This window comes from Dyella sp. 2RAB6 (genome assembly GCF_052115385.1).
Lineage (GTDB): Bacteria > Pseudomonadota > Gammaproteobacteria > Xanthomonadales > Rhodanobacteraceae > Dyella_D.
In genome coordinates, this window is sequence record NZ_JBFRGP010000005.1 from 111,852 (window position 1) to 167,578 (window position 55,727).

The 55,727-nt window shown below is 67.9% G+C and carries 54 protein-coding genes (1 of these 54 only partly in view); 12 read left to right on the top strand and 42 right to left on the bottom strand.

Annotated features, from left to right (window positions below):
- The 14 genes from AB4083_RS10435 to AB4083_RS10500 all read right to left on the bottom strand — a co-directional run.
- Window positions 1-1,343: the start of a host specificity protein J gene (locus AB4083_RS10435; RefSeq protein WP_441607732.1), read on the bottom strand. It extends 1,828 nt beyond the left edge of the window; the window shows 1,343 of its 3,171 coding nt (coding positions 1-1,343); its start codon is at window positions 1,341-1,343; the stop codon falls past the left edge of the window.
- Between the two features lie 2 nt (window positions 1,344-1,345).
- Window positions 1,346-2,017, bottom strand: a complete 672-nt coding sequence (locus AB4083_RS10440) for a tail assembly protein (protein WP_441607733.1) — start codon at window positions 2,015-2,017, stop codon at window positions 1,346-1,348.
- 68 nt (window positions 2,018-2,085) lie between these two features.
- Window positions 2,086-2,823: a C40 family peptidase gene (locus AB4083_RS10445; protein WP_441607734.1), complete on the bottom strand. Its 738-nt coding sequence runs from the start codon at window positions 2,821-2,823 to the stop codon at window positions 2,086-2,088.
- Window positions 2,820-3,530, bottom strand: a complete 711-nt coding sequence (locus tag AB4083_RS10450; protein ID WP_441607735.1) for a phage minor tail protein L — start codon at window positions 3,528-3,530, stop codon at window positions 2,820-2,822. Before AB4083_RS10450 ends, AB4083_RS10445 begins: the two co-directional genes overlap by 4 nt.
- The gene (locus AB4083_RS10455; protein ID WP_441607736.1) at window positions 3,527-3,862 is read right to left on the bottom strand and encodes a phage tail protein; all 336 of its coding nucleotides are present in this window, start codon (window positions 3,860-3,862) and stop codon (window positions 3,527-3,529) included. Before AB4083_RS10455 ends, AB4083_RS10450 begins: the two co-directional genes overlap by 4 nt.
- Complete coding sequence (locus tag AB4083_RS10460) at window positions 3,855-5,084, bottom strand: hypothetical protein (RefSeq protein ID WP_441607737.1); 1,230 nt, start codon at window positions 5,082-5,084, stop codon at window positions 3,855-3,857. Before AB4083_RS10460 ends, AB4083_RS10455 begins: the two co-directional genes overlap by 8 nt.
- The gene (locus AB4083_RS10465) at window positions 5,077-5,289 is read right to left on the bottom strand and encodes a phage tail assembly chaperone (RefSeq protein ID WP_441607738.1); all 213 of its coding nucleotides are present in this window, start codon (window positions 5,287-5,289) and stop codon (window positions 5,077-5,079) included. Before AB4083_RS10465 ends, AB4083_RS10460 begins: the two co-directional genes overlap by 8 nt.
- A 68-nt stretch (window positions 5,290-5,357) precedes the next feature.
- The gene (locus tag AB4083_RS10470) at window positions 5,358-5,750 is read right to left on the bottom strand and encodes a hypothetical protein (RefSeq protein ID WP_441607739.1); all 393 of its coding nucleotides are present in this window, start codon (window positions 5,748-5,750) and stop codon (window positions 5,358-5,360) included.
- Window positions 5,747-6,655, bottom strand: a complete 909-nt coding sequence (locus AB4083_RS10475) for a phage tail tube protein (RefSeq protein WP_441607740.1) — start codon at window positions 6,653-6,655, stop codon at window positions 5,747-5,749. Before AB4083_RS10475 ends, AB4083_RS10470 begins: the two co-directional genes overlap by 4 nt.
- Before the next feature lie 92 nt (window positions 6,656-6,747).
- Window positions 6,748-7,158 (bottom strand): phage tail terminator-like protein, encoded by a 411-nt coding sequence (locus AB4083_RS10480; protein ID WP_441607741.1) that lies wholly within the window; start codon window positions 7,156-7,158, stop codon window positions 6,748-6,750.
- Between the two features lie 130 nt (window positions 7,159-7,288).
- Window positions 7,289-7,765, bottom strand: coding sequence for a lysozyme (locus AB4083_RS10485; RefSeq protein ID WP_441607742.1), 477 nt, complete (start codon window positions 7,763-7,765; stop codon window positions 7,289-7,291).
- Window positions 7,762-8,043, bottom strand: a complete 282-nt coding sequence (locus AB4083_RS10490) for a phage holin family protein (RefSeq protein WP_441607743.1) — start codon at window positions 8,041-8,043, stop codon at window positions 7,762-7,764. Before AB4083_RS10490 ends, AB4083_RS10485 begins: the two co-directional genes overlap by 4 nt.
- The gene (locus AB4083_RS10495) at window positions 8,036-8,386 is read right to left on the bottom strand and encodes a putative holin (RefSeq protein ID WP_441607744.1); all 351 of its coding nucleotides are present in this window, start codon (window positions 8,384-8,386) and stop codon (window positions 8,036-8,038) included. Before AB4083_RS10495 ends, AB4083_RS10490 begins: the two co-directional genes overlap by 8 nt.
- A 274-nt stretch (window positions 8,387-8,660) precedes the next feature.
- Complete coding sequence (locus AB4083_RS10500; protein WP_441607745.1) at window positions 8,661-9,347, bottom strand: hypothetical protein; 687 nt, start codon at window positions 9,345-9,347, stop codon at window positions 8,661-8,663.
- Between the two features lie 137 nt (window positions 9,348-9,484).
- Between AB4083_RS10500 and AB4083_RS10505 the strand changes: the two genes are divergently transcribed.
- Complete coding sequence (locus AB4083_RS10505; RefSeq protein ID WP_441607746.1) at window positions 9,485-10,177, top strand: LexA family protein; 693 nt, start codon at window positions 9,485-9,487, stop codon at window positions 10,175-10,177.
- Window positions 10,178-10,181: 4 nt separating this feature from the next.
- Here the strand turns inward: AB4083_RS10505 and AB4083_RS10510 are convergent, their stop codons facing one another.
- The 4 genes from AB4083_RS10510 to AB4083_RS10525 form a co-directional block, all read right to left on the bottom strand.
- Window positions 10,182-11,078 carry a hypothetical protein gene (locus tag AB4083_RS10510; RefSeq protein WP_441607747.1) on the bottom strand — a complete coding sequence of 299 codons (897 nt, stop codon included), beginning with the start codon at window positions 11,076-11,078 and terminating at the stop codon, window positions 10,182-10,184.
- 86 nt (window positions 11,079-11,164) lie between these two features.
- A complete protein-coding gene (locus AB4083_RS10515; RefSeq protein WP_441607748.1) occupies window positions 11,165-13,147 on the bottom strand; it encodes a UvrD-helicase domain-containing protein in 1,983 nt (660 codons plus the stop codon).
- 235 nt (window positions 13,148-13,382) lie between these two features.
- Entirely contained in the window at window positions 13,383-14,111 is a 729-nt protein-coding gene (locus AB4083_RS10520) for a phosphatase PAP2 family protein (RefSeq protein WP_441607749.1), read from the bottom strand.
- A gap of 14 nt (window positions 14,112-14,125) precedes the next feature.
- Entirely contained in the window at window positions 14,126-16,435 is a 2,310-nt protein-coding gene (locus AB4083_RS10525) for a TonB-dependent receptor (protein WP_441607750.1), read from the bottom strand.
- Between the two features lie 396 nt (window positions 16,436-16,831).
- Between AB4083_RS10525 and gltB the strand changes: the two genes are divergently transcribed.
- The 5 genes from gltB to AB4083_RS10550 all read left to right on the top strand — a co-directional run bounded on the left by gltB (window position 16,832) and on the right by AB4083_RS10550 (window position 27,784).
- Complete coding sequence (gene gltB / locus AB4083_RS10530; protein ID WP_441607751.1) at window positions 16,832-21,280, top strand: glutamate synthase large subunit; 4,449 nt, start codon at window positions 16,832-16,834, stop codon at window positions 21,278-21,280.
- A gap of 128 nt (window positions 21,281-21,408) precedes the next feature.
- Window positions 21,409-22,821 (top strand): FAD-dependent oxidoreductase, encoded by a 1,413-nt coding sequence (locus AB4083_RS10535; RefSeq protein ID WP_441607752.1) that lies wholly within the window; start codon window positions 21,409-21,411, stop codon window positions 22,819-22,821.
- A gap of 383 nt (window positions 22,822-23,204) precedes the next feature.
- Complete coding sequence (locus AB4083_RS10540) at window positions 23,205-25,988, top strand: TonB-dependent receptor (RefSeq protein WP_441607753.1); 2,784 nt, start codon at window positions 23,205-23,207, stop codon at window positions 25,986-25,988.
- 136 nt (window positions 25,989-26,124) lie between these two features.
- Window positions 26,125-27,006, top strand: coding sequence for a methylglyoxal synthase (locus AB4083_RS10545; RefSeq protein ID WP_441607754.1), 882 nt, complete (start codon window positions 26,125-26,127; stop codon window positions 27,004-27,006).
- A 4-nt stretch (window positions 27,007-27,010) separates the two neighbouring features.
- Window positions 27,011-27,784 (top strand): NRDE family protein, encoded by a 774-nt coding sequence (locus tag AB4083_RS10550; RefSeq protein WP_441607755.1) that lies wholly within the window; start codon window positions 27,011-27,013, stop codon window positions 27,782-27,784.
- A gap of 24 nt (window positions 27,785-27,808) precedes the next feature.
- On the opposite strand, the gene AB4083_RS10555 is transcribed toward AB4083_RS10550, so the two are convergent.
- From AB4083_RS10555 to AB4083_RS10610, 12 genes are all read right to left on the bottom strand, one after another.
- A complete protein-coding gene (locus tag AB4083_RS10555; RefSeq protein WP_441607883.1) occupies window positions 27,809-28,210 on the bottom strand; it encodes a YchJ family protein in 402 nt (133 codons plus the stop codon).
- 85 nt (window positions 28,211-28,295) lie between these two features.
- Window positions 28,296-28,898: a DUF938 domain-containing protein gene (locus tag AB4083_RS10560; protein WP_441607756.1), complete on the bottom strand. Its 603-nt coding sequence runs from the start codon at window positions 28,896-28,898 to the stop codon at window positions 28,296-28,298.
- Between the two features lie 4 nt (window positions 28,899-28,902).
- Window positions 28,903-29,100 (bottom strand): hypothetical protein, encoded by a 198-nt coding sequence (locus tag AB4083_RS10565; RefSeq protein WP_441607757.1) that lies wholly within the window; start codon window positions 29,098-29,100, stop codon window positions 28,903-28,905.
- 174 nt (window positions 29,101-29,274) lie between these two features.
- Window positions 29,275-29,853 carry an NnrU family protein gene (locus AB4083_RS10570; RefSeq protein ID WP_441607758.1) on the bottom strand — a complete coding sequence of 193 codons (579 nt, stop codon included), beginning with the start codon at window positions 29,851-29,853 and terminating at the stop codon, window positions 29,275-29,277.
- A 39-nt stretch (window positions 29,854-29,892) separates the two neighbouring features.
- Complete coding sequence (locus AB4083_RS10575) at window positions 29,893-30,438, bottom strand: HutD/Ves family protein (protein WP_441607759.1); 546 nt, start codon at window positions 30,436-30,438, stop codon at window positions 29,893-29,895.
- The gene (dinG, locus tag AB4083_RS10580; RefSeq protein ID WP_441607760.1) at window positions 30,435-32,537 is read right to left on the bottom strand and encodes an ATP-dependent DNA helicase DinG; all 2,103 of its coding nucleotides are present in this window, start codon (window positions 32,535-32,537) and stop codon (window positions 30,435-30,437) included. The genes AB4083_RS10575 and dinG overlap by 4 nt, the downstream gene beginning before the upstream one ends.
- A gap of 263 nt (window positions 32,538-32,800) precedes the next feature.
- Window positions 32,801-33,448 carry a DsbA family oxidoreductase gene (locus tag AB4083_RS10585; RefSeq protein ID WP_441607761.1) on the bottom strand — a complete coding sequence of 216 codons (648 nt, stop codon included), beginning with the start codon at window positions 33,446-33,448 and terminating at the stop codon, window positions 32,801-32,803.
- 108 nt (window positions 33,449-33,556) lie between these two features.
- Window positions 33,557-34,063 carry a DUF1993 domain-containing protein gene (locus tag AB4083_RS10590; RefSeq protein WP_441607762.1) on the bottom strand — a complete coding sequence of 169 codons (507 nt, stop codon included), beginning with the start codon at window positions 34,061-34,063 and terminating at the stop codon, window positions 33,557-33,559.
- Window positions 34,060-35,424 carry a TCR/Tet family MFS transporter gene (locus AB4083_RS10595; RefSeq protein WP_441607763.1) on the bottom strand — a complete coding sequence of 455 codons (1,365 nt, stop codon included), beginning with the start codon at window positions 35,422-35,424 and terminating at the stop codon, window positions 34,060-34,062. The genes AB4083_RS10590 and AB4083_RS10595 overlap by 4 nt, the downstream gene beginning before the upstream one ends.
- Window positions 35,425-35,527: 103 nt before the next feature.
- Window positions 35,528-35,863 carry an EF-hand domain-containing protein gene (locus AB4083_RS10600; RefSeq protein WP_441607764.1) on the bottom strand — a complete coding sequence of 112 codons (336 nt, stop codon included), beginning with the start codon at window positions 35,861-35,863 and terminating at the stop codon, window positions 35,528-35,530.
- Entirely contained in the window at window positions 35,863-36,462 is a 600-nt protein-coding gene (gene folE, locus AB4083_RS10605; protein WP_441607765.1) for a GTP cyclohydrolase I FolE, read from the bottom strand. Before folE ends, AB4083_RS10600 begins: the two co-directional genes overlap by 1 nt.
- 59 nt (window positions 36,463-36,521) lie before the next feature.
- Window positions 36,522-37,280 (bottom strand): hypothetical protein, encoded by a 759-nt coding sequence (locus tag AB4083_RS10610; protein WP_441607766.1) that lies wholly within the window; start codon window positions 37,278-37,280, stop codon window positions 36,522-36,524.
- A 127-nt stretch (window positions 37,281-37,407) separates the two neighbouring features.
- Between AB4083_RS10610 and AB4083_RS10615 the strand changes: the two genes are divergently transcribed.
- Window positions 37,408-38,223: a shikimate 5-dehydrogenase gene (locus AB4083_RS10615; RefSeq protein ID WP_441607767.1), complete on the top strand. Its 816-nt coding sequence runs from the start codon at window positions 37,408-37,410 to the stop codon at window positions 38,221-38,223.
- A 115-nt stretch (window positions 38,224-38,338) separates the two neighbouring features.
- Here AB4083_RS10615 and rmuC read toward each other — a convergent pair whose 3' ends face one another.
- The 6 genes from rmuC to AB4083_RS10645 all read right to left on the bottom strand — a co-directional run bounded on the left by rmuC (window position 38,339) and on the right by AB4083_RS10645 (window position 44,339).
- The gene (rmuC, locus tag AB4083_RS10620; RefSeq protein ID WP_441607768.1) at window positions 38,339-39,781 is read right to left on the bottom strand and encodes a DNA recombination protein RmuC; all 1,443 of its coding nucleotides are present in this window, start codon (window positions 39,779-39,781) and stop codon (window positions 38,339-38,341) included.
- Between the two features lie 60 nt (window positions 39,782-39,841).
- Complete coding sequence (locus AB4083_RS10625; protein WP_441607769.1) at window positions 39,842-40,753, bottom strand: hypothetical protein; 912 nt, start codon at window positions 40,751-40,753, stop codon at window positions 39,842-39,844.
- A 48-nt stretch (window positions 40,754-40,801) separates the two neighbouring features.
- The gene (locus AB4083_RS10630; RefSeq protein ID WP_441607770.1) at window positions 40,802-41,980 is read right to left on the bottom strand and encodes a class I SAM-dependent rRNA methyltransferase; all 1,179 of its coding nucleotides are present in this window, start codon (window positions 41,978-41,980) and stop codon (window positions 40,802-40,804) included.
- Between the two features lie 46 nt (window positions 41,981-42,026).
- Window positions 42,027-42,464 (bottom strand): hypothetical protein, encoded by a 438-nt coding sequence (locus AB4083_RS10635; protein ID WP_441607771.1) that lies wholly within the window; start codon window positions 42,462-42,464, stop codon window positions 42,027-42,029.
- A 142-nt stretch (window positions 42,465-42,606) separates the two neighbouring features.
- Window positions 42,607-43,785, bottom strand: a complete 1,179-nt coding sequence (locus tag AB4083_RS10640) for a glutathionylspermidine synthase family protein (protein ID WP_441607772.1) — start codon at window positions 43,783-43,785, stop codon at window positions 42,607-42,609.
- Complete coding sequence (locus AB4083_RS10645; protein WP_441607773.1) at window positions 43,785-44,339, bottom strand: DUF1190 domain-containing protein; 555 nt, start codon at window positions 44,337-44,339, stop codon at window positions 43,785-43,787. Before AB4083_RS10645 ends, AB4083_RS10640 begins: the two co-directional genes overlap by 1 nt.
- 238 nt (window positions 44,340-44,577) lie before the next feature.
- On the opposite strand from AB4083_RS10645, the gene AB4083_RS10650 reads away from it, so the two are divergent.
- Window positions 44,578-47,535: a LysM peptidoglycan-binding domain-containing protein gene (locus tag AB4083_RS10650; protein ID WP_441607774.1), complete on the top strand. Its 2,958-nt coding sequence runs from the start codon at window positions 44,578-44,580 to the stop codon at window positions 47,533-47,535.
- A gap of 23 nt (window positions 47,536-47,558) precedes the next feature.
- On the opposite strand, the gene AB4083_RS10655 is transcribed toward AB4083_RS10650, so the two are convergent.
- Both AB4083_RS10655 and AB4083_RS10660 read right to left on the bottom strand, forming a co-directional pair.
- Window positions 47,559-48,512 carry a serine/threonine protein kinase gene (locus AB4083_RS10655; protein WP_441607775.1) on the bottom strand — a complete coding sequence of 318 codons (954 nt, stop codon included), beginning with the start codon at window positions 48,510-48,512 and terminating at the stop codon, window positions 47,559-47,561.
- A gap of 122 nt (window positions 48,513-48,634) precedes the next feature.
- Entirely contained in the window at window positions 48,635-49,078 is a 444-nt protein-coding gene (locus AB4083_RS10660; protein ID WP_441607776.1) for a hotdog fold thioesterase, read from the bottom strand.
- A 64-nt stretch (window positions 49,079-49,142) separates the two neighbouring features.
- Between AB4083_RS10660 and AB4083_RS10665 the strand changes: the two genes are divergently transcribed.
- Entirely contained in the window at window positions 49,143-50,201 is a 1,059-nt protein-coding gene (locus tag AB4083_RS10665; RefSeq protein WP_441607777.1) for a 2Fe-2S iron-sulfur cluster-binding protein, read from the top strand.
- 66 nt (window positions 50,202-50,267) lie between these two features.
- Here the strand turns inward: AB4083_RS10665 and AB4083_RS10670 are convergent, their stop codons facing one another.
- From AB4083_RS10670 to AB4083_RS10680, 3 genes are all read right to left on the bottom strand, one after another.
- On the bottom strand, window positions 50,268-50,711 hold the full coding sequence (locus AB4083_RS10670; protein ID WP_441607778.1) for a rhodanese-like domain-containing protein: 444 nt from the start codon (window positions 50,709-50,711) through the stop codon (window positions 50,268-50,270).
- A 219-nt stretch (window positions 50,712-50,930) separates the two neighbouring features.
- Entirely contained in the window at window positions 50,931-51,359 is a 429-nt protein-coding gene (locus AB4083_RS10675) for a hypothetical protein (RefSeq protein WP_441607779.1), read from the bottom strand.
- 62 nt (window positions 51,360-51,421) lie between these two features.
- The gene (locus AB4083_RS10680; protein WP_441607780.1) at window positions 51,422-51,889 is read right to left on the bottom strand and encodes a YiiD C-terminal domain-containing protein; all 468 of its coding nucleotides are present in this window, start codon (window positions 51,887-51,889) and stop codon (window positions 51,422-51,424) included.
- A gap of 159 nt (window positions 51,890-52,048) precedes the next feature.
- On the opposite strand from AB4083_RS10680, the gene AB4083_RS10685 reads away from it, so the two are divergent.
- The 3 genes from AB4083_RS10685 (at window position 52,049) to AB4083_RS10695 (ending at window position 55,228) form a co-directional block, all read left to right on the top strand.
- On the top strand, window positions 52,049-52,813 hold the full coding sequence (locus tag AB4083_RS10685; RefSeq protein ID WP_441607781.1) for a uroporphyrinogen-III synthase: 765 nt from the start codon (window positions 52,049-52,051) through the stop codon (window positions 52,811-52,813).
- 64 nt (window positions 52,814-52,877) lie between these two features.
- A complete protein-coding gene (locus AB4083_RS10690) occupies window positions 52,878-53,972 on the top strand; it encodes a uroporphyrinogen-III C-methyltransferase (protein WP_441607782.1) in 1,095 nt (364 codons plus the stop codon).
- The gene (locus AB4083_RS10695; protein WP_441607783.1) at window positions 53,969-55,228 is read left to right on the top strand and encodes a heme biosynthesis protein HemY; all 1,260 of its coding nucleotides are present in this window, start codon (window positions 53,969-53,971) and stop codon (window positions 55,226-55,228) included. The genes AB4083_RS10690 and AB4083_RS10695 overlap by 4 nt, the downstream gene beginning before the upstream one ends.
- 9 nt (window positions 55,229-55,237) lie before the next feature.
- On the opposite strand, the gene AB4083_RS10700 is transcribed toward AB4083_RS10695, so the two are convergent.
- Window positions 55,238-55,573 (bottom strand): hypothetical protein, encoded by a 336-nt coding sequence (locus AB4083_RS10700; RefSeq protein WP_441607784.1) that lies wholly within the window; start codon window positions 55,571-55,573, stop codon window positions 55,238-55,240.
- Window positions 55,574-55,727 lie beyond the last annotated feature (154 nt).

Below are 55,727 nucleotides of genomic sequence, written 5' to 3' on the forward strand. Positions count from 1 at the left end.
GCCTGCGCTTGCGAAGTGCAACCGAAGGCCGTGAGCGTGGCCTGCTGGATGCCGTAGCGGGCCAGGCCAAGGCGGTCTTCCACATACTCGACCTTGGCGCGGTAGAAGTCGCTCGGGTCGTTCCAGGTCACCAGCGCGGTGGTGTAGCGCGTCTTGCGCGTGCTGGCCGCGTAAGTGAAAAGGCCGCCGATCACGTTGGCGCCGTTGTACGCATACACCGGGTCCGCGGGCATATCGGCGGAGGCTGTGATGGCGCCGCCGGTCCAGAACGAGATGCCGCGGAACACGCTGGCCAGATCGCTCAGCAGCTTGTAGGCGTCGCTGGCCGTCTGCAGGAACACGTTGCACGTGAAGCGCGGCTCATTGCCGCCCTTGCCATCGCTGACCGACTGGTCGCAGTACTGCGCGATGCGGTACAGCTCCCACTTGTTCACCTGCGCGGCGGTGATCAGATGGCCCAGGCCATAGCGCGGATGTGTGGACAGGTCGTAATAGATCCACGCCGGGTTATCCGTCCATGCCGGCTTGAAGCTGCCATCCCATATGCCGGTGTAGGTGCGCGTCAGCGGATCGTAATTGCTCGGCACCTGCAGGATGCGGCCCCACAGGTCGTACGCCCGACTGGGGATATTGCTGAACTGCGCGGCGTCGCCGGAGATTCCCAGTAGCGCGCTGTTGGGATAACGCAGCTTGGCGTCGATCACTTCCGTGTAGCTGTCGATCGTGGTGGTATCGGCGATCGACGAGCTGTTGGCATTCGCGGTGATGCGCGTGACACGCACATTCCAGCCGTTCTGCGCCGCCGGCAGGTCGATGCGGTGGCTGCGCTGGTACTTGCTGGTGGTCTTGCCGGTGATCGCGCCGTTGTAGGCGAGCTGCCAGGTGCCGCTGTCGGTCTGCACCTCGATCTTGTACTGCACCGAATAGCCGTTGATATCGCCGTTGGAGGTATTGGCCTTGGACAGCCCCGGCACGCCGATGGTGACGCGCACGGCCGACAGCGAGGTATTGCTCAACGCGCGGATCCACGGAGTGCTCTGCTTGAGCTCCACGCCGACGTTGATCTCGTTCTCGACCGCCGGATAGCCAGGTACTTCCTCCTGGTCCTGCGTGCCGGTACGCGTTTCTACATGCACGTTCTGGAAATTAAGCGAGCCATCCGGATTGGCCAACGGCGTCTCGTCCAGATAGATCGACTGCAGCCCGTTGACAAGGCCGCCGATCTCGCCTTCGCTGACCAGGTCAAGAATGCGGAAGTAGGCGATCGAGCGCAGGCTGTCCGGCGACTCGACAGGCGTGCGCTGGCTGCCGCCGCCCTTGGCGCCTTGAATGATGGAAGTCATGTCTACCTCTCGTAGAAATTCTTGAGCACGCGGCCATTGAGATTCACGCCGCCGCCGACACCTGCGGTGGCCGGCGCGTAGTCCTCGGCATGGATGCCGGCAGAGACCACGGCAGAGCCGACGATCAAGCGGCCGTAGAGCACGGGGACGGGGTTGCCTTGGGCTTGCGTGTTGACGGCGCCGTTGAAGACGTAGCTGGGTTGGTTGTCGGGGCGGTCGCCCATCTTCAACCCCCTGGGCTGCGGCGACAGCATCTGCACCACGCCGCCGAGCATCATTCCAATACCCGCCTGCATCATGTAGCCGCCGATACCGGCACCTGCACCCATGGTCCAGCCGGAAATGAAACCACCGACCACGAATAGAACGGCGCCTGCGATGATGTTGAACAGGCCGCCGTTCTTGCTTCCAAGCAGGATCGGCGCAATGCGGATGTCCTCGCTGCCAGAGGGGCGGGCGAGATCCTCCTCTTTGAGATTGCGCTTGCCGACGAAGACGGCAAAGCCCATGCCGCGATCTTTAGCCTTGAGCAGGAACTCACCAAAGCCTTTGAGCTGCGCCGATAATGCAGCGATGGCCTCGGAAGGTGCATTGGAATCGAGCGCCAGCCGAAACGTTCTGCCGAACTTCGAGCCGAGCACGCCATAGAGGCGCACAGTGCGTAGTTGTTGCATTGAATTCACCGTTCAATAAAAAGCCCCGCTTGGGCGGGGCTCTTGTAGTTAGGGGCCGTCTGATCGCCTCACTTCGGGTGGCGCGCCACCAGCCGCGTGTTCTCCACCCAATACCCTCCATACACGTCGCGGCTCGAAAGCCGCCCATACATGTGATGCAGCATCAAGCCATCGCCCAGATAAACGCCGGCATGATTGGGCACCAGGTTGCGGCTTCGGATCTGCATCAGAACCAGATCTCCACGCTGGATGTCCCCGGCATCGACCGGCGCGAAACCGGCGGCGGCGAGGTTCTCCGTATAGAGATCGGAGCGACCGTCGTCCCACCAGTTGTCGTGCCGCATCGGGTCCGGCAACACCAGCGCCCATTCGCGCGCATACCAATCGCGGCACAACGTCCAGCAATCCAGCACGCCGTGATGGAAGGGGCGCCCGACCAGCGGCGCCTCGTAGCCGCTCGGCTCGATGCAGGAAAGCTCGCCTGCTTGCGGCTTGCCATCCGCACCGGGTGCAACCGACACGATCCACCACGGCAACCCGGATGCCTCGCACGCCACCCGATCGCCCTCCGAAGCACGCGCCGGCGCATCGGGATGCGAGTGCATGACGGCCACGATCTCGCCCAGCTCCTCGGCTGCTGCATAGTCGTCGCCGGCCAGCACGAAATGCTCGCTCGGGGTGGTGGCGAGATTGCGGCAGGCGATGTAGCGCTCGCGCCCTTTGACCACCACCACCAGCCCGCAGGCTTCGCGCGGATAGTCGGCCATCGCATGGGCGCGAAAGGCATCCAGGGTGGCCGTGATCATGTGCGCAACAAGCCGGCGGCGGGATAGCTGCCGAACGGGATCGGGTTGTTCTGGCCAAAACGCAATTTGCACGACGACAACCGCCCACCGCACACGTCCTGTGCCGGATCGCTGGTTGGCGTGTCGTCCGCCTTGGCCACCGGCCCGCCGGTGTAGCCGCAGTACGGCCCGCGATAGCCGCCGCGCTGCAGCCAGCTGCAGCTGTTGGCGATAATGGTGCGACCCGGCAACTGCTGCTGGCCGAAGTCCAGCGCGCTGGCCAGTTCGAACTGCACCAGCGTGTTGGTCTCGCTGGCCTTGCGCTCCAGAAACCATTTGTCCGGCGGAAACTCCTGCGTGGCATCCGCCGTGGCATTGCCATCGGCGAAGTTGCGCGCGTCCAGATAGCGGCCGAAGCTGCGGTGACGCACCAGCAGCGCGCCGACCAGATCCTGGAAGGCCAGGCACAGCGCGGTGATGCGGCCATCGACATTGCCCACGCTGAGCATGGGCATCGGCGGCTTGTCGGGATTGAGCTCGAAGCCTTCGGCCTGGATCGGCCAGGGCGAGTACTCCAGCCCTTGCCACCAGATCGAACCGACTTGCGTATAGCCATGGAAGCGCAGCACGTCGCCTGAGCCACCACCGGTGATCGAACGCGCGTCCAGTTCGAACAGCTCGATCTCCGCACCGGGTTCCAGCTTCTGGATATCGGCGTAGATGGTCATGGCGCGAACACCTGCTGGAACGTCGCCGACAGCGTGTAGTTGCCGGCCGCCCGCGGCACCAGCGTGTAGCCGGCGCAGCGGAACAGCGCGGCCGCGCCCAGCGGCGGGCTCCACTGGAACGAGGCCGCGCCGGCATGGCGATCGAGGAAGTCCTTGATCGGCGCCATGTAGCTGCCGTCACCGTCGAAGGACAGCGGCCAGCTATCCACGCGGTTGTTGATGCCGTCGGTCACGGTCTGGGTGTAACCGTCGCCGAACTGCGCGCTGCGCACGCGGAAGGTGGTCTGGCCCTGCGGCTCCACCTGGGGAATCCAACTGAATACTTCAGGCATGCTGCATCCTCCACAAAATGCCGCCCTGGCGCTGCTCGCGCGCCATGACTTCCTTGACCTTGCCTTCCACCATCGATGCGAGCTGGCGGCCGGCGTCGTCGCTTTGCGCCTGCGTATCGCTTTGCGCGTTGCCGTTGGCGCCGACGTTGACGGTGATGCTGATCTGGTTGTTGACGCCGCCACCGCTGCTGCTGCGGCCGTTGCGCACACCGAGGCGTCCATCCGGCCCGCGCGCCAGCGGCATGATCGCTTCGGGACCCGCTTCGCCCATCAGGCCGGTGCCGGTGGCCATCGGGAACAGCGTGGGGCTGTTGACGATGCCGCCGCGGGCGAAGGCGCGAAAGCCGCTGGAAGCGGCAGGCACGCCGTAGCTGAGGGCACCGGCGCCGCCGGTCCAGTTGAACAGCGTCGAGTTAGTGCCGAGGTAGGAGTCGCCACCCAGGATGTTCGGGCTGTTCAAGCCAGACCAGGTGTTGTTGTTGAACAGACCTCCGACGACATTGCCGAGCAGGCCCAGGGCGGAACCTGCCAGCTTCGAGATCTGCGAGGCGGCGGCGTCGGCGAGCATCTGGCGCAGCATGGAACGGAAGCTCTTGCCGACATTCTTGAAATTGCCGTCGAGCGTGTCGTAGAGCATCGTGCCGAGCGAGCCGCGAATCCGTTCGCCGGCCTGGGCGGCGAGATCGACCATGAAGTCGGTGCTCTTGGCGACCTCGTCTTCCGTCTTGCCGCTGTCGGTTTTCCCTGCATCGCCCGCTGCCTTGCCGGCATCGGTCGCGGCCCCGCCCTTGGCTGCCGCTTCCGGGTTCTTGGCGAAGGCGCCAAGAAAAGCTTTCGTGTACTTGTTGTCGCCGTCGTAGCTCGTACGCGCCGCGTCCGCCAGGCCAGAACTGGTCGTATCGGCGACGCCTCGCTTGAGATCGTTGTACAGATCGTCGCGGGCTTTCATGCGCGCATCGCGGGCGGCCTTGCCATCCGCACTGAGCGCCGCCATCAGGTCCTTGGCAAAATCATCCTTGATCTTCTGCGCCGAGCCGCTGACGGCCTTCTCGGTTGACTCCGGCTTGGCGGCCTCCTTCGCCGCCCCATCCGCCGCCTTGCCGGCATCCTTTGCCGACTTCGTCGCGGCATCGACGGCCTTCTGCATGTCGCCGAGCGACTTGCTCGCCTTGTTCAAGGCGGTCATGAAATTGTTGAGGCTGTTGCTGTCGATATCAGCCATCGCTACGTATCCTGTCGAGCATCATCAGCGCTTCCACCTCCCAGCGATCGAGTCGCCGGGTGGTGAGCTGCGTCCAGTGATGGAGTTCGGTATGGGTGAGCGGCATGGGCAACTGCGCCAGCCACTCGGCCAGATAGGCCAGTTCCGCCGGGCATGCCGGACGGTCGATCAGCTCGGCCGGCGTGCGGCCGAGCTGGCGTTGCACTGCTTCGAGATGCCGCTGCAGCGGCTGGCCGCCCGCGCCGGTGGGGCGGGCCAGCTGCTGCTCAGCCTTCAGCCAGTCGGCGAGCTGGCGAAGGCGTTGCCGAAAAAAGCCGGATCGTCGGCGCCGGCGCGGTCGACCAGCTCGGCGATCTGCGGCGCTTCGCGCAGGAAAGCCTGCACGTTGGCCGCCACGCAGGGTTCGTCGAAGCTCCACGCCGAGACCAGCGCGGCACGCACTGCCAGCATGCTCTGCTCCAGCGCGGCTTCGAGTTCCGCCTCGCCGGCCTGGCCCAGGCGCGCCACCTGCTGCATGGCTTCGTCGCGCGCCTGGCGGAACGCATCCGACCAGCGGCTGCGAATCTGCAGCCAGTGGTCGGTCGACGAACCGTCGGGCAGGGTCAGCGGCAGCCGGCGGCCGTCATTGGCGCGCTGGCGGATGCTGAAGTCGTCCATGCCGCTCATGCGCCGCTCCGGGTGATGCGCAACTGGGTGCCGCTGGCGCTGTCGTACAGGGCCTGGATCGGCAGCGACAAGGTGATCGGGCCGTCGTTGGCCACGTCGGCCTGGCCGCCGGTGTACTTGATGCGCGGCAGGTACAGCAGGTAGCTGTTGGTGCCGTCGGACAGGGTCAGCTCCAGCGAGCTCTCGGTCTCGCCGATGAACTTCGACAGCAGCGAGCCATCCAGGAAGTACGCGGTGAGCGTGCCGGTGAGGTTGCTGCGGCCGATGCTCGGCTGCAGGGTCTTGGCACTGCCGATCACGAAGCGCGGCTCGATGCCGTTGGCCAGGTCCAGCTTCAGCTCCGTCACCACGCCGAGCACCGTGCCGCCTTCCTTGATCGCGCCGCTGAGCGCATCCATCGGGCGGTTGGTCGACGCATTGACGTAGGTGGCACCGGCCACGGCGCTGGCGTCGACCGCTTCGCCCTGGCCGATCACGTCGAAGGTGACATTGGCGATGGCGCCCGGCTGCACGTCGAAATGCAGGCCGTTGACCTCGCAGCCGGTGTAGCGCAGGTACTGGCCGATATCGGCGAAGTGGCGTTCCAGGGTGAAGCTGTTGCGCGCGGTGCCGGCGCTGAGCACGTTGGCGTTCCAGCTGCCGCCGAGCGCAGCGGCGAACAGGTCGTCGTAGGCGCCGTAGCTCAGTTCGCCCTGCATGTCGCCGCCGACCTGGATGGTGCCGTGGCGCAGGTCGGCGATCTGGCGGTCGCCGCGCAGTTCTTCGGACTGCAAGGTGTTCTTGGTGAGGGCGAGCGTGGTGCTCTTGTGGCGCAGCTGGCGGAACGCCGGCGTGGCGGGCGTGGCGCCGTAAGCGGCCTCGGCGATGTAGGCGAGGCTGTGGCGGCTGCCGGTGGCGATGGTCATGCGGATGCTCCTTGGTGGAAAGAAACGCGCGGCGAGCGGCCACGCGGTTTGGCCCGAAACGGACCGGGTCGAACACATGAAGAGGCGACGGCTCAGCCGTGATCGGTCCACGCCGACCAGGCGACGATCACCGACAGCCGCAGCCAACCGTCCTTGTTGGTGACGACCGTGCGGCTGGTGCTGTTGACCAGCACCGGCAGGCCGTTGCCGTCGAGCTGGCGGCCGGCTTTGAAGTAAGCGCGCAGCGTGTCGGCCAGGGCGAGCAGGCGGTCGATGCCGCCGCCGGAGGCGTCGTTGAGGTCGATCTGGAACGTGCCGGTGTGGCGATCGTTGCCGGCCACGCCGAGGCTGCCGCCGACCACCGGCAGCGGCAGCACCGACACCGCGGCCCAGGGCTGTCCGGTGGTCGGTGCGAAGTCGCGGCCTTCGTAGGCGGTGGGCAGGTTGAGCGCGGCGGCCTGATAGCCGGCGACGAGCGCGGCATTGATGTTGGTGAAACTCATGGCGGGTTCCCGTGGCGGAAAAGAAAAACCCGCCTCGGTGGGCGGGTTCGGAGATATGCGGGTTCGGCTGCGTTGCGCTGTTGAGTGATCTTGCCGTTGTAGCCAGATTAGGGATGAAAGCGCGGAAGCGTCACTTCCGCATTGCAAGGCTTGCCGGATGCGGCGACAGGAACAAGGTGCGTTCGGCGATGCGACGGCGCAGCAGGCCCGGCAGCACGCGGCCACCGGCATAGCGCCAGCGTTCGAACTCCGCGGCGGCGCCTTCGAAGTCGCCGGCATTGAGTTTGCGCAACAGGGTGGAACCGGCGAACGCGGTGGCTCCCACATTGAAGACGAAGCTCACCATTGCGTCGAACGAAGCTTGCGCCAACGGTTCCGTCACCCATGCGCGTACGGCTTGTTCGGCCGTACTCAGATCCTGGCGAAGCAAGCCGTCCGCTTGCGCAGCGTCGATACGCGCGCCGGAGCGCACCTCGTCGCCGGTATGGCCGTAGCCGATCGTCCAGATGCCCGCGGCATCCGGATACGCGCAGCTGCGCAATCCCTCGAACTGCTTGATCAGCGCGATGCCGAGCGCGCTGGTCTTCATCATCGTCGCGGCGCTCATGCGTCCAGCCTCAGCACGCGCGCGAGGTTGCCGCGCGCCACGTGCAGCAGCGCGGCGAGCACCAGCAGGATGCCGAGCTGCCACAGCGTGGTTTCGCCCGGCGCCGCATGACCGAGCGCGATATGGATGGCCTGCCCGCCGCTGCATACGATCAGCAGCCACGCGCAAACCGACACCCACGGGCGATAGCGCGCATCGGGCGAGCGCCGGTAGGTGATCAGGCGCAGGCAGATCGAGGTGCAGGCGAACAGGGTGAGCAGTTCGACGGGGTCACGCATGCGGGCCTCCACGGCTGCGCAGCCACGCGTCGAGATCGAACGTGCGGCCGCGTTCGAGCAGGCCGAGGGTGACGGTGACGCCCAGCGCCGCACCGAGAAACGCGGCCAGCCCCGACGCCTGCAGCGGCAGCCAGCGCATCACCTCCGGCGCGGCGAGATAGCCGAGCGCGATCGACACGCCGAGGTAGGCAAGGCGCCGCCAGATCGGCAGTTCCTTGGACGAGACGACGAACAGCGTGGCGCCGGCGAACGCGCCGATCAGCGCGTTGCCGTCCACGCCAGGCAGCGATGCGGCGACGCCGAGGCTGGCAGCCGCCGCCATCGCCATGGCGGGTTCGGTCATGAGTGGTCTCCATGAAAGCGAAAGGCCGCACATGGCGGCCTATGAAGGGGGGGAGGGGCATCGCGTGCTTACGCGTGGGTGGCGCGGCGGCGGAGCCGTCCGCTGATCTGCCCATGATGTGTATTTTCGTCAGAAAGTGCGGAAGCGTCGATGCCGCAGTGGCGGAGGACGAAAAAGAAAAGGCCGCACAGGGCGGCCTCGATTCGACTACGTCATGCGCTACATCCCACGCTATGCATTTTCCTTAAGAAGTGCGGAAGCGTCGATGCCGCACTTACGCCGGTGCAAGCGCGTGTTCCAGCGCACGCGCGCCACGCGTTTCCGCACCCGCGCACAAGGCCAGCGTCCACTCGTACACCGGACGCCATACGCGCCGATAACCGGCTTCGTCGCGCTCGATCATCGCCGCGCGCTTGCGGTCGCTCACCGGCGTGCGCCCATGCCCTTCGCACTGCTGGCAGGCCAGCAGGCGGTCGTGCGCGAACACTTCGCCACGGCCTTCGCAATGCGTGCACAGGTTCGGCGTGGCCAGTTCGGCGAGCACGGCCTGGCGCACGGCGCGATAGACCGGGCCGACGGCGGGCCACTGGCGCGCCTTCGTTTCGTCCAGCGTCTCGGTGGCACGCAGCAGGGCCGCGCGCTGGTTGCCGCGGGTGCCGTAGGTGCCGTCGATATCGTCCTCGGCCACGTGCAGGGCCAGCCTGGCCGCTTCCAGCTCGCGGCGCAGGCGCATCCATTCGCGCAACTGGGCTTCGCGCACGATGCGGTCCAGCTCGGCGCGCTGCAGCTGGGCGCCGTCCGGCCACCACACGGTGCACAGCACCTCGCGGGCGAGGCGGTCCTCGATCATGCCCAAGGCGCCGGCGATGTCCTGGGGAGTGAGTTCGGACTGGCCGCCGTGGTGCACCTCGAAGCGCGCGATCGAGGGGTTCAGGCGGGCCAGGAGCTTGCGTACGTTCATCGAATTCCTCCCTGTTCTGCGATGGATGGAGCGTCGGGCGAGGCGTCCGGAGGGGACGATTCCCAGGCGACTATGATAAGTTTACTTGGCATTATTTGTCAATTATACTTGGCAGAACGCCAAGTAAACTTATCGACATGAATACCTTCGCCGAACGCTTCAAAGCCGCCCGCGAGCGCGCGGGCATCTCCCAGCGCGAGCTGGGCCGCCGCATCGGGAACTCCGGTTCGGCCATCAGCCAGTGGGAGGCGGGTGTGATCGAAGCAGACAACATCCGCGTCGCGGCGCTTGAGATGGCGGCCGGGATCATCGGTGTCTCGGTGCGCTACCTGCGCACCGGCAAGGAGGACGACAGCCGCGGCGAGGTGCCCGCCGGCCTGCGCGCCGCCCAGCCGGACGTGCGCCAGCTACCGGTGATCTCGATGGTGCAGGCCGGCCACGGCCGCGAGGCGGCCGATCCCTATCCGCGCGGCTATGCCGAGCAGAGCGTGAGCCTGGATGCCGAACTGGCGCGCGATCTGGGCCGGCTGGCCTTTGCGCTGGAGATCACCGGCGAATCGATGCTGGAGGAATTCCACCCCGGCGACATCGTGATCATCGACCCCGCGGTGAAACCGCTGCCGGGCGATTTCGTGGTGGCGCGCATCGAGAACGACGGCAGCGCCACCTTCAAGAAATACCGCAGCCGCGGCCGCGATACGGAAGGTCACGAGATCTTCGAACTGGTGCCGCTCAATGCGGACTATCCGACCGTGGTGGTCAATGCGGCGAACCCCGGCAGCATCATCGGCACGATGATGGAACACCGGCGGCGGCGCCGCCGGCATTGATCGCTCAAGGCGCGGCGGTGCGGTGCAGGCCGGTGTAGCAGGCGAACGTCCAGGCCCAGAACACGAACAGGCACAGCAGCAAGCCGCCGCTGCCGACCAGCACGGGCCCCATCGCCGTATCCAGCGGCAGGCCGGCCAGCATGCCGGAGGCGCGATAGATCGCTCCTGCGCCGGAGGCGAGCGCACCCACCGTCGCACCGAGCCACCGCCAGCCGTGAATGCCGGCGAGGTAGCGCGGCAGGCCGAGCCAGGCGCCGACGAAAGCCAATGCCACGGGAATCAGCGCTACAGCTGCATAGCTGGCGGCGGCGAGCGCGTAGCTGTCGAGACCGAGCGAAGTCAGCGTCGACATGGCCACCGGCGTGAGCATCGCCAGCACGCTCGCCAGCACCCACGCGGCGAGGCCGGCGGTGCGCCAGCGCGCGTTGAACGACGGCCACGGCAAGGCTTCCTTGCGCATGATGCGCGCGGCGATGATCCACGCCAGCCAGGTGCCTAGCGCATGCAGCAGCGGATACAGCAGCGAGGACGCCGCGAGCATGATCTGCATCGACGTGCCGGCGGTGGCCAGCCGCACCATCAACGCCACCGCGCCGATCTGCACCCCTTGCCAGCACAGCAGGAACACACCGAACAGCGACAGCACGATGGCCGGCCGTTGGAACGCCAACTGCCCATGCCGCTCGCCATGCCACTGCGCAACCAGGAACGCCACGCCGGCACGGAACACCAGGCTGCCCGCGGTGGACGCGTAAGCGATCGCCCTGGCGCCCTCGCTCAAGGCGGGCCAGCCACGCTGCACGGCGAGCGAGAACAGAAACGGCACCACGCCGACGATCAGTGCGACGACGGTGGCCAGCCAGGGCAGTGGAGCGGGGCGGACAGAGGCGGTCGTAAGCATGCGGCTTCCTTGTCGTGGCGCGACGCGCGAGGTGTGCGGTCGCGATATTCCAACCTTACATCACGCGGCAACGCATACCGCAGGGCTTACTTGCCCGCCAGCATCGCCTTGATCTTCGCCATATGCGACTCGGCAGTCTCGCGCACCACTTCCTTATCCGCCTCCGGATCCTTGCCCTGCCAATGCAGATCGTCCTGCGGCAGCTCGTGCAGGAAGCGGCTGGGTTGGTTGCTGTGCACTTCGCCGTAGCGCTTGGTCCTGGACGACCACGACAGGGTGAGCATTTCCTTGGCGCGGGTGATGCCCACGTACATCAGGCGGCGTTCTTCATCGACGCGGCCCTCGTCCATCGCACCGTCGTGCGGCAAGGTGCCTTCTTCGCAGCCGACGATAAAGACGAAGCGGAACTCCAGGCCCTTCGCCGCATGCAGGGTCATCATGCGCAGCGCATTGCCGGGTTCGTCGCGATCGGCATGGCTGAGCAGTGCGAGCTGGGCGGCCAGGTCGCCGGTGGTGCTGTCGTTGCGCTGCATGGCGCGGAACCAGTCGGCCAGTTCGCGCAGATTGCCCAGGCGGCGCTCGCGCAGCGCGGCGTCGGTGGTGCTGGCGGCGATCTCGCTGGCGTAGCCGGTGCGCTTGAGCACGGTCTCCACCAGGTCCGCCGCGCTCTCATGCACCGAAGCGCTGCGCAGCTCGTCCATCAGTGCGGTGAATCCGGCCAGTGCGGAGGCCGGGCGGGCCGAGAGCTGGCGCAGCACGCCGTCGCTGCGCGCGGCGTCGAGCAGGGAGGCATTGCGCGTCTGCGCGATCTGGCCGAGTTTTTCCAGCGTGGTCGCGCCGATCTCGCGCTTGGGCACGTTCACCACGCGCAGGAAGGCGGCGTCGTCGCTGGGGTTGGTCAGCAGGCGCAGATAGCACAGCAGGTCCTTCACCTCGGCGCGGTCGAGGAAGCTCAGCGCGCCGGTCAGGTGATACGGCACGCGCGCCAGGCGCAGCGCTTTTTCCAACGGGCGGGCCTGGAAGTTGCCGCGGTAGAGAATGGCCATCTCATGCCAGCGCGCCTTGTGCTTCTCGGCCAGGGTCACGGCGATGGCGGCGACGCGCTCGGCCTCGTGTTCGTTGTCGCGGCATTCCAGCACGCGGATCTGCGCGCCTTCCGGATGCTCGCTCCACAGTTTCTTTTCGTGCAGGTGCGGATTGTTGGCGATCAGCTTGTTGGCGGCGCGCAGGATGCGCCGGCCGCAGCGGTAGTTCTGTTCCAGCTTGATCACGCGCAAGGAAGGCCAGTCCTTGCTGAGCTGGTCGATGTTCTCCGGGTTGGCGCCGCGCCAGGCGTAGATGGACTGGTCGTCGTCGCCCACGCAGGTGAAGCCGCCGCGGTCGCCGGCCAGGGCCTTCAGCAGGCGGTACTGCGCGTCGTTGGTGTCCTGGTATTCGTCCACCAGCAGATAGCGCAGGCGCTCGCGCCAGGCGGCGCGGCATTCGTCGTCGCTTTCCAGGATGCGCAGCGGCAGGCGGATCAGGTCGTCGAAGTCGACCGCGTTGAAGGCGGCCAGGCGCGCCTGGTAGAGCGTGTAGATCATCGCCGCGTCCAGCTCGCGCGGACTGCGCGCGGCGGCGCTGGCTTCTTCCGGCGACAGGCCGCCGTTCTTGGCGCGGCTGACCAGGTTGCGGATGCCGAACAGCACGTCCGGCTTGACGCCCTTGGGCGCCAGTTCCTTGATGATCACTTCGCTGTCATCGGCGTCGAGCACCGAGAAACCCTTGCGCAGCCCCGCGCGCGCATGCTCGATCTGCAGGAACTTCAGGCCCAGCGCGTGGAACGTGCACACGGTCAGCGCGGCGGCGTCCTCCGTGCTGATCAGCTTGGCCACGCGCTCGCGCATTTCCTTCGCCGCTTTGTTGGTGAAGGTGATCGCGGCGATCTTCGACGGCGCCAGCCTGCGGCGCTGGATCAAGTAGGCGATCTTCTGCGTGATCACGCTGGTCTTGCCGGAACCGGCGCCGGCCAGCACGAGCAGGGGCGAGTCGCAGTGCTCGACTGCGGCCAATTGTTGCGGGTTGAGCATGGACGGGCGGTAGGCGGAAGGCGGTCCAGAATGGTAGCAAAGAGCCGCGGTCTAAGCCCCTCTCCCCTCGGGAGAGGGGTTGGGGTGAGGGTTCGGGCGGAGCACAAGGGTGATGTGCATCGCTCCGACCGGACCCTCATCCGGCTGCCGCCACCTTCCTCGCTCCTCAGAGCCGCGCACATCCCTGTGCGCTCCCCGCGTGCTCCCGGAGGGAGAAGGCTTCATTCTTGGAAGCTCAAGGAGCGGTGGTGAGTCCTGCGTCCTTCAGTTCCTTTGCTGCCGCATCTAGATCGTGCTTCAGCGCCGGATTGGCCAGGAACGCCGCCGCCAGGGCCTGTCCGAACACCCGCCCGGCATAGATGTCCTGCGGCGTATGCACGCCGCGCACCACGCGGCGCCAGCCCACGTCGCGCGCATAGCCGGTCACGGCATCCGAGCGGCCCGGCAGCGCCTGGGCCAGCAGGACCGCGAACACCGTGGCGCGCGTGCTGTGGCCGCTGGGGTAGCCATAGCTCTTCTTCTTCAGATCCTTTTCGTCGCCCTCCGGATCCTTGCGGCAGCTATCCAGCGGACACGGCCGCTCGCGTTCCCAATGGTTCTTGGCTTCCTTCACTGCCTTGGCGGTTTCCTTCTGCACTTCGGTAAACAGCGCGGCGGTGCGCGGCAGCTTGGCCGCATCGAAGTCCGGGCCGAGCACACGGGCGAAGGCGAACACGTCGAAGCTTTCTTCCTGGTGCGCCAGCGCGCTGTCGGTCTCGCTGCGGCCGGCATAGGCGCTATCGGTGACGGCGCGGTCGGCCTGGTCTTCCGGCGAGCCGGGTACGGAGGGCGGCGCGAGCACGGACTGCAGTTGGTGCAGGCGTACGTCGTCCAGATAGCGCGTGGCGCCGTCGGCGTGCGCCGTAGCGGCGGCGAGCAGCAGGCCGCACAGCAGGGCGCGGCGAATCGAATGGGCGAAGATCATCGAAGTCTCCCGGATCACAGCGCGAGGGAAATGGAGGCAAACCAGCTGCGGCCGGGCAGTACCAGGTAATACGGCGTGGTGCCCTTGATCGCGTCGATCACCTGCTTGTGCTGGTCGAGCAGGTTGTCCACCTGCAGGCGGATCTTGTAGCTCTTGATCACCGAGCCGGAGAGGTTCTGGCCGTAGCCGAGGCTCAGGGCCGTGGTCCACCAGCCGCTGGTGCTGCCGCTGGCCGTGGCCGAGGCGGCGACGTCCGGATTGAGGTCGCTGTTGTAGACGCGCTGGCCGCCGACGAACTTGCTGGTCAGCGAGCCGGAGAAGCCGCCGTCGTCGTAGAGGAAACCCAGTGCGGCGGTGCCGGACGGCACGGTCGGCATGCGCAGGTTCGAGCGCTTGAACTTGGCATCGATCAACGAACCGTTGGCATACAGGCTGATGCCTTCGCCCAGGTAATAGGTGGCTTCCGCCTCGGCGCCTTTCATGGTCGCGCCCTTGGCCAGGGCGTAGATCGGATCGTGGGTGACCGGGTCGGTGCCGATCAGCGGGAAGTTCTGGTAGTCGATGTAGAACACGTCCGCGTCGGCATTGAAGCGGTCGGTCTTGTACACCGTGCCGGCCTGGTAGTTCATGGTCTGCTGCGGCTTGGTGTGGCTTTCGCGCGGGTTGGGCACGTAGAACTGGTTGAGGTTGGGCGACAGGAAGCCCTGCGCCGCCTGCGCGTACACGCTCCACTCGCTGCTGAGCAGATAGTTGGCGGTGAGCGAGCCCAGCGTCTTGTCCCAGGTCTGCTGGTATTTCAGCGGCAGCTTGGTGGTCTGGTTGATCGGTGCGTCGATATAGCGGGTGGCGCGGTCGTACTTCACGCCGGGCGTCAGGGTAAACGCGTCGGTCACGCGCCAGGCGTATTCGGCATAAAGCTGGGTGGTGCGCAGGCGATCGACCATCGTGTACTTGTACGCGCTGCTGTCGGGCTTGCCCTTCTTGACGTCGTGGATGCCGCCCAAACCATAATCGAGCGCCACGCTGTAGCGCGTGTTGTCGATGTACTCGTACCAGCCGCCCAGCTTGAGCTGCCCGAGATCATCGCTGTGCGTGGCTTCGAGCGTGTTGCCCCAGGCACGGTAGTTGTTGATCTTGTTGTAGCCGCCCATGTTGGCCTTGGATGCGGCGGTGCCGGCGTAGGGGCTTTCGTGGCTGTTGTTGTCGTAGGCGTAGGTGTAGAGCTTGTCGTCCAGCCGCCAGGTGTCGCTCAGAGCGCTGCTCAGGCCGATGTATTCCAGGTCGGTCTGCTTGGTCTGGTAGTTGTAGCAATAGCAGTCGGTGCTGGCGCGGTTGGTGTTGAGGCCGAAGTCGCGGCCCAGCGTATTGATCTGCTGCTGGGTGAGGTCGGTCTTGTCCGGGTTGTTGAAGCGGATGTAGTTGTAGTTGCTGAGGAAGGTCAGCTCCGTCGCTTCGCCCAGCGGCTGCACATACTTGATGTAGCCGGTCTTGCGGCTCATCGGCGAGTTGCTGCGGAAGGTGTCGGTGTCGTTGTACTGCGCGCTGGCGATCAGCTTGGCGCCGCCGAGGCTGTCCAGGCGGCCGCTGTTGAGTTCCAGGTGGGTGAGCGTGGTGTCGTAGCTGCCGTAGCTCAGCGTGGGGATAAAGGAGAACTCGTCGCGCGCGTCCTTCGAGCGCAGCGCCACCGTGCCGCCGAAGGTGGCCTGGCCGATCTGGCTGGCGCCGCCGGGGCCGCGGTCCACCGTGACCTGGCCGATCATCTTGGCCGGGAAATAGCTGCTGGTGTGGTGGCTGAAGTCGTTGGTGTCGCCGAACGGGATGCCATCGTAAGTGACGTTGTACTGGTTGTCGTTGAAGCCGCGGATGGTCATCTGCTTGGCTTCGCCCAGACCCGGGCCGCTGAGGCCGATGGTCGACACGCCGGGCGCGATCGCCGCGATGGCGGCGTAGTCGGCGGTGGGGGCGACGTGGTTGGCGATGTAGTCCAGCCCGATCACCGACTGCGGCTGGGTGATGTCCAGCTCGGCCTGGGTCGGCGCCTGCACGATGGCCGAGGCCGAGCTATTGGCGCGCACCTCGATTTCTTCCAGCTGCCTGGCTGCCGGCTGGGTGGCCGGGCGGGCCGGCGCGTTAGTCGGCGTGCTCGTTGGGGTTTCGGTCGGCGTATCCGTTGCAGCGGCGACGCCGGTTACGCAGAAGCCGGCGGCCAGCAGCCACCACGGGGCCGGCAGCAGGTGCCGGCGGATACCGCCCGCCAGAGCGCTCAGCGCGGGAAGGTCCGTCTTGCCGACGCGGACGAGGGGCTTGCGGTTCGGGATGGGCATGCGAGGCGCCGGTGTTGGGAAGGAGTTAAAGCGGCGCATCGTGGGCGGGATGTTTGACGATTGTGTTGCGCTGGGATGACTTTGGCCAAGAAACTGGTATGGCCGTTTGGACGCCTAAACAAAGCTCGCGGCGACGCGCGCGCGATGCCACAGCAGCCTTAGCTGGACCTTAGTTGGCGGGGGTTTCCTGCGGCGCGGGCCGGAGCGGTTTCATCCGGACTGGTATGGTCGACTGTAAAACATATCCGAAAGTTGCCGCCAATTTGGCCGTCCGAATGACTTTGACGCGGCGCACCAACTATGCTCTAGTCGAATCAACACCCACGTACGGGGCAGTGGCGCAACGCGCGCCGCTGGGAGTACGTGTCCCTCACATCCGTCGGCCGGGGAGGCAAGATGGTCCAGGCAGGTGCACCGGCGCTGTACGACGCCGCGTTCGAACACGATAGCTGCGGTTTCGGTCTGGTCGCCCAGATCGACGGCCGCGCCAGCGCATGGGTGGTCGATACCGCTTTCGAGGCGCTGGCCAAACTTTCGCACCGCGGCGGCGTCAACGCCGACGGCATCAGCGGCGACGGCTGCGGCGTGCTGGTGCACAAACCGCAGGCCTGGCTGGCGGCGCTGGCGGCGGAAGCGGGCTTGTCGGTAGGCGAGCGTTTCGCGGCGGGCCTGGTGTTCCTGGATCCGGCCGCCGGCGCGGGCGACGAAGCCTGCGCCACTCTGGAAGCCTTCGTGCGCGAGGAAAACCTGCGCGTGGCGGGCTGGCGCGAGGTGGCGGTGAATCCGGAGGCCTGCGGGCCGCTCGCCGCCGCGGCACGACCGCGCGTGCGGCAGCTCTTCGTGGAGGCACAGGGCCAGGACGACGACGCGTTCGAGCGCGCCCTGTTCCGCGCCCGCCGCCGCGCCGAGACGGCGCTGGCGCAGGACGCGCATTTCTATGTGGTGAGCCTGTCCGCCCAGGTCATCGGCTACAAGGCGATGGCCGCGCCGGGGCGCCTGCGCGAGGTCTATCCGGACCTGGGCCACGCGGCCCTGGTCTCCGACGCGATGGTGTTCCACCAGCGCTTCTCCACCAACACCACGCCGCAGTGGAGGTTGGCCCAACCGTTCCGCCTGCTGGCGCATAACGGCGAGATCAACACCATCCGCGCCAACCGGCGCTGGATGCAGGCGCGCGAATCGATCCTGCGCTCGCCCCTGCTGGACCTGGCCGACCTGGGCCCGCTGGTGCGCCAGACCGGTTCCGATTCGGAAAGCCTCGACAACGCGCTGGAAGTGCTCACCACCGGCGGCCTGGAACTGATCGCCGCGATGCGCGTGCTGGTGCCGCCGGCCTTCGCCGCGCGCGAAGGCATCGACGAAGACCTCGCCGCGTTCTACGAGTATTACGCCCTGCACAGCGAACCCTGGGACGGCCCTGCCGGGCTGGTGATGTGCGACGGCCACTACGCCGCCTGCACCCTGGACCGCAACGGCCTGCGCCCGGCGCGTTGGGCGCTGTCGGACGACAACCATCTGATCGTCGCGTCCGAAGCCGGCCTGTGGGACGTGCCGTCCGCGCGCGTGATCGCCAAGGGCCGCCTCGCCCCGGGCGAGATGATCGCGGTCGACTTCGCCAACCAGCGCCTGCTGCGCAATGCCGATATCGACGATATCAACCGTCGCCGCGCACCGTACCGCGACTGGCTGCGCGCGGGCGTGAGCTATCTGGAATCCGATCTGATCGACCCTTCGCTGGCGGCCGAACCGCTGCCGGCCGAGCAGTTGCGCTGCTACCAGAAGCTCTACGGCCTGTCGCGCGAGGAGCGCGAGTCGGTGCTCAAGGCGCTGGCCGAACTGGAGATGGAAGCCACCGGCTCGATGGGCGACGACACCCCGATCGCGGCGATGTCGCGCCAGGTGCGTCCGCTGTTCGACCGCTTCCGCCAGGCCTTCGCCCAGGTCACCAATCCGCCGATCGATCCCCTGCGCGAAAAGCTGGTGATGTCGCTGGTGACGCAGATCGGTGCGGAAGGCAATCCGTTCGAGCTGCAGCCGGAGAACGCCAAGCAGATCCTGATCAACTCGCCGGTGCTGTCCCAGCGCAAGCTGCGCCAGCTGCTGGCGCTGCCGCAGTTCACCGGCACGCCGCGCTTCGACCTGATGTATGCGCCGGAGGAAGGACTGGAAAGCGCGCTGCGCCGGCTGTGCAGCGAAGTGGAGCGGGCAGTGCGCGACGGTTGCGCGCTGGTCTTCCTCAGCGACCGCTACCCGGAGCGCGGCCTGCTGCCGATCCACTCGCTGCTGGCCACCGGCGCGGTGCATGCGCACCTGATCGATGCCGGCCTGCGATGTCAATGCAACATCCTCGTCGAGACCGCCACGCCGCGCGACCCGCACCAGTTCGCCTGCCTGATCGGCTACGGCGCCACCGCGATCTATCCGTGGCTGGCTTACCAGAGCCTGTTCGAACTGGGCCGCGAAGGGCATATCGCCAGCGATCGCATGGAAGTGGGCCGCAGCTACCGCCGCGGCATCCGCAAGGGTCTGCTGAAGATCCTGTCCAAGATGGGCATCTCCACCGTCGCCGGTTATCGCGGCGCGCAGCTGTTCGAGATCGTCGGCCTGGCGCCGGAGGTGGTGGCGCTGTGCTTCCCCGGCACGCCTTCGCGCATCGGCGGCGCCGGCTTCGCCGAGCTTGAGCACGACCAGCGCCTGCTCGCCGCGGAAGCCTGGAACGAAGCGCAATCGCTGCGTGCCGGCGGCCTGTACAAATACGTGCACGGCGGCGAGTACCACATGTACAACCCGGACGTGATCGCCAGCCTGCAGAAGGCGGTGCGCAGCGGCGAGGCGTCCGACTATCGCGCCTACGCCGACTTCGTCGATCGCCGCCCGCCGTCGGCGCTGCGCGACCTGCTGAGCCCGCAGCCGCTGCGCGAGGCGGTGTCGCTGGAAGAAGTGGAATCCGTGCAGAGCATCCTGTCGCGCTTCGATTCGGCCGGCATGTCGCTGGGCGCGCTGTCGCCGGAGGCGCACGAGGCGCTGGCGATCGGCATGAACCGCCTCGGCGCGCGCAGCAACTCGGGCGAGGGCGGCGAAGATCCGGCGCGCTACGGCACCGAGAAGATGTCCAAGATCAAGCAGGTCGCGTCCGGACGCTTCGGCGTCACCCCGGCCTACCTGGTCAATGCCGAAGTGCTGCAGATCAAGATCGCCCAGGGCGCCAAGCCGGGCGAGGGCGGCCAGCTGCCGGGCCACAAGGTGGACGCGACCATCGCGCGGCTGCGCTATGCCAAGCCCGGCATCGGCCTGATCTCGCCGCCGCCGCATCACGATATCTATTCGATCGAAGACCTGGCCGAGCTGATCCACGACCTCAAGGAGGTCAATCCGGCCGCGCTGGTCTCGGTGAAGCTGGTCAGCCATGCCGGCGTCGGCACCGTCGCCGCGGGCGTGGTGAAGGCCGGCGCGGACCTGATCACGGTCAGCGGTCACGACGGCGGCACCGGCGCCAGCCCGCTCACCTCGATCAAGTACGCCGGCACGCCGTGGGAACTGGGCCTGGCCGAGACCCAGCAGACCCTGCGCCGCAACGACCTGCGCGGCCGCGTGCGGCTGCAGACCGACGGCGGCCTGAAGACCGGCCTGGACGTGGTGAAGGCCGCGCTGCTGGGTGCGGAGAGCTTCGGCTTCGGCACCGGCCCGATGGTGGCGCTGGGCTGCAAATACCTGCGCATCTGCCACCTCAACAACTGCGCCACCGGCGTCGCCACCCAGCACGCGGTGCTGCGCAAGGAACACTTCATCGGCCTGCCCGAGATGGTGATGCACTACTTCCGCTTCGTGGCGGAAGACGTGCGCGAACATCTGGCGCGGCTGGGTGCGCGCAGCCTTGCCGAGATCATCGGCCGCAGCGACCTGCTGCAGCAGCTCGACGGCGCCACGCCGGTGCAGCACAAGCTGGACCTGCGCCCGCTGATCCACGGCGATGCGCTTGGCGCCGACGTCGACTTCGCCTGCGCCTTGCCGCGCAATCCGATGCGCGACGACGCGGCGCTGGCGACACGCATCGAGCATGACAGCCGCGACGCTGTGGCGAACGGCACGGGCGGCGAGTTCCGTTATCTGATCGCCAACACCGACCGCGCGATCGGCGCGCGCCTGTCCGGCGACGTGGCGCGCCGCTGGGGCGACCACGGCATGGATCAGCAGCCGGTGCTGCTGCGCCTGGAAGGCGCGGCCGGCCAAAGTCTTGGCGCGTGGAATGCCGGCGGCGTGCATATCGACCTGATCGGCGAAGCGAACGACGGCGTCGGCAAGGGCATGGCCGGCGGCCGCATCGTGGTGCGCCCGCCGCTGGACTCGCCATTTGCCAGCCAGGACGCCGCGATCATCGGCAACACCTGCCTGTATGGCGCCACCGATGGCGAACTGTTCGCCGCCGGCCGCGCGGGCGAGCGCTTCGCGGTGCGCAACTCCGGCGCGCTGGCGGTGGTGGAAGGCGCCGGCGACCACTGCTGCGAGTACATGACCGGCGGCGTGGTGGCGGTGCTGGGCAAGGTGGGCCTGAACTTCGGCGCGGGCATGACCGGCGGCTTCGCCTACGTGCTCGACCTGGAGCGCGATTTCGTGGACTGCTACAACCACGAGCTGGTGGACATCCTGCGCATCTCGCCGGAAGGCATGGAGCACTACATGCAGCACCTGCGCGGACTGGTGTCGCGCCATGTCGAGCTCACCGGCAGCGATTGGGGCCGGCAGATCCTGCGCGACTTCCGCGGCCTGCAATACAAGTTCTGGCTGGTGAAGCCGAAGGCCGCGAGCCTGGATGCGCTGGCGGAAGAACTGAGGAGTGCGGCGTGATGACCATGACGACGCTGCCGCCTGGAAGCGGAACCGGGAAACGCATCGTACGGAACGGGCGAAAACGCACGATCCGCACGGCTCTTCCTCGCTGATCCCTTCCACTTTTTGCAGACTCTTCCAGCCCCATGCCAGATAAGTCATTTCAATTCCTCCACGTCGAACGCCAGACGCCGCGCACCGTTCCGGTTGCGATCCGCGTGCTCGGCTACGGCGAGATCGCCGGCGACTTCGCGGCGCCGCAAGCGGCCGGCCAGGCGGAGCGCTGCATCGATTGCGGCAACCCGTACTGCGAACACGCCTGCCCGGTACATAACTACATTCCGAACTGGCTGAAGCTGGTGCAGGACGGCCGCATCCTCGAAGCCGCCACGCTGATGCACGAGACCAATCCGCTGCCGGAAATCTGCGGCCGCGTCTGTCCGCAGGACCGCCTGTGCGAAGGCTCGTGCACGCTGGAGCAGACCGATTTCGGCTCGGTCACCATCGGCAGCATCGAGCGCTGGGTCACCGACGAGGCGCTGCGCCAGGGCTGGCGCCCGGACCTTTCCCGCGTGCGCGAGACCGGCAAGCGCGTGGCCATCGTTGGCGCCGGTCCTGCCGGCCTGGCTTGCGCCGATCGCCTGCGCCGCGCCGGCATCGCCGCCGACGTCTACGACAGCCAGAACGAGATCGGCGGCCTGCTCACCTTCGGCATCCCGCCGTTCAAGCTGGACAAGGGCGTGGTGCGCACGCGCCGCGACGTGCTCGAAGGCATGGGCGTGCGCTTCCTGCTCGGCCGCGAGGTGGGGCGTGACGTGGAGTTCGGCCAGCTGCTGGACGACTACGACGCCGTCTTCGTCGGCACCGGCGCCTATACCTACGTGGATGCGGAACTTCCGGGCCGCGAGCTGCACGGCGTGCACGATGCGCTGCCGTTCCTGATCGCCAACACCGAGCGCCTGCTGCGCGACGAGCCGGCGCCGCACGCCTTCGATTTCCGCGGCAAGCATGTGGTGGTGCTCGGCGGTGGCGACACCGGCATGGACTGCAACCGCACCGCGATCCGCCTGGGCGCGGCCTCGGTCAGCTGCGTGTACCGCCGCGACGAGGCGAACATGCCCGGCTCCGCGCGCGAGGTGAAGTACAGCCGCGAGGAGGGCGTGGAGTTCCTGTTCCAGCGCCAGCCGCTGCAGATCCTGGGCGATGCCGAAGGCAAGGTGCGCGCGGTGCGGGTAATCGACACCACGCTGGTGAAGGACGGCCACGGCCGTGCGCGCCCGCAGAACGTGCCCGGCACCGAGGCGGAGCTTCCCGCCGACGTGGTGATCCAGTCCTTCGGCTTCCTGCCCAGCCCGCCCGATTGGCTGCGCTCGCACGGCGTGGCGCTGGATCGCTCCGGCCGCATCGTCACCGGTGCCGGCAGCAGCCTGCCGCAACAGACCAGCCATCCGCGCATCTTCGCCGGCGGCGACAACGTACGCGGTGCGGACCTGGTGGTGCGTGCGGTGTATGACGGCCGCGAAGCGGGTGGCTCGATCGCGCAGGCCTTGTTGGCCTGAGCCGGGGACCAGCACCAGAAAAATAAAGCGCCGCCCGGGAGGGCGGCGCTTTTTTCTTGTCGATGATTACTCGCGGGTTCTCCGCATTATCGAAAAGAATTGGAACGTTCTAAATAAGCCAATTAATCGAGAAATAGCGTTCCGCCTGATTGATCCTGATTATGTCGGGCGCTTTCAGGCACGCCTTATGCAAACTACATTGCTGCGCAAAAACTTGCGGCATCAATAACTTAGTTTGCGTTGTAATGGCCTTGTGAAGCGAACCTTAAAGTGCTTGACTCTCTTCCGAGCCCATTAAGCATGCACCCATCGCGGCGCATTCCCCCACCCGGCTGGTGGGCTCTCTGGCGCAATGCCATAACAAACAAAGAGAGGCCATCCCCATGAAGCGCAACCAGCTTGCACTGACATTGGTCGGTTTATTGTTTGCTCCGGTCGGGGCTGCTCTTGCTCAAGACGCAGCCACTCCACCCACGCCACCCACGCCGCCACCGCAGGAACAGGCCAAGCAACTGCAGACCATCACCGTGACCGGTTCGGCGGTGCCACGCATCGACGTGGAAACGCCATCGCCGGTCACCGTCATCTCCGCCCAACAGATCCAGCGCAGCGGCCTGACCACGGTTTCGGACGTGGTGCGGTCGATCTCCGCCGACAACAGCGGCTCGATCCCCAACGCCTTCGCCAACGGTTTCGCCGCAGGTTCTTCCGGCGTCGCGCTGCGCGGCCTGACGGTGAACTCCACCCTGGTGCTGGTCGACGGCCATCGCGCCGCCAACTATCCGGTGGCGGACGACGGCCAGCGCTCCTTCGTCGATCTCAACACCATTCCGCTGGCCGCGGTGGACCGCATCGAAGTGCTGAAGGACGGTGCGTCTTCGCTGTACGGCGCGGACGCCATCGCCGGCGTGGTCAACATCATCCTCAAGCCTAACTACAAGGGCGTCGAAGGCACGGTCGACATCGGCACCTCGCAACATGGCGGCGGTTTCACTCGCAAGGTGACCCTGCTGGCCGGCGGCGGCGACCTGGAGAAGGACGGCCACAACGCCTACGTCGCCATCCAGTACCAGAAGGACAACCCGATCTGGCTGCGCGACCGCAGCTTCCCGTTCAATACGCAGGACCTGCGCTCCATCGGCGGCCCCGACCTCAATGTCGGCCAGCCGGGACAGCGCACCGGTTCGGTGTACGGCTCGGTGACGCCCGGTTCGCTGACCCGGCCCGGCGACATCACCAGCGGCACGCCCAATGCGGGTGCGCTGGCGCAGCCGCTGCGCGCCTGCGGCGCCAACTCGATCGGTGTCACCGACGGCACCGGCAGCTACTGCGAACAGAACTTCCAGTCGCTGTACGGCCAGGTGCAGCCGTCGATGGAGCAGGGCGGCATTTATGGCCGCTTCACCGTCAAGCTCAACGACACCACCCGCGCCTATATCTCGGCCAGCTATTTCGAGGCCAAGACCTGGGTGCCGGGCCTGCCGCGGCAGATCCAGAACAGCACGCCGAACAACACCAACAACATCGCGTTGCCGCCGGGCAATCCGAGCAACCCGTTCCCGAACGACTACGCGCTGATCAACTACGCGTTCGGCGACATGGCCAACGGCTTCAACTACGACAACCACAATGCGCGGCTGGTCGGCGGCGTGTCCGGTGCGTTCGGCGACTGGAACTACGACGTCACCGCGGTGATCAACCACGACTGGCTGGACACCAAGCAGTACGGATACGTCAGCTACGCCGCGTTGCTCGATGCCGTCAACAACGGCACCTACAACTTCGCCAACCCGGCGGCGAACAGCAGTCGCGTGCGTGCGGCGCTGGCGCCCGGCTACAGCAAGACCTCCACCTCGGACCTGGACGAACTGGACCTGGCCGCCAACCGTTCGCTGTGGGATCTCTCCGGCGGCGCGCTCGGCTTCGCGGTCGGCGCGCAGTTCCGTCACGAGTCGATCGACGACCCCACGCTCAATCCCAACTTCGAGTTCCAGGGGCTGGGCAATGCGCAGACCAAGGGCAGCCGCAATGTGTCGGCGGGCTATGTGGAGTTCAACGCGCCGCTGCTCGAATCGCTCGAACTGGACCTGTCCGGCCGCCTGGACCACTACTCCGACGTGGGCACGCACTTCACGCCCAAGATCGGCTTCAAGTGGAAGCCGTTCGACTGGGTGGCGTTGCGCGGCACCTACTCCAAGGGCTTCCGTGCGCCGAGCTTCGCCGAGAACGGCTCCAGCTCGTCGCAGGGCTTCATCAACCATACCCCGCCGCCGGACTTCATCACCGCGCATGGCGGCGCCGGCAATGGCTACGTCAACCAGTACTCGCTGTCGCTGTTCACCCTGGCCAACAAGAACATCAAGCCGGAGAAGGCGCGCAACTACACCCTCGGCGTGCTGGTGCAGCCGACCAGCTGGCTGAACGTGTCGGTCGACTACTTCAACATCAAGAAGGAGAACGTGATCGGGCCGGCCGACGCCTCCTCGGCGCTGGCCAACTACTACGCCGGCCTGCCGCAGGCACCGGGCGTGGTGGTGATCGCGGACACGCCTGATCCGCTGCATCCGAACGCGCTGGCGCGTCCGGCGGAAATCGACAACCTGTACATCAACGCCAACTCGCTGAAGACCACCGGCGTGGATGTGGACCTGCAGGCGCACTTCGATTTCAGCCGCGACATGCACTACATCAGCCAGTTCAGCGGCACGCAGATCTTCAACTGGGCGCTGACCCTGCCCGACGGCACCAGGCAGCAGTTCGTCGGCACGCACGGGCCGTATCAGCTGTCGTCCGGTGCGGGCACGCCGCGGACGCGCATGTCCTGGTCCAACACCTTCGTGTGGGGGCCGGCCACGGTGACCGGCACGCTGTACCACGTGAGCGGCATGGCCAACTACGCGCTCGATGCGGGTTCCGATCCGAGCAACTGCCAGACGCCGATCCCGCTGAGCTGTCGGGTCGGTTCGTTTACCTATATGGATCTGACCGGCAGCTACCAGATCAACGACCACCTCGCGATCACCGCCTCGGTGATGAATCTGTTCGACCGCAAGCCGCCGTTCGATCCGGCCAACTACGCCGGTGGCGGCGCCAACTACAACCCCACGTACGCGCAGGCGGGCATGGTGGGGCGCTTCTACAACCTGGGCGTGAAGCTGAAGCTCTGAGTCAAGGGGAGTCCGGGGGCGGCGCGCCGGTTTCCGGCGCGCCGCTTTTTTATGCCCGACGAGGCCTGTGTTGTTCCCGCCCCGCGGCTGCGCGCGGTACGCTCTGCGTTCGATTCATGCCCGGGAAACACTGCAGATGCGCATCGGCCTGGCCGCCAATCAAGCCCATCACAGCCACGCGGAGTCCGCGCTGTTCCGCTGGCTGCGCGCCAGCCAGCAAGGCATCCGCGAGCTGGGCATCCGCCTGCATGCGGTGGGCCGCACCTACGACGCGATCGTGCGCGACGGCGTGCTCGGCGATTACGACGGTTTGCTGCGCTACCCCTACGGCCGCGAGGGCGGCCTGATGAAACTGGTGGCGGAGATCGTCGGCCTGCCGGCATCCGGACGTGCGCTCGATGGCGCGGTGTACCTGATGCATCCGGTCGATCCTTCCTCGATCTTCCCCGAGGCGATCGCGCTGAAGCGCCAATGCGTGATCCACCAGAAACCGTTTATCTCGACCGTGGCCTCGGCGCGCGACTGGGTGGAGCAGGAACGCATCCTGGCCGGGTTCGCGCCGGACCCGGGAGCGGATGCGCTGCACGCACTGGAAAGCCAGACGCTGGCGTTGATCGCGCACGATGCGATGAAGTCGCAGATGGTGGCCTACGCTGCCGAACACTTCGACGTGCTGTCGCGTTTCGCGCGCCGCATCGCCACCGGCACCACCGGCCAGCGGCTCAACGAACTGGCCTGGAGCCGCGGCTGGCCGCAGGACCAGGACTGGGTGCAGCGCTACCAGAGCGGCCCGATGGGCGGCGATGCGCAGATCGCCGACCTGGTGCTGGAGCGGCACTGCCAGCGCGCCTTGTTCTTCGAGGACCCGCACGTGGCGCGCCAGCACGAGGCCGATATCCAGCTGCTGGAGCGTGCCGTTACCACCGTCACCGACGACGCGGTGTGTATGACCTCGCCCGCCGTGGCGCGCCGCTGGGCCGAGGCGGTGCGCCGCCGTGCCGCGTTGCGGCCGTGCTGACGCCATGTGCCTGATCGCCTTCGCCTGGCAGGCCCATCCGCGCTGGCGCTTGCTGCTGGCCGGCAACCGCGATGAGTTCCACGCGCGCCCTAGCGCAGCGCTGGCGCGCTGGAACGACGGCACGATGATCGGCGGCCGCGATCTGGAAGCGGGTGGCACCTGGCTGGGCGTGACCGATGCGGGTCGCTGCTGCGTGGTGACCAATGTGCGCGACCCGCGCGATCCGCAGCTCGGTGCCTCGCGTGGATTGCTGGCCACGGATTACCTGACCGGCACGGCGGATGCCGCGACGCATGCGCAGCTCTTGCTGGCGAATGCGGCGGGCTATCGCCCCTTCAACCTGCTTACCTTCGATGCGGGCGCTGCGTTCTATCTGGGCAACCGCCCCGCGCCCAAGGCGCAGGCGGTGACGCCGGGCGTGCATGGTTTGTCGAATGCGGACTTCAATACGCCCTGGCCGAAGACGCGCGGCTTGATGCATCACCTGGAAAGCTGGCTCGCCACGCATGGCGACGGCGACGACTTCGCGCCGCTGTTCGCCGCACTCGCCGACGAGCATCGCGCACCCGACGAACAACTGCCCGACACCGGCGTAGGCCTGGAACGCGAACGCTGGCTGTCCTCGGCGTTTATCCGCGGCGAGCTGTACGGCACGCGGGCCAGCACGGTGGTGGCGCTGGGACACGATGGACGCGGCGTGATCGTGGAGCGGCGTTTCGGGCCGAACGGCAGCGAAGAGGGCGAGACGGCGATGAGCTTCGGCGGTAGGTTGGGGTGAGCCACAGGCGAACCCCAACCTACGTCACGCGTCAGGGAAGCTGCCGCCGACGTAGTACCAACGCCCATCCTCGCGCACGAAGCTGCTGATCTCGTGCATGCGCTGGGCCTTGCCGCCGCCATAGCGCAGCCGCGCGATGAATTCGACGGTAGCGCCGTCGCCTTCGCTCTCGTGCCGCTTCACGGTGAGCCCTAACCAGGTCGGCGCCGGCTGCTGCGCGCCCAGCTTGAGCGTGGCCGGCCGCGTGCTGGCGTGCCAGGTAGCAAGCAAATAGTCCTCGCGCTTCAGCACATAGGCGCTGTAGCGCGAACGCATCAGGGTTTCCGCCGTAGCCGCCGCCGCGCCTTCGTGCAGCGGCCCGCAGCAGCGCAGGTAGCCGGCGGGATTGCCGCAAGGGCAGGGAGTGAGCGTGTCGATGGCTTGCACGGAGAGATAAGGCGGCGCGTGGCGTGGACGATGGGACATCATGCCACCCGCAACCGGGCTTGGCACGGCGTGCCGGCCAAATGGACTAGGGCAGCACCTGGCCGCGGCGCCACACCAGGCAGCGATTGTTCGCGGGCATCGCGATGTCGGCCACCGCTTGGAAGCCGGCGCGCGCGGCCAATGCCTGCACCGCTTCGGCATCGCGGATGGCCATGTGCGCGCCGCGGTTCTTCAGCCACTGGTCGAACGCGGCGTTGCTGTCGCTGCTGTAGCGGCCGCCGTAGTTGAAGGGGCCGTAGATGACCAGCACGGCATCGTCGGAGGTGACGTCGGCCAGCCGCGCGAACAGGGTTTCGACTTCAGGCCAGCCCATGATGTGCAGCGTGTTGGCGCTGAATACCGCGTCGTAGCGGTGTGCCGGCCAGGCGCCGGCGACATCGAGCGTCAGCGGTGCAGGCGTGTTGGGCAGTGCGGCTTCGTCCAGCCAGAGATGGATGCCGGGCAGGTTCTCCACCCGGTCCGAGCATTGCCAGTTGAGCCATGGCATCGCCGCGGCGAAATGCACGGCGTGCTGTCCGGTGCCGCTACCGATCTCCAGCGCGTCGCGCTGGCCGGCGAAGTGTTCGCGCAGAACCGCGAGGATCGGCTCGCGGTTGCGTTCGCAGGACGGCGAGTTCGGTTTCTCCACCCGCTCAGGCGGGGCGGCCGCGCAGGATGCGCGCCGGCAGCATCAGCAAGGCGCCGAGAAAGGAGAACAGCGCATTCACCGTGATGCCGACCAGGCGCAGCGGCAGCGTCAGCAGCCACACGATGGGATACAGCACCAGCGCCAGCAGGGCGATCGGCCAGCAGAACACCAGCAGCAACAACCAGAGCAGGAAAGCGGCCATGGAGGCTTCCTCGCGGGAACGGGTAAAGGGTGCGGTCACTCTAGCGCGCTGCGTTGCGATGGGGGAGATGACTCCCTACACCCCTCGATCTACTTCTCAAACCTGACGTAGGTTGGGGTTCGCCTGCGGCTCACCCCAACCTACGCCGATCCATGGGCGCAAGAACGTGCGGGCTCAGTGCATCGGGTTCACGCCGATCCAGCGCAGATGCAGGTAGAAGGCGAACAAGGCCCAGGCCGCGACGCCGACGGCGACCGTCACCAGGGTTCCGCGCAGCGTGCCGGCCGGGTAGACCGTACCGTTGGCGCGGTCGCGCCGCCGCGACATCACGAAATCGACCACCGCCCACAGCAGGAACGCGCCGAACAGCACCACGTCGCGCAGCATGCCGGTGGCCAGCAGATGGCCGAAGGCCCAGAACTTCACGCCCATCAGCATCGGATGGCCGAGCCTGGCCTTGAAATGATTGCGCGGCACGTAGGCGGCGACGAACAGCACGAACGCCACCAGGGTGAACAACGCATTGAGATGGCGCAGCGCCATCGGCGGCACGTACAGCAGCACCGGTTCCAGGCCGGCGCGGCGGAAGCCGTAGATCAGCAGCACGAAGCCGGCGATGGAGACCAGCGAGTACAGGCCCTTCCAGCCCTTGTCGCCGAAGCGCGCTATCTGCCGCGTGCGCCAGCCGGGAGCGAGCATGCTTATGGAATGCACGCCCAGGAACAGCAACAGACCCAGGATCAGCAGTGTCATCGGGAACCCCTTCCGGATGGATGGCGCGAGTATAGAGCGCTAAGCGAGACGTACCGCCAGGGCGATGGTTTCGCCGTCCAGCGGCAGCATTTCCTGCATGCCGGATGGCACATGCCACACGTCGCCGGGTTGCAGTCGGCCCTCCGGCGTGACGAGTTCCGCCCGAACGGCATACACCAGGGCGACGCCGGCCAGCGCATGCACCCCCGCCTGCCAGGTTTCGATGCGTCCTTCGGCAACGCCACGCCGCAGCATCAGGTTGAAATCGCGGGTGGCGCCGCCGAGCAGCATGACGTCCACCGAAGCTTCGCCGGCAAACGCGAACGGCACATACGGATCATCCAGCCGATGCTCGCGTCCATCCGCAAAGCGCATGACGAAACCGGCGCCTTCCAGCAGCGCGATCTGCCGATCCACCCCGGGAAACGCGGAGAATGGCGCCGCGCTGTCCACCTCGGCCACGCTCACGCGCCAGCCGAAGTTGCTCATGTCCGCGCCCGGCGGATGGATGGCCAGCTCGCGCGTGCGCCCCATGCCGTTCTTCCACGGCGTCACCGCGATAGCGGCGCCGCGCACGATGCTCATGCCGCGCGCTCGATCGCCCGCGCAAACGGTGGCAGCGCATTGAGCATGCGTTCGCCGTAGCGCTTGGTCACCACGCGGCGGTCGAGCAGCACGATGCGGCCGTGGTCGGTCTCGGTGCGGATCAGGCGGCCGCAGTACTGCGTGAGCAGGCGCGTGGCGTCCGGCACGGTCACTTCGATGAATGGATTGCGCCCGCGCGATTCCAGCCACTCGGCATAGGTGGCGCCGACCGGATCGGTAGGCACCGCGAACGGCAGCTGGGTGATCACCACCGTCTCGCACAGCTTGCCGGGCAGGTCCAGGCCCTCGCCGAACGAGGCCAGGCCGAACAGCGTGCTGCCCTTGCCGGCTTCGATGTCGACGATGTGCTCGGCCACCAGTTGCGCCTTGCCCAGCGAGCCCTGCGCGCGCACCTTGCGCACGCATTCGATCGGCAGCTTCTGCAGCACGCGGTCGAGCTTGGCGCGCGAAGTGAACAGCACCAGGTTGCCTGCGCCCCAGTCGAGATGGGCGGCGAGCCAGTCGCTGATTTCCTGCGCATGTTCCTCGCGCGCGTCCGGCATGGCGCGCAGCGCCGGCACTTCCAGCCGCGCCTGCAGCGCCAGATTGAACGGCGAGGGCAGGCTGAGCGTGACCGCGCTGTCGGGCAGGCCCACGGCATCCGCAAAGGTGCGGAAATTGCCGCCCGCGCTGAGCGTGGCCGAGGTCATCACCACCGCGCTGGCGTTCTCCCACAGCACGCTGCGCAGCAGGCCGCCGGCAGAGACGGACGAGGCATGGCAGACCAGCTGCTGGTCGCCGGACAGCGTCACCCAGCGCGCCAGCGGCGGGCCGCCTTCGCGGTCCTCGCTGGACCAGGCGCGCCAGGTGCGCAGCTGGCGGTCGATGCGTTCCAGCGCCATGCCCAGCTCGCGCGACAGCGCTTCGTTGGTGGGGCCGCTCTCGGTCATCTCGAGCACGGCGCGGCGCACGGCGCCGATCCAGCGCTCGATCTCGCCGGTGAACACGTACAGCACGCGCGCGTGCTGCACCCAGGATTCCGGCAACTGGCCGAGCGAGCCGCGGTACATCGGCTCGTCGTCATTGGGCGAGGGCAGCCAGTGCAGGCGGATGTCTTTTTCCAGTTCTTCCAGCGCGTCGCTCAGCTCCTGCAGCTTCTCGTCGCCGGCGTCGAGCGAAAGCTTGCCGATCACTTCCTTGTCGGTCAGCGAATAGGCGGCGTGGATCTGCCGGCCCAGGCGGCTGAGCTGGCGCACGGTGGCGCTCATATGCACTTCGGCCGCGCCGCGGTCGATCGCCTTCGACGGCACGTGGTGGCCTTCGTCGAAGATGTACAGCACTTCATCGGGCTTGGGCAGGATCACGCCGCCGAAGCCGTCTTCCTCGCGCGGCATGGTGAGGTCGGCCAGCACCAGGTCCTGGTTGGCCACGATGATTTCCGCATCGCCCACCGCGCGGCGCGCGGCAAAGAACGGACAGGCCATGAACTGGCCGCATTTGCGGCCGGTGCAGCCGCCGGCGCTGGTGGTGATCATGGCGCGCAGCAGGTCGCCAGGGGTTTCCGGCGCGTTGTCCATGTCGCCGTCCCATTCGTGGCGGTCGAACGCGCCGACGAGCTTGTTCAGCAGCTGCTTGTCGCGTTCGGCCGGCGGCTTGGACCACAGCGCCAGGTCCGCCTCGAAACCAAGCCCCATCTGCGCCGTGTCCTGCAGGCTGTTGCTGGCCATGGCGAGATTGCGCGGGCACACATAACGGCCGCGCCCCTTGGCCAGCGCCACCTTGGCCTCGCGGCCGCTGAGCTTGAGGTACAGCGGGATGTCGCGCTGGACCAGCTGTTCTTGCAGCGCGATGGTGGCGGTGGCGATCAGCAGCTTCTTCTTCTGCGCGCGCGCCACTTCGACGCCGGCAATGAGGTAGGCCATCGACTTGCCGGTGCCGGTGGGCGCCTCGATCACCGCGGCACCGCCCTCCACTGCCAGCGCCTTGGCCACCTCGGCGATCATCTTTCCCTGCGACGCACGCGCGCGAAAGCCGGGCAGGCCTTCCTTCAGGCGCGCATACGAGGCGCGGATGGATTCCTTGGTTTCGTCGGTGAGCATGGGGCCGGCGGGAAGACTGCGATAGGCGCGGCCGGGAGATGGCTGGCGCGGTCCGGCCATTGTAAGGGCTGGAGGACGAGCGGGGAGATCGGCAGAAACATGCCCCTCAGCTCGTCATTCCGGCGCAGGCCGGAATCCAGTAGTGGAAGCGCTGGATTTCCGCGATAGCTTTGGATCGGCTTTTCGCGACCATCGAGCGATATCGCCACTGGATTCCGGCCTGCGCCGGAATGACTGTCCATGGGACGCGGATCCGCTCTTGCTCAGCTCTCCGCCGCGATGCGGCGCAGGCTTTCCTCGAACACTTCCGGCGGCTGGCCGCCCTGGATCAGGTAACGGTCGTTGACGATCACCGAGGGCACGGCGCGCACGCCTTGAGACTGGTAGAAGGCCTCCTGCGCGCGTACTTCGTCGGCGTAGCGGCCGTCTTCCAGCACCTGGCGCGCCGCATCGGCGTCGAGGCCCACCTGGGCAGCCGCGGCAACCAGCACCTCGCGGTTGCTGACATCGCGGCCATCGGTGAAATACGCCCCCAGCAGCGCGCGTTTCAGCTCGCCCTGGCGGCCCTGCGTCTCGGCCCAATGCAGCAGGCGGTGCGCATCGAAGGTGTTGTAGATGCGGCTGCGCTTATCCAGATTGAAAGTGAAACCCACATCGGCCCCGCGCTGGCGGATCGCCTCCTGGTTCTGCTTCATCTGCTCCGGCGTGCTGCCGTACTTGCGCGCCAGATGCTCGCCCACGTCCTCGCCTTCCGGTGCCAGCTGCGGGTTGAGCTCGAACGGTTGGAAGTGGACCTCCACCTGCACGTCGTCGCCGAGCCGGCGCAACGCCTCATCGAGCGAACCCAGGCCCACGGCACACCAGGGGCAGACCACGTCGGAAACGAAATCGATCTTGAGTTTGTTGGCCATGGCGGGCGTCCGAAAGTGAGAACGGACCAGAGATGCGGCCTGGATGCGCGCAATCAAGCCAGCGCCGCCTGCAGCAGGCGGCGCGTGCAGCGCTTACATTTTCCCCGCTTACATCTTCCCCATGAAATCCGGCTTGCCCAGCTCTACCCCCGCCACGCGCAGGATCGCGTACGCCGTGGTGCAGTGGAAGAACAGGTTCGGCAGCACGAAGTGCAGCAGGTAGGCCTGGCCTTCGAACTGCTGCTCGCCGTTGCGGGTCTTGATGGTGACGGTGCGCGATTCGCTGCCGTCGACCTGTTCGGTCTTGAAGCCCTTGATGTATTCCACGGCGCGTTCGATGCGCGCATAGAGCTGCTCGAAGCTGGTCTCGGTGTCTTCGAACTTCAGCGGCTCCACTGCGGCCAGGCGGGCGGTGCCGTTCTTGGCCATGTCGGTGGCGATCTGCACCTGGCGCACCAGCGGATGCATGTCGGGGATCAGGCGGGTCTGCAGCAGCACGTCGGAAGCAATGCCCTTGGCGTGCGCGTGCGCTTCGCCTTTCTTCAGCACGTGCTGCAGATTGGCCAGTGCGCGCAGGAACACCGGGACCGAGGCCTGGTACATGGAAAGCGTCATGAGGATGGCTCCGAGGAGTGGATGGGATCGGCATCGACCGGCTGCGTCGTGGCGACCGGCGACAGATCGTGGGGAACAACGGCGGCGCAGGGCGTGGGCTCTTCGTGCGGCACCCGCGAGGGGTCCGTCACGTGCCGCGCGGTGCGTGCGGCGATCGCCGTGCCGAGCACCAGCAGCGCGGCGGCGACCAGGAAGGCGAGGCCGGGCAGATGCAGCGGCGAGGACGGCATGATCGAGACGGAGAAGATCTGCGCGAACAGGGTCGGGCCGAAGATGCCGGCGAAGCTGCCGAGGCCGGTGATCGCGCCCTGCAGCCGGCCCTGCTCGGTGGCGTCGACCTGCTGCGTCATGATCGCCTGGATCGGCGGCCCGGACAGGCCCCACAGCGCCAACAGCGGGATGCCGATCAGGAACACCCAGCCCACGTTGGCCAGGCCCATCAGCAGGAAGGCGCCGATGCCGCACAGCATGCCGGCGACCAGCACCCGTCGTTCACCCCAGCGCGGCGTCAGCCGCCCGGTGAGGAAGGCCTGCACCGAGCCGTCGCAGGCGCCCACCAGCATCAGCACCAGGCCGACCGCCTGCGTGCCCCAGCCGTAGCGGTAGTCGGCGTAGAGCACGAAGGTGGTCTGCAGCACGTAGTGCGCCAGGTAGACCAGGAACATCACCGTGCCCAGCCTGAGCAGCACCGGGTCGCGGCGCAGCAGCTTCAGCGCGGCCAGCGGATGCGCGCTGTGCAGCTCGAAGCGCGCCGTGCGGTGCTCCTTCGGCAGCGATTCGGGCAGCACGAACAGGCCGTAGAGGAAGTTGCACAGCGCCAGGCCGGCGGCGACCCAGAACGGCAGGCGCAGATCGATCGCGCCGAGCACGCCGCCCACGCCCGGCCCCATGATGAAGCCCAGACCGAACGCGCCACCGAGCATGCCGAACGCGGCGGCGCGCTTCTCCTTCGGCGTGATGTCGGCGATATAGGCATTGGCGGTGGTGAAGCTGGCCGCGGTCATGCCCAGCACGATGCGTCCCAGCAACAGCAGCCACAGCGTGGGCGCCAGCGCCAGCACCACGAAATCCAGGGCCAGGCCGAGGTTGGAGATCAGGATCACCGGACGCCGGCCGAAGCGGTCGGACAGCGCGCCCTGGATCGGCGCGCAGATGAACTGCACCACGGCGAACACCGTGCTGAAGATGCCCACCCAGGACGCCGCCGCGGCGATGCCGCCGCCGGCAAGTTTTTCGATCAGGTGCGGCAGCGTGGGGATCACGATGCCGAAGGCCAGCATGTCCAGCAGGACGGTGACGAAGATAAAGGCTACCGCCGCGCGCCGCCGCGGCTCGGAGACTGTGGTGACAGGCTGGTCCATGGTCGGCCGGCAGGATGAAAGCGCGAACGATAGCGCAAGGCGCATGACGCGCGTTGTAGCGGCGCATCATGCGCCGGGTCGGCAGGCAACCCGGGAAAAACCCTCAGGCTGGCGGCGCCGCGAGTTCTTTCGCGTCCAGGTAGCCGTCGTGGTTGCGGTCCAGCTTGTGGAACTGGCGGCGCAGGTTGTCCTGGTGGCTGCGCAGGGTGATCGGCTTGCCGTGGCCGCCGGGGAGTTCCTCCGGCTCCAGCACGCCGTCGCCGTTGGTATCCATGCGGCGGAAGCCGGCGCTGAGGTAGTCGACGTATTCCTGCTCGCTGATCCGCCCGTCGCCGTTCGCGTCCATCAGCTTCAGGTACTCGGCCGGCGTGCCCGGATAGCCCTGGGCCGCGGCCAGCCACGGCAGGGCCAGCAGGGCCGCGACCAGGGCGGTGCGCATCAGCGCACGCCGCCGCGGATGCCGATGAACTGCAGGAATTCGGCGCGGGTGCGCGCGTCGTCGCGGAACGAACCCAGCATCTGGCTGGTGACCATCGACACCCCGCGCTTGTGCACGCCGCGGGTGGTCATGCATTCGTGGCTGGCGTCGATCACCACCGCCACGCCGGCGGGCTGCAGGTTTTCCTGGATGCACTGCGCGATCTGCGCGGTGAGCTTTTCCTGCACCTGGAAGCGGCGCGCATAGGCTTCCACCACGCGGGCCAGCTTGCTGATGCCGACCACGCGGTTGGTCGGCAGGTAGCCGACGTGGGCGCGGCCCACGATCGGCGCCATGTGGTGCTCGCAATGGCTTTCGAACTCGATGTCGCGCAGCACCACCATCTCGTCGTAGCCGGCCACTTCCTCGAAGGTGCGGCGCAGGTATTCGCCCGGATCGGTGAGATAGCCGGAGAACCAGTCACGGTAGGCCTTGACCACCCGCTTGGGCGTGTCGAGCAGGCCTTCGCGCGAGGGGTCCTCGCCGGCCCAGCGCAACAGCACGCGCACCGCCTCCTCGGCCTGCTCGGGGGTGACGTCGCTCGGGTGCTGGTCGCTCATGGGGGTTCCTTACGTGGCGCAGGGGTCAAGTGTAGCGCCAGCGTCAAGTGCCAGGCTTTTCAGGGGTCCGGGACGAAGCGGCCGGGGAACGGATCGGGGCGCACCGGGCGCGGGCGTTCGCAGGGGATCACGCACTGCGCGGCGAGATTGTTCCAGGTGTCGTAGTACAGCGTGACCACCTCGTCCGGCGAACTGGAGGCGCGTTCGAATTCCACTTCGGTGACGGCGGAGTTCTCGCGCTCGCCATGGCCGGTGCCCAGCGGTGCGCTGGCCTTGGCCGCGCGCTGCAGTTCGCCGCTCGCCGCCGGCGCGGCGGCCTGGTTCATGGCCCGGTCGGCCTCGTAGGCCGGCTCGTAGACCGGCGGCGGCAGCGGCTTGCGGCGGAACACGGCCACGCCGATCACGCCCACATTGTCCGGCCGCCCGGTCTTGGCGGCATAGCTCTGCCCAATATCGGTGAACACGAAATCGGCGACCTGGCTGAGGCTCTTGCGCCAGCCCAGCACATCGGTGTTCGCGCGCGGATCGAGCACATAGCCGGCCTGCGACCAGCCGGCGGTCTGCCCCGATACCGCGTTGACGCCATCCACCGACAGCACCGCCAGCAGATCGTCGCCGCTGCGGCTACGCAGGGTGACGCGGTAGCGGTGGCCGGGTTGGCCGGCGACGTAGTAGCGGCCCTGGTGCTGGTACACGGGCAGGCTGCGCTGGGTGTCGCGGTCGTACACGCTCAGGTCCAGCAGGCGACCCACGGCAGCGGCCGGGGCGGCGTGGGCGAGGCCGGCGGCGATGGCCAGCGCGATCAGCAGGGTTTTCATAGACGGGCTCCGGCATGCATCGCGGCTCGATGCGTGGGATGGAACGCCATGCCGGCGCCGATGGGGTTGATCGATGGCGTGCCGGCTCTTTATGGTCCCGGGTGACGATTCGAAAAGTGAGTACGCCATGACCCTGCGCATTTCCCGCAACACCAGGCTGTGCATGTCGCTGTCCGGCCGCCCTGGCAATTTCGGCACGCGTTTCCAGAACTATCTGTACGAGGCGCTCGGCCTGGACTACGTGTACAAGGCGTTCACCACGCGCGACCTGCCCGCGGCGATCGGCGGCATCCGCGCGCTGGGCATCCGCGGCTGCGCGGTCTCGATGCCGTTCAAGGAGGCCTGCATTCCACTGGTGGATTCGATCGATGCGTCGGCGAAGGCGATCGATTCGGTCAATACCATCGTCAACGATGACGGGCATCTGCATGCGTACAACACCGACTACATCGCAGTGGCGCGGCTGATCGCACAGCATCGGGTGCCGCCCGAACTCACGCTGGCCTTGCGCGGCAGCGGCGGGATGGCGAAGGCGGTGGCTTGCGCGTTGCGTGACAAGGGTTTCAAGCGCGGGCATATCGTGGCGCGCAACGAGCTCACGGGCCGGGCGTTGGCGGAGAGTTGCGGTTATGCGTGGGCGCCGGATATGCGTGGCGTCGAAGCGCAGTTGCTGATCAACGTTACGCCGATCGGGATGGAGGGGCCGGAGGTCGATGCACTGGCCTTCACCGAAGCGGAAGTGGAGCGCGCCAGCGTGGTGTTCGACGTGGTGGCCTTGCCGCCGGAGACGCCGTTGATCCGGCTGGCGCGTGCGAAGCGGAAAAAAGTGATCACCGGCGCGGAGGTGATCGTGTTGCAGGCGGTGGAGCAGTTCGTGCTGTATACGGGCGTGCGGCCGGAGGATCGGCTGATCGCGGAAGCGGCGGCGCACGCGCTGGCATAAGCGGCGGGTTCATCGCTCGGCGTAGGTTGGGGTGAGCGCAGCGAACCCCAACAATGCGATGCGCCCGGATGTACCTGTGTTGGGGTTCGCTGCGCTCACCCCAACCTACGTCTGCTCAATCGCCCGCCTCGTCCTCTTCTTCGATTTCACCGCTTGGCACATCGCCCAGCAACTGCTGCACCTGCTCCCCCGGCAGCGTCTCCACGTGCCGCAGCTTCCGCTCGATCGCACGCGTCCGCACCCCCGCCTGATCGATCACATTGCTCGCCTCGGTGAGCTTCTTGCGCGTCTTCTCCAGCACCCCGGCGAACTTGCCGAACTCGGTCTTCACCGCCGCCAGCAGCTGCCACACCTCGCTGCTGCGCTTCTCGATCGCCAGCGTGCGGAAACCCATCTGCAGGCTGTTGAGCAGGGCGGTGAGCGTGGTGGGGCCGGCGAGGGTGATGCGGTATTCGCGTTGCAGCAGGTCGGACAGGCCGGGGCGGCGGATCACTTCGGCGTACAGGCCTTCGGTCGGCAGGAACAGGATGGCGAAGTCGGTGCTGTGCGGCGGCGCGACGTATTTGCCGTGGATGCGCTTGGCCTCCTCGCGCACGCGCACTTCGAGCGCGCGGCCGGCGGCGAGTGCGGCGTCGGCGTCGGCGGCCTCCTGTGCGTCGAGCAGGCGCTGGTAGTCCTCCACCGGGAATTTCGCGTCGATCGGCAGCCAGACCGGCTGATCGTCCTGGCTGCCGGGCAGGCGGATGGCGTATTCCACGCGCTCGGCCGAGCCGGGCACGGTGGCGACGTTGGCGGCGTATTGCTCGGGAATCAGGATCTGTTCGAGCAGCGCGCCCAACTGCACTTCGCCGAAGGTGCCGCGCGTTTTCACATTGGTCAGCACGCGTTTGAGGTCGCCCACGCCGGTGGCCAGGCTCTGCATTTCGCCGAGGCCGCGCTGCACCGCTTCCAGCCGTTCGGAGACGAGCTGGAAGGATTGGCCCAGGCGTGTTTCCAGCGTGGTCTGCAGTTTTTCGTCGACGGTGGCGCGCATCTGTTCGAGCTTCGCCGCGTTGTCGTCCTGGATTGCCTTGAGCTTGCTCTCCAACGTGGCGCGCACTTCGCCCATCCGCTTTTCGTTGTCGGCGGTGAGCGCGGCCAGGCGCTGCTGCTGCTGTTCGCCGAAGCGGTTGAGGGCGAGGGTGAGTTCCTGGCGGCTGTGGCGCGCGTCCTCGGCGAGGCGCTGCGCCAGCGCCTGCAGGCCGGCGTCGGTGCGCTCGGTGAGCAGGGTCAGACGCTGGCCGAAGCCGTCGATGCGCTCGGCCTGATGCTGGCTCATGCCGCCGAGCTGTTCGCTCATATGCGCGCGGAAGCGGTCGAAGCTTTGCTGCAGTTCCTCGCGGCCGGTGCGCTGTTCCTCACGCAGGATGCGCTGCAGGCGTTCGCCGTCGTCTTTCAGCGCATCCAGCCGTGCGTGCAGGCCGCCGCCGTCGCGCGAACGCAGCAGCACGGCCAGCGAGGCCAGCGCGGCCAGGACGAGCAGGATCAGGACAAACAGCAGGACTTCGGTAAGCGACATGGCGGTTCCACACGGCAAGGCGCCAAGTGTACGCGCCCGCGTCTCATCCGCCGGGACCGCTCAGTGCGGGACCGGGGTGAGCTGCCAGTAATCCGCGGGAAAATGCAGCCGCAGCACGGCCAGCTCGTCCGAGGCGGCCGGCGGCGCGTAGGGCGTCGAGGTGCAGCCGCTGGCGATCTGGCGCGCGGCGGCGAGGCGCATGCGGCCGAACATGCCGCGGCCGGACTGCAGGTCGCCGACCACCTCCCTGCCGTTGGCCTCCACGTCTTCCTGACCCACCGAGATGCTGAAGCCGTCGGCCGAGATGCCGTCCGTGTAGCCGGCGGGAGCCGGCATGCCCGGCGGGCGCAGGCTGATGGTCATCTGCCTGCCGCAGCTGCCGACGCTCACCACCTGGATCGACGCCATCAGCGTGCGCAACAGTGTGTCTTCGACCGTGAGGAGGTCGCCGCCCGCCTGGCCGGCCGGCATGTCGATGCGGACCATGTAGGCGTAGATGCCGTGGTGGAACAGATAGGTGTGCGAGTCGACTTCGCCGTTCTGCGTCTTCATGCGCAGCGACATGACGCGTCCCGTCCAGCTGCTGCCGTCGCGCCGGCGCAGCGCGTAGTCGGTGGACTCGCCCCACTGCGTGACGGTGTACGCGCCTTTGTCTTCGGCGATGCCGACGTCGGCGCGGAACTTCGCCTCCATCGTAGCGACGCTGGCGCTGCCGCCGATGGGATAGATCAGCACGTCGGTGCTGAGCGAGGGCGCCACCGAATCGCTGAAGGTCAGCGCCACGCCGCCGGCGAGCTGGCCTTCGTCCCCGTGGTTCACGCTGCGCGTCAACGTGTATTCCGAGGTGTACTTCGGCACGATGATGTAGGTGTCTTCGATGGGGACGCGCTGCTTTGCGCCGGGATTGTCCTGGGCATGGACGGCGCACAACGACAGACAGGCGAGCGCGAAACTGGCGGCGATCCTGCGCATACGGTCGATTCCTCTTCGATCCTTAAGTTGTCCGCTGGCCGGCAGGCCTTACCAGACCCGGCAGAACACCGCTTTCAGATAACGCCCTTCCGGCACGTCGCTGCGCACCGGATGATCCGGGCCGGCGCCGCGCGTTTCCAGCACCTGGATCTCGCGGCCGGCGTTGAGCGCCACGCGGCGCAGCGTCTCCAGGAAATCCGCCTCGCTGACCAGGCCGGTGCACGAACAGGTCAGCAGCAGGCCGCCGGGCGGGATCACGTCCAGCGCGAGGCGGTTCATGGCGAAGTATTTCTTCAGCGCGTCGACCACGCGGTTGCGGTCGCGGGTGAGCTTGGCCGGGTCCAGCACCACGGCGTCGTACTGCTCGCCGCGCGCGACGGCTGCGCGCAGCCAGTCGAAGATGTCGGCCTGTTCGAACTGCGCCTGCACGCCGTTGGCGGCGGCATTGGCGCGCGCGACCTCGAGGATGCCCGCGTCCATGTCCACGCCGGTGGCTTCACGGGCACCGCCGGCCAGCGCATGCACCGCGAAGCCGCCGGCGTTGCAGCACAGGTCCAGCACGCGGCGGCCGCGCGCCAGTTCGGCGAAGCGGGCGCGGTTGCCGCGCTGGTCGGCGAAGAAGCCGGTCTTGTGGCCCAGGCCCGGCGCGGCGTGGAAGCGCAGGCCGTGCTCGCGCACTTCCACCGGTACGGGTGCTTCGGCGGAGCGGCAGTCGAAGGATTCCTGCTTCTGCACATGGCTTTCGGCGAACCAGTACAGGCGTGCGCCGGGGAAGTGGGCCAGCAGCGCGGCGTGGATCGCCTCGCGGAATTTCCACATGCCGGCGGCGAAGTACTCGATCACCAGGATGTCGGCGTAGCGGTCGACGATCAGGCCGGAGAGCCCGTCGCCTTCGCTGTGCACCACGCGCCAGGCGTCGGTGGTTTCATCCAGCGCCAGCCAGTTGCGGCGCAGCTCTACGGCGCGCGCGATGCGCGCGGCGATCCAGCCGGCGTCGATGGCTTCGTCCGGATCGCTGCTGAGCAGGCGCAGCGCAATGCGCGCATGGCCGTTCCAGAAAGCGCGGCCGACGAAGCGGTCCTTGGCGTCCAGCACCTCCACCACGCTGCCGGGCGGCAACCGCTCGGCGGGCTTGTGCACTTGCGCGGACCACACCCAGGGGTGGCCGGGCGTGCGGTCGGACTTCAGGCGGATGACGGGCAGGGCGGGGGAAGCGGGGCTGTTCATCCGCGCATGATACCGGCAGCGCCCCGCCTTCCTGCGAAAAAGCCGCTCAGCGCAGCCGCAGCGCCAGCCAGGACAGCAGCGCCAGCAGGTTGATGCCCAGCCGCGAAACGCCGGGCCCGGCCACCGCCAGCACGAAGCCCTGCGAGCCGATATGCCAGTCCAGGCCCAGGTGCGGCGAGGCCTGCAGGGTGGCGAAGATATTCACGAAGGCGCCGCAGTGCAGGCCGTAGCTCAGCACCGGCATGGCGATCAGCGGCAGCTGCAGCAGCTGGGCGATGCGCGAGAAGCTCACGCCGCGCTCGGTATTGCCCAGCAGCTCGAAGCCGGCCACCAGCACGAAGCCGTACAGCGCCAGCCCGATCACCGCCACGATCGAATCGTGCGTGCTGCCCAGCGGCAGCAGGTGGCGCAGCGTGACGACCAGGCCGTAGAAGCCGCCGGCGACTTCGAGGATGCCGATCAGGCGGAAAAGGAAGCTGCGCACGCGGGTGTTCCGTCGGCCAAAGAGCCGCAAGCTTAGCCGGACGGAACGGTAGTGCGTAGGTTGGGGTGAGCGGTAGCGAACCCCAACATGGGCGTCGCTAAGGTGCGGGTGTGTGTTGGGGTTCGCTGGCGCTCACCCCAACCTACGCCATCAGCACGCCGCGCGGTTCATCGAGGATCGCATGCGGCACGAAGCGCGCGCCGTCCTGCGTCACCAGCGAGCGGTCCTCGCGGATGCCCATGCCGCAGGCGCGGTCGGCGACCACCCAGCTGCCGATCAGCGGAAAGGCGCCGCCGATATCCGGCAGCGGATGCCAGGCCTGGCGGATGCACGGGCCGGCATACGGGCCGCCGGTTTCCACGCGCCGCCCGTCCGGCAGCTGCATCGTCACGTTGGCGCCCTCGCGCGAATGCAGCGGCTTGCGCACCCAGCCCGGCTGCAGCGCGGCGCCGTCGTCGAAGGCGGCCGGCAGCAGGTTGGGATGGCCGCGGTGCTTTTCCCACAGCAGCGGCAGGATGCCCTTGTTGCTGAGCAAGGCTTTCCACGGCGGCTCGATCAACTGCAGGCGCGAGCCGGGCAGGTGGCGGCCGAACTCCTCGCGGAACAGGTCCTCCAGCGGATACAGCTTGAACAGCGTGCCGATCACCCGGTCGTCCAGGTCGGTGAAGCGCCCGTCCGCGCTGATGCCGATATCTTCGATGGCGATCTCGGCGCTGTCGACGCCGGCCTGCAGCGCGCAGTCGCGCAGATAGGCGACGGTGCCCTGGTCCTCCGCTGATCCGCGCAGCGCGGCGAACAGGAACGGCCGCGCGATATCGCGGGCGATCGCGCCGAAGGCTTCGACCAGGGCTTCCTGCAGGGAATTGAACTGGTCGGCGCCCGCGGGCAGGCCGTTGTGGGCGAGCTGGTCTTCCAGCCATTCCCACTGGAAGAACGCGGCCTCGAACAGCGAGGTCGGCGTGTCGTAGTTCAGCTCGTAAAGCTTGGCCGGGCCTTGCCCGTTGTAGGCGAAGTCCAGGCGGCCATAGAGATGCGGCTGGCGTTCGCGCCAGCTGCGCGCGATCCACTCCCAGTACGGCTCAGGGATAGCCAGCCGGCGCAGCTGCTGTTCGCTGGCGACGATGCCGTCGACCAGGTCCAGCGCCATCGCGTGCAGTTCCTCGGTGGGCGCTTCGATATCGTCTTCGATCTGGCGCAGCGAGAAGGCGTAGTAGGCCGACTCGTCCCAGTACGGCTCGCCGTCGATGGTGTGGAAGACGAAGCCGCAGTCCTCGGCGCGAGCGCGCCAGTCCGGCCGCTCGCGGATGGCGATGCGGCGCATCAGCTGCCGGCCCGGCCGCGGAAGGAGGAGCCGAAGCCGCTGCGGCTCACCGTCACGGCGCGGTCGGGCGTGGCGCTGACCGGTACCATCGCGCGCGTGCCGCTGCTGTAGCCGCCGGTGCCGCCGCCCGCATTGCTGCTGCGCCGGTCGTTCGGATCCGGCTGCTGCCACTGGCCGGCGGCGTTGCGGAAGGCCGGCCCGCCGGTAAAGCCCGGCGTGACGCTACCGTTGCGCAGCATCTGCGAGACGAAGAAGCCGGCCACCATCGGCCCGAAGAAGGAATGGCCGCCGCTGTCGCGGCGTTCCTCGCAGCGGTCCCAGTCATAGGTGGCCGCGCATTCCTGGCGGTTGGCGAAGCGCGGGCCGCTCTCGGCGGCGTCGGTCTTGGCCTTGGCGGAGGCCTGTTCGCAGGTCACCCGGTCCTGGGTCTGCGCCACGCAGGCGTCTACCGAGGTGTACAGGCCCTCGCGGGTGGCCTCGTCGTCGCCGCAGGCGGTCAGGCAGAGCGGCACGCTGCTCATCAGCAGCAGGGCGGCGGTCCTTGAGCGTTTCATCGCAGCCTTCCTTGCGTTCTCGCAGGTGTCGAAGCGGCAAGCATGCACGCGCCGCGGGCGCGGCGGAAGTTCCGTCCGGCAAGTTCTTTCGGGGCGGCGCCACCGGGCGGTCACAATGCGACCCCCTTCATGACAAGCGGAAGTCGAGCCCTGACCTAGGGTTAGCCCCAGTAGGCGGCTCCCGCTGCCGGGCTTTCCAATAGCGCCTCCCCTGTTTCTTTCGCAAAGGCTTACGACCATGGCGATCCCGCGCGATCTCGGCATCCCGGCCTACACCCCGCCTCCTCCGCCGCCCCCGCCGCCGGAGAAGTACCGGGTGGAGCACGGCGACACGCTCGACGGCATCGCCAACAAGTTCGGCACCACGGTGGAAGCCTTGCACCAGGCCAATCCCGCGGTCTCCGGCGCGCGCATCATGCCCGGCGACATGCTGGCGATTCCCCCGGCGAACACCCCGGCCGTGGCCGGCGCGCCGGCGCTGGTGCCCACCCCGCAGCAGCAGGTGAACCGGGCGCTCAACAACTACGACCAGGCCGTCGCCGAGAACCGCAGCGCCGACCTGCCCGGCCTGCAGGGCAAGCTCGACCAGGCGGTCAACGACGAAGTGCAGGCGCGCGTGAAAGAGCCGGTGAACGACGGCCTCACCCCGCAGCAGCGCAAGCAATTGGGGGAACAGCCGCCCAGCATCGCCGAGCGCGAGAAATCCGCACGCACGGACATCCTGGCCCGCTACCAGGGCGATGCCGCGATCCAGCATGCGGTGGACCAGCAGGAGGCCGACAGCATCGTCGCCAGCAACGACCGCGCCGGCTACAGCTCGCCGAAGGACAAGCTGCTGGCGCTGGATACCTCGCTGAAAAACGCCAGTTCCGAGCAGGTGCGCAAGCTGGCAGAAGCGACACCGGGCTTCGCCAAGACCGTGCAGGACGCCGCCAACTGGGCCGCGCAGCCGTACAAGGAAGAGCAGCTCACCAACAGCAACCAGATCGAGCCGAAGGCCAAGCAGGCTGACGAATCCGCTGGCCGCTACGCCGAGCTGATGGCGGGCCTCAGCTCGCCGGCGGCGCGCGCTGCCATCGCGTCGCAGGGGCGCACGCAGATGGAGCAGCTCACCCACTTCGCTTTCATGTACGACAACGAGCAGCGCCACTCGGGCAACATCCTCACCAGCCTGTCCACCGTGGTGGGCACGCTGCGCCAGAGCGATCCGGGCGCGGCGCAGTCGCTGGCCGACGACCTGGCGGGCCAGCTGCCCGATCCGCGCATCGTCGCCGGCGGCATGAATACGCAGTCGATGCTTACCTCGATGGCGGCGCAGTCCGACGATCCCACGCTGGCGCTGAGCTTCGTCGACAAGGTCAGCCACGGCGGTTACGAACGCATCACCGGCCCCTGGGTCGAGCAGACCAAGGCCGAGCTGTTCAAGACGGTGGCGAACACGCATTACCGCGTGGACGGCGCCATCGACGGATACGTCAAGCTCACCGGCGAGCTCAACAGCCTGATCGCCAAGGAAGGCAAGTCGATGACCGCCGACCAGCTCAAGACGGCGATCGACAACTACAAAAAGATGAAGGGTCCGGACTGGGAAAAGCAGGTCGCCGACGCGCAGCAGCAGATCGCCGACGACGGCAAGCTGCTGCTCTCGCAGCAGGCCGCGCTGGCGCAGTGGGCGGCCAATCATCCCGGCGACCAGAAGGCAGTGAACGACACCCTGGGCAAGCTCCTCGGCAGCGACAACAACGCCGCGGCGATGCGCCTGGCGGTGCAGAACGACCCGACCATTCTCAAGGGCGAGCAGGGCCAGGCCCTGCTCAACCAGTGGGCGCAGTACGGCAAGGTCGCCGACCAGGCCGGGCGCAAGCTGACCCAGGAGCTGGGCACCAACTACGTCAAGGGCCGCCTCGACGACCTGCGCGAGCAGCTCGCCAAGAGCAACGACGTCGCCACCCGCAGCAAGGTGATCCAGCAGCTCGACGATCTGGGCAACAACAAGTCGCTGGCCGCGGTGCTGGGCTTCGACGGCGACAAGGTCGGCAGCCTGAAACAGGCCACCGACGTGCTGAAGAGCAACCTGTCCGACTTCGACGCGCTAGCCAAGGACGCCAAGACGCCGGACGCGCTGACTGAGTCGCTGAAGTCCGGCCTGAAGGACACCGACGGCAAGCTCGGCAAGATCAGGGGCTTCGACAACGGCACGGCGGTGAGCACGCTGTTCCGCGCCTTCAGCGTCGGCGCCGCGGGCCTGAGCCTGGCCAATGCCTTCGACAAGGTCGGCACTGGCAAGACCGGCACGGAGGAGTTGCGCAACGACATGTCGGCGCTGATCGGCGCCGCCGGCTTCAGCCAGAAGACCGCCGGCCTGGTGACCAGCGTGGGCTGGGCGCCGAAGGAAAGCCTGTGGGGCACGGTGGGGCAGCGTTCGGTGGATCACTGGGTGAACATCCTGTCCGGCGGCATCGATATCTGGAAATCGGTCGATGCCTTCGGCAAGGGTGACGGCACCGAGGGCGCGCTGTACGCCACCACCGGCGTGGGTTCGATCATGTGGGCTGCCGGCAACGCTGCCGCGGGCGGCGAGGGCATGCTCGGCGCGGCGCTGGCCGGCGGCGCGGAACTGGGCAGCTGGGCTGGCCCGATCGGCATCGGCCTGGTCGCGCTGGGCACGGTGGGCCTGATCGCCTACCAGAGCAAGAAGGACAACGATGCCGCCGTGCCGGGCCGCGAAGCCTTCCTGCAGGGCCTGGGCTACAACCAGAGCGCATCGCAGGCGCTGGGTGCATGGCACAGCAAGGACGACCAGCCGGCCGCCAATATGCTGATGCGCTACGGCGAACTGCACGGCATGAATGCGCAGCAGACCATGGCGTGGTTCAACGGCCTCGGCGCCGACCAGCAGAAGACGTTTGCCGGCGCGATGGTGTCGTCGCTGGATACGGTCGGCGGCGATCCGTCCAAGTTCCAGCGCACCGACCGCAACGATGGCAACTGGGACGACCTGGCCAACCACAACGGCCTGGTCGCCGGCAATGTCGATCACGGTCTGTTCGGCAGCGGCCCCGGCGTGCTGATGCGCGGCACGGTGATCGCGGGCAATCCGTTCCCGATCAACAGCGAGGAACAGCCGGCCTCGGCGCACCAGCTCGACGTGGTGTTGAAGAACGTGCTGGGAGTCGATCCGCCGCCGTATCGCTGAGGCTTTGCGATCGCTGGGCGCCGCTAGCCGGCGCCCAGACCATCAGCCAGTTCGTGCAGGTCGTCGACATGCTGTTCCCACCAACGCGTTTCGCCCGCGAACGGGAACGCAGCGGGAAAGGCCGGATCGTGCCAGCGCGCGGCGATCCAGCCGGCGTGGTGCAGCTGGCGCATGGCGCGCAGGGCGGGCACCAGGGCGAGTTCGAGGCGATCGAATTCGCGGAACTGTTCGTAGCCGGTGAGCAGCGCTTCCATGCTGGCCTCGTCGTTGGCGAGCATCCACAGGTCCTGCACCGCCGGGCCCATGCGGGCGTCATCGAAGTCGACGAAGTGCGGGCCGTCGTCGGTCCACAGCACATTGCCGGGATGGCAGTCGCCGTGCAGGCGCAGCTGGCGCACCGGGCCGATCGCCTCCATGCGCATCGCCACCGCTTCATCCACGTGCTGGGCGGCGACGCGGTAGCGCGATTGCACGTTGGAGGGCAGCAGCGGCGAGGCGAGCACGGCCTGCATCGGCTGCTCGATCAGGGTGGCGCGATCGATGCGGCCGCGATAAGCGAACGGTGCGCGCGCGCCGATCAGATGGATGCGCGCGATCAGCCGCCCCAGCCATTCGAGCTGGTCGGCGGATTCCAGCGATGGCGCGCGGCCGCCGCGGCGCGGGGTGAGCGCGTAGCGGAAGCCGGCGTGATGCAGCAGGGTGCGGCCGCCGAAGGCCAGCGCCGCGACCACGGGCAATTCGGCTTCGGCCAGCTCCTGCGCGAACGCGTGCTCTTCGAGGATCGCCGCATCGCTCCAGCGCTGCGGGCGATAGAACTTCGCGATGACCGGCTGCGCATCGTCGATGCCGACCTGCCACACGCGGTTCTCGTAGCTGTTGAGCGCGAGCAGGCGGCCATCGGGATAGAGGCCGCAGGCGGCGACGGCGTCGAGGACGTGGTCGGGGGAGAGGGTGGCGTAGGGGGCGTCTTGGGACATCGGGCGATTATCGCCGCCAATCGCACCACGTAGGTTGGGGTGAGCCGCAGGCGAAGCCCAACATGGCCGCTGCCAAGCTCACCACATCGTTGGGGTTCGCCTGCGGCTCATCCCAATCTGCGTCATTTCAGGCCCACCACCCGCGACGGAATCACCGCCATGGTGATGCGCGAGATGCACACCAGCTCGCCGGCTTCGGTCTCGATGCGGATCTCCCACACCTGCGTGCTGCGCCCGATATGCAGCTTGCGCGCGGTGCCCACCACGATGCCGCTGCGCACGCCGCGAATATGGTTGGCATTGATGTCCAGGCCCACCGCGGCCTCCTGCGCCGGATCCAGGGTCAGCATTGCCGCCGTGCTGCCCAGCGTCTCGGCCAACACCACCGAGGCGCCGCCGTGCAGCAGGCCGTAGGGCTGGTGGGTGCGGTGGTCGACCGGCATGGTGGCCTGCAGCCAGTCGTCGCCGACCGCGGTGAGGCGGATCCCCAGGGTCTCCATCATGGTGTTGGAGCTCCAGCCGTTGAGGCGGTCGAGGTTGGTGTCCTGCTTCCAGATGGCTGTCATGGTTGATACTCCCGGGTGAAGCCCGCATTGTCGGTCGACCGCTGTCGCCGCGACAATCGATTCCGTGTTCACCGTCACCCTCAAGCAGTCTGGCCGCCATTTCCCGGCCGAGCCCGGCGAAACCGTGCTGGAAGCCGCGCAGCGCGCCGGTATCGCGCTGCCGTATTCGTGCCGGGCGGGCGTCTGCGGCAGTTGCAAGGCGGTCCTGCTGGAGGGGCGTTGCGAGTATCCGCGCAATCCCCCGCTGGCCCTGAGCGGCACCTCGCCGGCCCAGCACGCGGTGCTGCTGTGCCAGGCGGTGCCCTGCGGCGACCTGCTGATCGCCGCGCGCGAAGTGACCTCGGTGGAAGACATCGCGCGCCGCCGGCTGGACGTGGTGGTGGCGGACAAGCACACGCTGGCCCCGGACGTGGTCGGCCTGCGCCTGCAGCCCGCGCCCGGCGAGACACGACTGAACTGGCTGCCGGGGCAGTACCTGGACGTGCTGCTGGACGACGGGCGGCGCCGTCCGTTTTCCATCGCCGGCGGGCCGCGCGCGGACGGTTCGATCGAAATGCACGTGCGCCACGTGGCCGGCGGCGGCTTCACCTCGTGGGTGGCCGAGGGCCTGCGCGTCGGCGACACGCTGCGCATCGAGGCGCCGCTGGGCACCTTCGTTCCGCGCGAGGATTCGGAGCGGCCGATGGTGTTCATGGCCGGCGGCACCGGCTTCGCGCCGGTGAAGGCGATCGTGGAGCACTTCGTCGCGCTGGGCACGCGCCGGCCGATGGAAATCTATTGGGGCGCGCGCAACGCGGCCGATCTGTACCTGATCGAGCTGGCGCGCGGCTGGGAACGCACGGCGCATGCGCTGCGCTTCCATCCGGTGCTGTCGGATCCGGAACAGGCCGCGGCCAGCGGCCTGCGCATGGCCCTGGTGCACGAGGCGGTGCTGGAGGATTTGCCGGACCTGTCCGGCCACGACGTCTATATGAGCGGGCCGCCGGCGATGATCGATGCGGGCCGCAAGCGCTTCCTCGAGGCGGGACTGCCGGAAGAGCGCCTGTACTACGACTCCTTCGAGTACGCGCCGGACGTGCTGGCGCAGATCCTGGCCGGCCGCGCCGGCCTGGCCCACGCCTGAGCGGGCTCCCAAACGAAAAAGCGCGCCCTCAGGCGCGCTATCGGACCGGCGGTTGCCGCGAGGGCCTTACTTGTTGCCCTTGGCCACCGGCAACTGCGCCTGCTGCCACGCCAGCACGCCGCCGCCCAGGGTGTAGACCTTGCCGAAGCCGGCCTTGATCAGGCGCTGCGCGGCCTTGTCCGTGCTGCGGCCGTCCTTGTCCATCAGCACTACCGGCAGTTCCTTGGCCTTGGCCAGGTCCTTCTGCTCGGGGTCGAACTGGCTCATGGCGACGTGGCGGGCGCCCGGCACGTGGGCCTTCTCGAAGTCGGCATAGGCGGACAGGTCGATCAGCAGCGGGCTTTCGCGGTTGATCAGCAGGGTGAGTCCGGCCGGCGTCAGCTCCTTGTACTTGCGCAGCAGGCGCATGAATTCCAGCACGATGATCGCCACCAGCAGGATCGCGAACAGCGCGGCGAGCGCGAGATGGTTGCCGATGAACTGGGGCAGTTTGTGCAGGAAATCGTTCATTCGAATGGGTTCCGCGGGTGCAGGTCAGCAGAGTGAACTGGCAATTATACGGGGTAAGCCCCTCTCCCGTCGGCGACCCGAAGGTAGTCCCGTGAGAGAGAGGGGCTGGGGTGAGGGTTCGGGCAGAGTGGGGCGTATCACTTCGCCCGTACCCTCATCCGGCTGCCGCCACCTTCTCCCAGAGGGAGAAGGGTTCCAGTTCGGGAACTGAGTCGAGGGTTACTGCGCCGCCGTGATATCCGGCAGCCCCGACATCAGCCACCAATGGTTGGTCGCCGGGTCGTAATGCCAGGTCTGGCGGTCGATCACGGTGCGCTCGGCCTGGGTGTTGTTGTTGACCATGCTGATCGCGACCACCTGGCGCACTTCGTTCTCCGCGCCGGGCGAGGGGCCGTTGCCGTCGTCGTAGCCGGTCACGCGGAACTGCTCGTAGCGCGACATCTGCAGCGGGCTCGGCGGGTGCTCGGCGCGCACCTTGGGGTCGACGAACTGCAGCGCATTGCCGAAATCGCCCCAGCGGACCACGCCGGCATAGGCGTTGAGCGTATTGGTCAGCGCCATGTTGCGCTTGTCGGAGGCGCAGCTCGAAAGCAGCAGGGTGAACAGCAGGGTAAACAGCAGGACAGCAAGGACGAGCAGGCGGCGCATGGCGCTTTCCCCCAAGGAAGACCCGCCCATTCTGCCGCAAGCGGCACAGCGGATGGGTTGCTTCAGTCCCTGCGTTTTGCGACGAAGCGCGCGCTCAGCGTGGCGGCTGGCTTGTCCGGCTGCTCGCCGGGCACGCGGCAGGCCACCTCGATGCGTGCGCGGCCGCGCGTGCGCAGGGTGTGGAAGAAGGCCTCCCAGTCCGCATGCGCGCCCAGCCGGGCCTCGCTGAGGAAGTCCTCCCACACCGGTGCCAGGTAGTGCACGCTCGATTCGGCGACGAACACATCGCAGTCGAAGCCGCGCCGGCGCAGCTCCAGCTCGACCAGGCCCCAGCCGCTGAGCGTCATCAGGCTGACCAGGCTGCCGCCGAAGGCGCACCCCTTGTCGTTGATGTTCGGCGGCAGCGGGGCGGCGATGGCCAGATGGTCCGTATCGTGGCTGTGCAGGCGCAGGTCCATGCTGTGCGCGAGGGGGATCGAGTCGCGGATGAAGGCGATCAGGTCCTGGGCGGACGAAGCAGTGATGCTCATACGAAGGATGCGATGTGGGGATGCGGGGGATGGGGAGCCGCCGAGTTTAGCGTGGCGGATGGGGCGGGGGGGATGGGCCGCAAGTCGCGGTCGCAAGAAGGCGCGTTCTTCATCGGCGCTCCCTCGCTACACTCCGGGCGTTCCCCTTCCTGGTCAGCCATGAGTCGAGCCCGCACCCAGCTTTCCTCTCCGCTTGCTGGCCGCGTGGTGGTGATCACCCGGCCCGCGGGCACCGCCACGGCGCTGGTGCGCCGGGTGCGCGCACTTGGCGGCGAGCCGCTGGTGCTGCCGGGCCTGTCGCTGCGCGGCGCCGAGGACCCGCCTGCGGTGGCGGCGGCGTTGCGCGCTGCGCTGCGTGACGAGGTGCTGGTCTTCACTAGTCCCGCCGCCGTGCGTTTCGCCGCGAAGCTGGCCCCGCTGCGTACGCGCGCCACGGTGCTGGCAGTGGGGCAGGGCACGGCGCGCGCGCTGCGCCGGCATGGCATCGCGGCGCTCGCGCCGCAGCGCCAGGACAGCGAAGGGCTGCTGCAGCAGCCGGCGCTGCGCGAGCTGGGCGGGCGCCGCGTGGCGCTGATCGGCGCACCGGGCGGGCGTGGCCTGCTGCGCGAACAATTCGCCGCGCGCGGCGCCGAGCTGCGCGAGCTGCACGTGTATCGCCGCGTGGCACCGCGGCTGTTGCGCCGGCATGTCGATGCGGTAACGGCACTGCCGCGCTCGGCACGCGTATTGCTCTCCAGCGCCGAGGCGCTGGAGCATCTGCACGCCTTGCTGCCGCCGCCCGCCTGGGCCCGGCTGTGCGCGGCCACCGCGGTGGCGAGCAGCGAACGGCTGGCCGCGGCGGCGCGGGCCGCGGGGTTCACGCGCGTGCGCATCGCTGCATCGGCGCTGGCGGCGGATCTGCTGGCCGAGGCCGCGCGGCGCTAGAAACGCACGCTTTTCACGCCCGTTTGATGCGAACCGGCGCACCTGGGCTGCTAGCATGGCGCGCATGAGCCAGGACAACGCCATGTCATCGAGCGGCGCGCCCGCGCCCGCCCCTTCCGCCGCGCCGCGCCGCGGCGGCACCGTCGCCCTTGCCACGCTGCTCGCGCTGGTCGCCCTCGGCGGCACCGGCTACGTGGGCTGGCGCCAGTACGTGCAGGAAACCGGCGTACGCGGCGCCACCCAGACCGCCGCCGGGCTGGAGACGCGTGTCGCCAACATGGAGCGCGCGCTCGAAGCGGTGGAGAACGAGCGCGGCCTGCTGCGCCAGCGCCTGGGCGACGCCGACCAGGTCAACCGTTCGCTGCGCGAGGAACTGCTCGGTCAGTCCGAGCGCACGCGCAATCTGGAAGACGCCGTCGCCAAGCTGTCGGACAAGACCTTGTCCGGCCACGACGGCATGCTGCTGGACGAAACCGAAACGCTGCTGCGCATGGGCAAGGAACGCTACGCGCTGTTCCACGACGCGCAGGGCGCCGCCGCGGCCTACGCGCTGGCCGACCAGACCCTCGCCGCGGTGAACGATGGCGCGTTCTCCGGCCTGCGCCAGAGCATCGGCGCCGAACGCGAAGCGCTCGCCAAGAGCCAGCCGGCCGGCCAGGCCGCGGCGCTCGATGCGCTCACCGAATTGCGCGCCGCCTCGGCGACGTGGCCATTGAAGCCGCTCGATCGTGCCGAAGGCGCGGTTGCCGACGACACCGCCTGGGCGCGCGTGCGCCGTTCGCTGGGCGACGTGATCCGCGTGCAGCGCACGAACAACGCGCCGTTGTCGGTCGCCGATGCACGCTTTGCACGCGAACTGGTCGGCCTGGACCTGGCCCAGGCGCAGGCCGCGCTGCTGGCCTATGACGCCGAGGGTTACGCGGCTGCGCTCAAGCGCGCCGACGCCAATCTCGCCGCGCAGTTCGACGCGAATGCGCCGGCGGTGCAACAGGCGCGCGCCAGGTTCAACGAACTGGAACGCCAACTCCCGGCCATCGCGCCGGTGCAGCTGGGTGCGGCGCTGGCCGAGCTGCGCAACCTGCGCGCGGTGCATGCGCTGCGTCCCGCCACTGCTGAAGCGAAGCCGGAAGCGAAGCCCGAAGCCGGGGCCAAGCCATGAACCTGTGGCGCTGGATCCTGCTGCTGGTGGCCGTCGCCGCGGTTGCCGCATTCGGCTGGCATTGGGTGGCCGCGGACCCGGGCTATGTGCTGGTGCAGCTGCGCGGCTGGCAGGCGGAGATGTCGGTGGTCGCTGCCGTGGTCGCGCTGCTGGTCATCTGGGGCCTGCTCGCGCTGGCCGTCCGGCTGCTGCGCTGGCCGTTCGGCGCGCTGTCGCGCCGCCATCGGCGGATCAGCCGGCAGCGCCTGGGCGATGGCCTGGTCGCGCTGATGGAAGGCCGCCACGGCGACGCCGAGCGCGATCTCAACCGCGCCTCGCGCCTGGACAGCCTGCGCGGCCCCGCGCTGCTCGCCTCCGCCGAAGCGGCTTCGCGCCGCGGCGAACACGGCCGCGCGCTGGAAGCGCTGGCCGAAGCCAGCCAGTCATCGCCGCGTGCAGCGCGCGTGCTGCGCGCCCGCGTGCTGCGGCGTGACGGCAAGGCCGCGGAAGCGCTGGCGCTGCTGGCGCCGGAAGCCGACGCCGGCACGCTCAGCCCTGGCGGCTGGCGCGAAATCGCGATTGCCGCGCTGGATAGCGGCGATTTCCGCCGCGCCCGCGAGGCGCTGGAGCCGCTGCAGAAAAGCGGCGCACTCGGCAGCAAGAACTACGCGGTGCTGGAAGGCCAGGTGCTGGCCGCCTCGCTGCGCGCCGCGCCGGACGGCGCCGCGCTCAATCAATTGTGGTCGCAGCTGCCGAAAGCCCAGCGCCGCGCGCCGGCCGCGATCGACGCCTATGCGCGCGCCGCGGCCGGCTACGGCATGGCGCTGGCGGCGATGGACGAAGTGGAATCGGCGCTGCGCCGCGACTGGTCGCCGCTGCTGATCGAAACCTACGGCGTGCTCGGCGACGACAGCCTCGACGCGCGCCTGCGCCGCGCCGAGGGCTGGCTCGACACGCATCCGAACGATCCGTACCTGCTGCTCACCCTGGGCCGCATGTGCGTGCGCCTGAAGCTGTGGAGCAAGGCGCACCCGTATCTGGAACGCTCGCTCGCGCTCAAGCCCACCGCCGAAGTGTGGGAAGCGCTGGGCGACGCCTACGCCGGCGAAGGCGACGACGCGCTGGCCAAGCAGTGCTACCGCAATGCGCTGGCCCTGCATCGCGGCGCCGCGGTGACGCCGCTGCCGCAGGACAAGCTGCGCGGCCCGCGGCTGGACACGCGTCCGGTCGCGGTCGAGGAACGCAGCGAACACGGCGTGCCGCGCCTGCCCCAGTAAGGCGCGGCTTCAGCCTTTCGACACCGCCCAGGTGAGGAAGGCCGCGTTGATCGTGGTCAGGGTCAGCGCCAGCAGGAACAGCACATCGGAAACCCGCTCCAGCCGGTGATTGCGGCTGAGGCTGCGCGTGCGCAGCGCCCAGTACGAGAGCAGGCAGGCCAGCAGGTAGAGGATGGTGTTGAGCGCCAGCAGGTCGTTGCCGATCAGGTCGATGCGGCGCATCGATACGGCGACGCGCAGGATGCCGATGACGGTGATGCACACGCCGACCATCGCGGCCGAGGCGGTGAAGATGTGGACGCAGATATCGTGGTCCAGCGGTTTCGTCTTGGGCGACCAGTTCATGACGGCAGCTTGCGAGTGGGGGCCAGCTGGAGACCGGCATTTCGCGTCCGCGGTTCGCGGACAGGTTCTTGCGTTCAGCGGGGAAACAAGTTCGAGCGCTCGTTGGGGTTCGCCGTTGGCTCACCCCAACCTACGACCGCGGGCCGGCTACAAT

Bases quoted from the DNA above. Each gene is read 5' to 3' on its own strand.
- AB4083_RS10645 (WP_441607773.1), bottom strand. From the start codon at position 44,339: ATGAAACGCTCAAGGACCGCCGCCCTGCTGCTGATGAGCAGCGTGCCG.
- AB4083_RS10700 (WP_441607784.1), bottom strand. From the start codon at position 55,573: ATGAACTGGTCGCCCAAGACGAAACCGCTGGACCACGATATCTGCGTC.
- AB4083_RS10570 (WP_441607758.1), bottom strand. From the start codon at position 29,853: ATGACACTGCTGATCCTGGGTCTGTTGCTGTTCCTGGGCGTGCATTCC.
- AB4083_RS10550 (WP_441607755.1), top strand. From the start codon at position 27,011: ATGTGCCTGATCGCCTTCGCCTGGCAGGCCCATCCGCGCTGGCGCTTG.
- AB4083_RS10690 (WP_441607782.1), top strand. From the start codon at position 52,878: ATGAGCCAGGACAACGCCATGTCATCGAGCGGCGCGCCCGCGCCCGCC.
- AB4083_RS10545 (WP_441607754.1), top strand. From the start codon at position 26,125: ATGCGCATCGGCCTGGCCGCCAATCAAGCCCATCACAGCCACGCGGAG.
- AB4083_RS10495 (WP_441607744.1), bottom strand. From the start codon at position 8,386: ATGACCGAACCCGCCATGGCGATGGCGGCGGCTGCCAGCCTCGGCGTC.
- AB4083_RS10590 (WP_441607762.1), bottom strand. From the start codon at position 34,063: ATGACGCTTTCCATGTACCAGGCCTCGGTCCCGGTGTTCCTGCGCGCA.
- AB4083_RS10660 (WP_441607776.1), bottom strand. From the start codon at position 49,078: ATGACAGCCATCTGGAAGCAGGACACCAACCTCGACCGCCTCAACGGC.
- AB4083_RS10440 (WP_441607733.1), bottom strand. From the start codon at position 2,017: ATGCAACAACTACGCACTGTGCGCCTCTATGGCGTGCTCGGCTCGAAG.
- folE (WP_441607765.1), bottom strand. From the start codon at position 36,462: ATGAGCGACCAGCACCCGAGCGACGTCACCCCCGAGCAGGCCGAGGAG.
- AB4083_RS10450 (WP_441607735.1), bottom strand. From the start codon at position 3,530: ATGACCATCTACGCCGATATCCAGAAGCTGGAACCCGGTGCGGAGATC.
- AB4083_RS10515 (WP_441607748.1), bottom strand. From the start codon at position 13,147: ATGCTCAACCCGCAACAATTGGCCGCAGTCGAGCACTGCGACTCGCCC.
- AB4083_RS10680 (WP_441607780.1), bottom strand. From the start codon at position 51,889: ATGAGCATCACTGCTTCGTCCGCCCAGGACCTGATCGCCTTCATCCGC.
- AB4083_RS10610 (WP_441607766.1), bottom strand. From the start codon at position 37,280: ATGAAAACCCTGCTGATCGCGCTGGCCATCGCCGCCGGCCTCGCCCAC.
- AB4083_RS10500 (WP_441607745.1), bottom strand. From the start codon at position 9,347: ATGAACGTACGCAAGCTCCTGGCCCGCCTGAACCCCTCGATCGCGCGC.
- AB4083_RS10455 (WP_441607736.1), bottom strand. From the start codon at position 3,862: ATGCCTGAAGTATTCAGTTGGATTCCCCAGGTGGAGCCGCAGGGCCAG.
- AB4083_RS10525 (WP_441607750.1), bottom strand. From the start codon at position 16,435: ATGCCCATCCCGAACCGCAAGCCCCTCGTCCGCGTCGGCAAGACGGAC.
- AB4083_RS10595 (WP_441607763.1), bottom strand. From the start codon at position 35,424: ATGGACCAGCCTGTCACCACAGTCTCCGAGCCGCGGCGGCGCGCGGCG.
- AB4083_RS10485 (WP_441607742.1), bottom strand. From the start codon at position 7,765: ATGAGCGCCGCGACGATGATGAAGACCAGCGCGCTCGGCATCGCGCTG.
- AB4083_RS10445 (WP_441607734.1), bottom strand. From the start codon at position 2,823: ATGATCACGGCCACCCTGGATGCCTTTCGCGCCCATGCGATGGCCGAC.
- AB4083_RS10480 (WP_441607741.1), bottom strand. From the start codon at position 7,158: ATGAGTTTCACCAACATCAATGCCGCGCTCGTCGCCGGCTATCAGGCC.
- AB4083_RS10670 (WP_441607778.1), bottom strand. From the start codon at position 50,711: ATGAACGATTTCCTGCACAAACTGCCCCAGTTCATCGGCAACCATCTC.
- AB4083_RS10685 (WP_441607781.1), top strand. From the start codon at position 52,049: ATGAGTCGAGCCCGCACCCAGCTTTCCTCTCCGCTTGCTGGCCGCGTG.
- AB4083_RS10625 (WP_441607769.1), bottom strand. From the start codon at position 40,753: ATGCGCAGGATCGCCGCCAGTTTCGCGCTCGCCTGTCTGTCGTTGTGC.
- AB4083_RS10655 (WP_441607775.1), bottom strand. From the start codon at position 48,512: ATGTCCCAAGACGCCCCCTACGCCACCCTCTCCCCCGACCACGTCCTC.
- AB4083_RS10520 (WP_441607749.1), bottom strand. From the start codon at position 14,111: ATGATCTTCGCCCATTCGATTCGCCGCGCCCTGCTGTGCGGCCTGCTG.
- AB4083_RS10460 (WP_441607737.1), bottom strand. From the start codon at position 5,084: ATGGCTGATATCGACAGCAACAGCCTCAACAATTTCATGACCGCCTTG.
- AB4083_RS10470 (WP_441607739.1), bottom strand. From the start codon at position 5,750: ATGAGCGGCATGGACGACTTCAGCATCCGCCAGCGCGCCAATGACGGC.
- dinG (WP_441607760.1), bottom strand. From the start codon at position 32,537: ATGCTCACCGACGAAACCAAGGAATCCATCCGCGCCTCGTATGCGCGC.
- AB4083_RS10650 (WP_441607774.1), top strand. From the start codon at position 44,578: ATGGCGATCCCGCGCGATCTCGGCATCCCGGCCTACACCCCGCCTCCT.
- AB4083_RS10535 (WP_441607752.1), top strand. From the start codon at position 21,409: ATGCCAGATAAGTCATTTCAATTCCTCCACGTCGAACGCCAGACGCCG.
- AB4083_RS10575 (WP_441607759.1), bottom strand. From the start codon at position 30,438: ATGAGCATCGTGCGCGGCGCCGCTATCGCGGTGACGCCGTGGAAGAAC.
- AB4083_RS10695 (WP_441607783.1), top strand. From the start codon at position 53,969: ATGAACCTGTGGCGCTGGATCCTGCTGCTGGTGGCCGTCGCCGCGGTT.
- AB4083_RS10565 (WP_441607757.1), bottom strand. From the start codon at position 29,100: ATGGCCGCTTTCCTGCTCTGGTTGTTGCTGCTGGTGTTCTGCTGGCCG.
- AB4083_RS10585 (WP_441607761.1), bottom strand. From the start codon at position 33,448: ATGGCCAACAAACTCAAGATCGATTTCGTTTCCGACGTGGTCTGCCCC.
- AB4083_RS10475 (WP_441607740.1), bottom strand. From the start codon at position 6,655: ATGACCATCGCCACCGGCAGCCGCCACAGCCTCGCCTACATCGCCGAG.
- AB4083_RS10640 (WP_441607772.1), bottom strand. From the start codon at position 43,785: ATGCGCCGCATCGCCATCCGCGAGCGGCCGGACTGGCGCGCTCGCGCC.
- AB4083_RS10540 (WP_441607753.1), top strand. From the start codon at position 23,205: ATGAAGCGCAACCAGCTTGCACTGACATTGGTCGGTTTATTGTTTGCT.
- AB4083_RS10505 (WP_441607746.1), top strand. From the start codon at position 9,485: ATGAATACCTTCGCCGAACGCTTCAAAGCCGCCCGCGAGCGCGCGGGC.
- rmuC (WP_441607768.1), bottom strand. From the start codon at position 39,781: ATGTCGCTTACCGAAGTCCTGCTGTTTGTCCTGATCCTGCTCGTCCTG.
- AB4083_RS10675 (WP_441607779.1), bottom strand. From the start codon at position 51,359: ATGCGCCGCCTGCTCGTCCTTGCTGTCCTGCTGTTTACCCTGCTGTTC.
- AB4083_RS10615 (WP_441607767.1), top strand. From the start codon at position 37,408: ATGACCCTGCGCATTTCCCGCAACACCAGGCTGTGCATGTCGCTGTCC.
- gltB (WP_441607751.1), top strand. From the start codon at position 16,832: ATGGTCCAGGCAGGTGCACCGGCGCTGTACGACGCCGCGTTCGAACAC.
- AB4083_RS10490 (WP_441607743.1), bottom strand. From the start codon at position 8,043: ATGCGTGACCCCGTCGAACTGCTCACCCTGTTCGCCTGCACCTCGATC.
- AB4083_RS10600 (WP_441607764.1), bottom strand. From the start codon at position 35,863: ATGCGCACCGCCCTGGTCGCGGCCCTGCTGGCCCTGCCGTGGCTGGCC.
- AB4083_RS10510 (WP_441607747.1), bottom strand. From the start codon at position 11,078: ATGCTTACGACCGCCTCTGTCCGCCCCGCTCCACTGCCCTGGCTGGCC.
- AB4083_RS10630 (WP_441607770.1), bottom strand. From the start codon at position 41,980: ATGAACAGCCCCGCTTCCCCCGCCCTGCCCGTCATCCGCCTGAAGTCC.